This window comes from Sphingomonas sp. ASV193, assembly GCF_040203355.1.
GTDB lineage: Bacteria > Pseudomonadota > Alphaproteobacteria > Sphingomonadales > Sphingomonadaceae > Sphingomicrobium.
The window spans coordinates 387,245-443,423 of sequence record NZ_JBEHBW010000002.1 but is presented as its reverse complement, the minus strand read 5'-3'; the positions used below and the strand labels follow the sequence as shown (position 1 = coordinate 443,423).

52 protein-coding genes (2 of these 52 cut by a window edge) are annotated in these 56,179 nt (G+C 70.3%); 20 read left to right on the top strand and 32 right to left on the bottom strand.

The genetic code is table 11. The features are described from left to right. The 3 genes in view from ABDK56_RS06140 to ABDK56_RS06130 are tightly spaced (at most 30 nt apart) and all read left to right on the top strand, a layout consistent with a single transcriptional unit that may run on beyond the window. On the top strand, positions 1–1,580 hold the 3' portion of the coding sequence (locus ABDK56_RS06140) for a type I secretion system permease/ATPase (protein WP_349807266.1). 574 nt of this gene lie to the left of the window's left edge; only the last 1,580 of its 2,154 coding nucleotides appear in the window; its start codon lies beyond the left edge, outside the window; the stop codon is at positions 1,578–1,580. Then, a complete protein-coding gene (locus ABDK56_RS06135; RefSeq protein WP_349807265.1) occupies positions 1,577–2,617 on the top strand; it encodes a cell wall hydrolase in 1,041 nt (346 codons plus the stop codon). The genes ABDK56_RS06140 and ABDK56_RS06135 overlap by 4 nt, the downstream gene beginning before the upstream one ends. A 30-nt stretch (positions 2,618–2,647) precedes the next feature. Next, positions 2,648–3,913: an HlyD family type I secretion periplasmic adaptor subunit gene (locus ABDK56_RS06130; protein ID WP_349807264.1), complete on the top strand. Its 1,266-nt coding sequence runs from the start codon at positions 2,648–2,650 to the stop codon at positions 3,911–3,913. Between the two features lie 4 nt (positions 3,914–3,917). On the opposite strand, the gene ABDK56_RS06125 is transcribed toward ABDK56_RS06130, so the two are convergent. Together ABDK56_RS06125 and ABDK56_RS06120 are read right to left on the bottom strand one after the other, a co-directional pair. Next, the gene (locus tag ABDK56_RS06125; protein WP_349807262.1) at positions 3,918–4,856 is read right to left on the bottom strand and encodes a transglutaminase-like cysteine peptidase; all 939 of its coding nucleotides are present in this window, start codon (positions 4,854–4,856) and stop codon (positions 3,918–3,920) included. A 77-nt stretch (positions 4,857–4,933) separates the two neighbouring features. Then, a complete protein-coding gene (locus ABDK56_RS06120) occupies positions 4,934–5,710 on the bottom strand; it encodes an alpha/beta fold hydrolase (protein WP_349807261.1) in 777 nt (258 codons plus the stop codon). A 65-nt stretch (positions 5,711–5,775) separates the two neighbouring features. Between ABDK56_RS06120 and ABDK56_RS06115 the strand changes: the two genes are divergently transcribed. Then, a complete protein-coding gene (locus tag ABDK56_RS06115) occupies positions 5,776–6,258 on the top strand; it encodes a (2Fe-2S)-binding protein (protein ID WP_349807260.1) in 483 nt (160 codons plus the stop codon). A gap of 24 nt (positions 6,259–6,282) precedes the next feature. Next, positions 6,283–7,191 carry an RcnB family protein gene (locus ABDK56_RS06110; RefSeq protein WP_349807259.1) on the top strand — a complete coding sequence of 303 codons (909 nt, stop codon included), beginning with the start codon at positions 6,283–6,285 and terminating at the stop codon, positions 7,189–7,191. On the opposite strand, the gene ABDK56_RS06105 is transcribed toward ABDK56_RS06110, so the two are convergent. From ABDK56_RS06105 to ABDK56_RS06090, 4 genes are read right to left on the bottom strand one after another with little or no spacing between them, the layout of a single operon-like run. Continuing rightward, positions 7,173–8,078, bottom strand: coding sequence for a 50S ribosomal protein L11 methyltransferase (locus ABDK56_RS06105; protein WP_349807258.1), 906 nt, complete (start codon positions 8,076–8,078; stop codon positions 7,173–7,175). The genes ABDK56_RS06110 and ABDK56_RS06105 overlap by 19 nt on opposite strands. Beyond that, entirely contained in the window at positions 8,075–8,995 is a 921-nt protein-coding gene (gene bla / locus ABDK56_RS06100; protein WP_349807257.1) for a subclass B3 metallo-beta-lactamase, read from the bottom strand. Before bla ends, ABDK56_RS06105 begins: the two co-directional genes overlap by 4 nt. Then, positions 8,985–9,662, bottom strand: coding sequence for an SDR family NAD(P)-dependent oxidoreductase (locus tag ABDK56_RS06095; RefSeq protein WP_349807256.1), 678 nt, complete (start codon positions 9,660–9,662; stop codon positions 8,985–8,987). The genes bla and ABDK56_RS06095 overlap by 11 nt, the downstream gene beginning before the upstream one ends. Positions 9,663–9,722: 60 nt before the next feature. Then, complete coding sequence (locus tag ABDK56_RS06090) at positions 9,723–11,057, bottom strand: methyl-accepting chemotaxis protein (protein WP_349807255.1); 1,335 nt, start codon at positions 11,055–11,057, stop codon at positions 9,723–9,725. Between the two features lie 202 nt (positions 11,058–11,259). Between ABDK56_RS06090 and sdhC the strand changes: the two genes are divergently transcribed. The 4 genes from sdhC to ABDK56_RS06070 are packed head-to-tail and all read left to right on the top strand — an operon-like array spanning position 11,260 to position 14,730. Beyond that, positions 11,260–11,655, top strand: coding sequence for a succinate dehydrogenase, cytochrome b556 subunit (gene sdhC, locus ABDK56_RS06085; RefSeq protein ID WP_349807254.1), 396 nt, complete (start codon positions 11,260–11,262; stop codon positions 11,653–11,655). 2 nt (positions 11,656–11,657) lie between these two features. Next, positions 11,658–12,047, top strand: coding sequence for a succinate dehydrogenase, hydrophobic membrane anchor protein (gene sdhD, locus ABDK56_RS06080; protein WP_349807292.1), 390 nt, complete (start codon positions 11,658–11,660; stop codon positions 12,045–12,047). Continuing rightward, entirely contained in the window at positions 12,044–13,864 is a 1,821-nt protein-coding gene (gene sdhA, locus ABDK56_RS06075) for a succinate dehydrogenase flavoprotein subunit (protein ID WP_349807252.1), read from the top strand. Before sdhD ends, sdhA begins: the two co-directional genes overlap by 4 nt. Next, complete coding sequence (locus ABDK56_RS06070; RefSeq protein WP_349807251.1) at positions 13,864–14,730, top strand: LOG family protein; 867 nt, start codon at positions 13,864–13,866, stop codon at positions 14,728–14,730. Before sdhA ends, ABDK56_RS06070 begins: the two co-directional genes overlap by 1 nt. 51 nt (positions 14,731–14,781) lie before the next feature. Here ABDK56_RS06070 and ABDK56_RS06065 read toward each other — a convergent pair whose 3' ends face one another. From ABDK56_RS06065 to ABDK56_RS06055, 3 genes are all read right to left on the bottom strand, one after another. Beyond that, positions 14,782–15,468, bottom strand: coding sequence for a c-type cytochrome (locus ABDK56_RS06065; protein WP_349807250.1), 687 nt, complete (start codon positions 15,466–15,468; stop codon positions 14,782–14,784). A 73-nt stretch (positions 15,469–15,541) separates the two neighbouring features. Continuing rightward, positions 15,542–16,384: an NAD(+) diphosphatase gene (nudC, locus tag ABDK56_RS06060; protein WP_349807249.1), complete on the bottom strand. Its 843-nt coding sequence runs from the start codon at positions 16,382–16,384 to the stop codon at positions 15,542–15,544. Next, positions 16,374–17,375 (bottom strand): A/G-specific adenine glycosylase, encoded by a 1,002-nt coding sequence (locus tag ABDK56_RS06055; protein ID WP_349807248.1) that lies wholly within the window; start codon positions 17,373–17,375, stop codon positions 16,374–16,376. Before ABDK56_RS06055 ends, nudC begins: the two co-directional genes overlap by 11 nt. Before the next feature lie 27 nt (positions 17,376–17,402). Here ABDK56_RS06055 and ABDK56_RS06050 point away from each other — a divergent pair, with 27 nt between their 5' ends. The 3 genes from ABDK56_RS06050 to ABDK56_RS06040 all read left to right on the top strand — a co-directional run bounded on the left by ABDK56_RS06050 (position 17,403) and on the right by ABDK56_RS06040 (position 23,552). Further along, the gene (locus tag ABDK56_RS06050) at positions 17,403–17,969 is read left to right on the top strand and encodes a DUF721 domain-containing protein (RefSeq protein WP_349807247.1); all 567 of its coding nucleotides are present in this window, start codon (positions 17,403–17,405) and stop codon (positions 17,967–17,969) included. A 22-nt stretch (positions 17,970–17,991) separates the two neighbouring features. Next, a complete protein-coding gene (gene smc / locus ABDK56_RS06045) occupies positions 17,992–21,405 on the top strand; it encodes a chromosome segregation protein SMC (RefSeq protein ID WP_349807246.1) in 3,414 nt (1,137 codons plus the stop codon). A 143-nt stretch (positions 21,406–21,548) separates the two neighbouring features. Beyond that, positions 21,549–23,552 carry a TonB-dependent receptor gene (locus ABDK56_RS06040; protein WP_349807245.1) on the top strand — a complete coding sequence of 668 codons (2,004 nt, stop codon included), beginning with the start codon at positions 21,549–21,551 and terminating at the stop codon, positions 23,550–23,552. Here the strand turns inward: ABDK56_RS06040 and ABDK56_RS06035 are convergent. The 3 genes from ABDK56_RS06035 to ABDK56_RS06025 are packed head-to-tail and all read right to left on the bottom strand — an operon-like array spanning position 23,549 to position 26,807. Then, positions 23,549–25,009, bottom strand: coding sequence for a UdgX family uracil-DNA binding protein (locus ABDK56_RS06035; protein ID WP_349807244.1), 1,461 nt, complete (start codon positions 25,007–25,009; stop codon positions 23,549–23,551). The genes ABDK56_RS06040 and ABDK56_RS06035 overlap by 4 nt on opposite strands. Positions 25,010–25,043: 34 nt before the next feature. Beyond that, positions 25,044–25,535, bottom strand: coding sequence for a hemerythrin domain-containing protein (locus ABDK56_RS06030; RefSeq protein ID WP_349807243.1), 492 nt, complete (start codon positions 25,533–25,535; stop codon positions 25,044–25,046). Between the two features lie 30 nt (positions 25,536–25,565). Continuing rightward, positions 25,566–26,807, bottom strand: coding sequence for a putative DNA modification/repair radical SAM protein (locus ABDK56_RS06025; protein WP_349807242.1), 1,242 nt, complete (start codon positions 26,805–26,807; stop codon positions 25,566–25,568). A gap of 135 nt (positions 26,808–26,942) precedes the next feature. On the opposite strand from ABDK56_RS06025, the gene ABDK56_RS06020 reads away from it, so the two are divergent. Then, entirely contained in the window at positions 26,943–28,700 is a 1,758-nt protein-coding gene (locus ABDK56_RS06020) for a DUF885 domain-containing protein (protein WP_349807241.1), read from the top strand. Here ABDK56_RS06020 and ABDK56_RS06015 read toward each other — a convergent pair whose 3' ends face one another. The 11 genes from ABDK56_RS06015 to ABDK56_RS05965 are packed head-to-tail and all read right to left on the bottom strand — an operon-like array spanning position 28,701 to position 37,837. Beyond that, positions 28,701–30,032: a peptide MFS transporter gene (locus ABDK56_RS06015; RefSeq protein ID WP_349807240.1), complete on the bottom strand. Its 1,332-nt coding sequence runs from the start codon at positions 30,030–30,032 to the stop codon at positions 28,701–28,703. It lies immediately after the preceding gene. Next, on the bottom strand, positions 30,029–31,423 hold the full coding sequence (locus ABDK56_RS06010) for a peptide MFS transporter (protein ID WP_349807239.1): 1,395 nt from the start codon (positions 31,421–31,423) through the stop codon (positions 30,029–30,031). Before ABDK56_RS06010 ends, ABDK56_RS06015 begins: the two co-directional genes overlap by 4 nt. Before the next feature lie 12 nt (positions 31,424–31,435). Beyond that, complete coding sequence (locus ABDK56_RS06005; protein WP_349807238.1) at positions 31,436–31,837, bottom strand: hypothetical protein; 402 nt, start codon at positions 31,835–31,837, stop codon at positions 31,436–31,438. Positions 31,838–31,891: 54 nt separating this feature from the next. Beyond that, on the bottom strand, positions 31,892–32,425 hold the full coding sequence (locus ABDK56_RS06000) for a demethoxyubiquinone hydroxylase family protein (protein WP_349807237.1): 534 nt from the start codon (positions 32,423–32,425) through the stop codon (positions 31,892–31,894). Next, entirely contained in the window at positions 32,422–32,916 is a 495-nt protein-coding gene (locus ABDK56_RS05995) for a disulfide bond formation protein B (protein WP_349807236.1), read from the bottom strand. Before ABDK56_RS05995 ends, ABDK56_RS06000 begins: the two co-directional genes overlap by 4 nt. Beyond that, positions 32,916–34,268: a S41 family peptidase gene (locus ABDK56_RS05990; protein WP_349807235.1), complete on the bottom strand. Its 1,353-nt coding sequence runs from the start codon at positions 34,266–34,268 to the stop codon at positions 32,916–32,918. The genes ABDK56_RS05995 and ABDK56_RS05990 overlap by 1 nt, the downstream gene beginning before the upstream one ends. 36 nt (positions 34,269–34,304) lie before the next feature. Continuing rightward, positions 34,305–35,474: a murein hydrolase activator EnvC family protein gene (locus ABDK56_RS05985; protein ID WP_349807234.1), complete on the bottom strand. Its 1,170-nt coding sequence runs from the start codon at positions 35,472–35,474 to the stop codon at positions 34,305–34,307. After that, positions 35,475–35,897, bottom strand: coding sequence for a 23S rRNA (pseudouridine(1915)-N(3))-methyltransferase RlmH (locus ABDK56_RS05980; RefSeq protein WP_349807291.1), 423 nt, complete (start codon positions 35,895–35,897; stop codon positions 35,475–35,477). Further along, on the bottom strand, positions 35,897–36,874 hold the full coding sequence (locus tag ABDK56_RS05975) for a serine hydrolase (protein WP_349807233.1): 978 nt from the start codon (positions 36,872–36,874) through the stop codon (positions 35,897–35,899). Before ABDK56_RS05975 ends, ABDK56_RS05980 begins: the two co-directional genes overlap by 1 nt. Further along, positions 36,867–37,283, bottom strand: a complete 417-nt coding sequence (gene rsfS, locus ABDK56_RS05970; protein ID WP_349807231.1) for a ribosome silencing factor — start codon at positions 37,281–37,283, stop codon at positions 36,867–36,869. The genes ABDK56_RS05975 and rsfS overlap by 8 nt, the downstream gene beginning before the upstream one ends. Next, positions 37,280–37,837, bottom strand: a complete 558-nt coding sequence (locus ABDK56_RS05965) for a nicotinate-nucleotide adenylyltransferase (RefSeq protein WP_349807290.1) — start codon at positions 37,835–37,837, stop codon at positions 37,280–37,282. The genes rsfS and ABDK56_RS05965 overlap by 4 nt, the downstream gene beginning before the upstream one ends. A 120-nt stretch (positions 37,838–37,957) precedes the next feature. Between ABDK56_RS05965 and ABDK56_RS05960 the strand changes: the two genes are divergently transcribed. After that, positions 37,958–39,049 (top strand): DUF3667 domain-containing protein, encoded by a 1,092-nt coding sequence (locus ABDK56_RS05960; protein WP_349807230.1) that lies wholly within the window; start codon positions 37,958–37,960, stop codon positions 39,047–39,049. On the opposite strand, the gene ABDK56_RS05955 is transcribed toward ABDK56_RS05960, so the two are convergent. From ABDK56_RS05955 to ptsP, 6 genes are all read right to left on the bottom strand, one after another. Beyond that, complete coding sequence (locus ABDK56_RS05955) at positions 39,046–39,429, bottom strand: hypothetical protein (RefSeq protein WP_349807229.1); 384 nt, start codon at positions 39,427–39,429, stop codon at positions 39,046–39,048. The two genes, ABDK56_RS05960 and ABDK56_RS05955, sit on opposite strands and share 4 nt — an antisense overlap. A gap of 81 nt (positions 39,430–39,510) precedes the next feature. Beyond that, positions 39,511–41,460, bottom strand: coding sequence for an ATP-dependent zinc metalloprotease FtsH (ftsH, locus tag ABDK56_RS05950; RefSeq protein ID WP_349807228.1), 1,950 nt, complete (start codon positions 41,458–41,460; stop codon positions 39,511–39,513). 86 nt (positions 41,461–41,546) lie between these two features. Continuing rightward, complete coding sequence (tilS, locus tag ABDK56_RS05945; RefSeq protein WP_502959271.1) at positions 41,547–42,464, bottom strand: tRNA lysidine(34) synthetase TilS; 918 nt, start codon at positions 42,462–42,464, stop codon at positions 41,547–41,549. 61 nt (positions 42,465–42,525) lie between these two features. Beyond that, on the bottom strand, positions 42,526–43,455 hold the full coding sequence (locus tag ABDK56_RS05940; protein ID WP_349807226.1) for a tetratricopeptide repeat protein: 930 nt from the start codon (positions 43,453–43,455) through the stop codon (positions 42,526–42,528). 69 nt (positions 43,456–43,524) lie between these two features. Further along, positions 43,525–44,439: a helix-turn-helix domain-containing protein gene (locus ABDK56_RS05935; RefSeq protein ID WP_349807224.1), complete on the bottom strand. Its 915-nt coding sequence runs from the start codon at positions 44,437–44,439 to the stop codon at positions 43,525–43,527. Between the two features lie 100 nt (positions 44,440–44,539). Beyond that, on the bottom strand, positions 44,540–46,801 hold the full coding sequence (gene ptsP / locus ABDK56_RS05930) for a phosphoenolpyruvate--protein phosphotransferase (RefSeq protein ID WP_349807223.1): 2,262 nt from the start codon (positions 46,799–46,801) through the stop codon (positions 44,540–44,542). A 131-nt stretch (positions 46,802–46,932) separates the two neighbouring features. Here ptsP and ABDK56_RS05925 point away from each other — a divergent pair, with 131 nt between their 5' ends. From ABDK56_RS05925 to ABDK56_RS05915, 3 genes are all read left to right on the top strand, one after another. Beyond that, entirely contained in the window at positions 46,933–47,520 is a 588-nt protein-coding gene (locus ABDK56_RS05925; protein ID WP_349807222.1) for a hypothetical protein, read from the top strand. Then, the gene (locus ABDK56_RS05920) at positions 47,448–47,828 is read left to right on the top strand and encodes a hemerythrin domain-containing protein (RefSeq protein WP_349807288.1); all 381 of its coding nucleotides are present in this window, start codon (positions 47,448–47,450) and stop codon (positions 47,826–47,828) included. Before ABDK56_RS05925 ends, ABDK56_RS05920 begins: the two co-directional genes overlap by 73 nt. 72 nt (positions 47,829–47,900) lie before the next feature. Beyond that, a complete protein-coding gene (locus tag ABDK56_RS05915) occupies positions 47,901–50,912 on the top strand; it encodes a WD40/YVTN/BNR-like repeat-containing protein (RefSeq protein ID WP_349807221.1) in 3,012 nt (1,003 codons plus the stop codon). Positions 50,913–50,925: 13 nt separating this feature from the next. On the opposite strand, the gene ABDK56_RS05910 is transcribed toward ABDK56_RS05915, so the two are convergent. Genes ABDK56_RS05910 through ABDK56_RS05900 form a run of 3 tightly spaced genes read right to left on the bottom strand, consistent with a single transcriptional unit; the run spans position 50,926 to position 53,620 of the window. Then, complete coding sequence (locus ABDK56_RS05910; protein ID WP_349807220.1) at positions 50,926–51,357, bottom strand: hypothetical protein; 432 nt, start codon at positions 51,355–51,357, stop codon at positions 50,926–50,928. Positions 51,358–51,371: 14 nt separating this feature from the next. Next, on the bottom strand, positions 51,372–52,355 hold the full coding sequence (locus ABDK56_RS05905; protein WP_349807287.1) for an NAD(P)H-dependent flavin oxidoreductase: 984 nt from the start codon (positions 52,353–52,355) through the stop codon (positions 51,372–51,374). Positions 52,356–52,381: 26 nt separating this feature from the next. After that, on the bottom strand, positions 52,382–53,620 hold the full coding sequence (locus ABDK56_RS05900) for an aspartate kinase (protein WP_349807285.1): 1,239 nt from the start codon (positions 53,618–53,620) through the stop codon (positions 52,382–52,384). Positions 53,621–53,675: 55 nt separating this feature from the next. On the opposite strand from ABDK56_RS05900, the gene ubiG reads away from it, so the two are divergent. The 3 genes from ubiG to ABDK56_RS05885 all read left to right on the top strand — a co-directional run. Further along, complete coding sequence (gene ubiG, locus ABDK56_RS05895) at positions 53,676–54,404, top strand: bifunctional 2-polyprenyl-6-hydroxyphenol methylase/3-demethylubiquinol 3-O-methyltransferase UbiG (RefSeq protein WP_349807219.1); 729 nt, start codon at positions 53,676–53,678, stop codon at positions 54,402–54,404. 11 nt (positions 54,405–54,415) lie between these two features. Beyond that, positions 54,416–55,615: a pyrophosphate--fructose-6-phosphate 1-phosphotransferase gene (locus ABDK56_RS05890; RefSeq protein ID WP_349807218.1), complete on the top strand. Its 1,200-nt coding sequence runs from the start codon at positions 54,416–54,418 to the stop codon at positions 55,613–55,615. A gap of 97 nt (positions 55,616–55,712) precedes the next feature. After that, on the top strand, positions 55,713–56,179 hold the 5' portion of the coding sequence (locus tag ABDK56_RS05885; protein WP_349807217.1) for a L,D-transpeptidase family protein. Its footprint extends 520 nt past the window's final position; only the first 467 of its 987 coding nucleotides appear in the window; the start codon lies at positions 55,713–55,715; its stop codon lies off the right edge, out of view.

Below are 56,179 nucleotides of genomic sequence, written 5' to 3'. Positions count from 1 at the left end.
TCCCCAACAAGGCCGAGCCGACGCTGTGGGTGCTCGCGCTCGGGGTGATGGTGGCGATGGGGTTCGACTTTTCGCTGCGGCTGGCGCGTGCGCAGCTGATCGACGAGATCGGGCGCAAGCTCGACGCCAAATATTCGCAGAAGCTGTTCGAAAAGGTGATGAACCTCCCGCTCGCCTCGCGGCAGGGATCGACCGGGGCGTTTGCCAAGCGGATCAGCGAATATGAGTCGGTCCGCGACTTCTTCGCGTCGACCACCGTCGTGCTGCTGGTCGACATCTCGTTCATGCTGATCTTCCTGGTGATGATCGCGGTGCTGGCCGGCTGGCTGGTGATCGTGCCGCTGGTGGCGATCGCCGCGACGCTGACCGCGGGCTTCATGCTGACCAAGGCGATGGGCCGCGCGGCGCTCGACGCGCAGGCCGATTCGAGCCTTCAGCACTCGGTGCTGGTCGAATCGATCAGCGGCACCGAAACGCTAAAGTCGGCGCGCGCCGAAGGGCAGATGCTCGGCCGCTGGCGGCGCTATTCGGCGATGTCGGCGGCGACCCAAGAGCGGCTTCGGCGGCTGACCACCATCGCGGTCAACATCGCCTCGGTCAGCCAGCAGTCGATCAGCGTGTTCCTGGTGATCGGCGGCTTCTACCTGTTCAACGACGGCAAGATGACGATGGGCGCGATCATCGCGATCGTCATGCTCGCGGGCCGGGCGATGGCCCCCGTCGGCCAGTTCGCCTTCGCGGTCACGCGCGGCAAGCAGGCGATGACCACGCTCGCCTCGCTCCAGACGCTGATGGAAGGGCCCGACGAGCGCGACATGACCGCGCGGCGGAGCATCGTTCCCGAGATCCGCGTCGGCCATCTCGAGCTCAAGGACGCCAGCTTCCGCTACCCGGGCGCGTCGATCGACAGCCTGTCGGGGCTCAACCTCAAGATCGCCCCGGGCGAGCGGATCGCGATCATCGGCCGGGTCGCCAGCGGCAAGTCGACGCTCGGCCGGCTGCTGTGCGGGCTCTACGCCCCGACCGACGGCGAGATGCTGATCGACGGGCTCGACAGCCGCCAATACCATCCGCACCAGATCCGCGAGGCGTTCCGCTTCGTCGCGCAGGACGCCGACCTCTTCTCGGGCAGCGTCCGCGACAACCTCATGCTCGGCGCGCCGCGCGCGACCGATGAGCAGTTGATCGAGGCGGTCAAGCGCTCGGGCGCCGACATCTTCCTGTCGCGCGACGCGGCCGGATTCGACCTTCCGGTCGGCGAGCGCGGCAACCGCCTGTCCGGCGGGCAGCGCGCGCTTCTCGTGCTGGCGCGGGCGCTGGTGTCGCCGTCGAAGCTGCTGTTCCTCGACGAGCCGACCGGGGCGATGGATACCCAGACCGAGCAATATTTCATCGACAAGCTCGACAAGGCGCTCGCGCCCGACCAGGCGCTGGTCGTGTCGACCCACCGGCACAACATGCTCAATATCTGCAACCGGCTGATCGTCATCGACCAGGGCCGGGTGCTCGCCGACGGGCCGCGTGACGAGGTGCTCGGGCGGCTCGCCAAGAGCCAGGCCGCGACGGGAGCGGCGCAATGACCGCGCTTCGGGCCTCGTTCGTGATCCATCGCCTGTGGTGGGCGCTGCTCGCCGTGCTGCTCGCGCTCGGCGCGGGGCTCTCCGCCTTCGGCTTGCGCGGCAACGCCGCCGAGGCGACGGTGACCACGCTCGCCCCCGCCAAGGCCGCGGCGCTGATCGAAGCGACCACCGGTCCCGCCGCGCAGCAGATGGCCGCGGTCGGCGACAAGGCCAAGCTGATCAACGCCTCGCTGCCGTTCGCGGTCGGTGCGATCGCGCCGTCGCGGCCGTTCGCGCTCGCCAGCGACGACGGGCTCGACCATCGCCGCGCGCTGCTGTGCATGACCCAGGCGATCTATTACGAGGCCGGGTTCGAACCGCTTCAGGGCCGCCGCGCGGTGGCGCAGGTGGTCCTTAACCGGATGCGTCACCCGGCCTTTCCCAAGTCGGTGTGCGGCGTGGTCTACCAGGGGTCGACCGGCGCGGTGTGCCAGTTCAGCTTCGTGTGCGACGGCTCGCTCTATCGCCGCCCGGCCGCCGCGGCGTGGAAGGCGGCGCAGGACGTCGCCGAGGCCGCGCTCGCCGGATACGTCGAAAAATCGGTCGGGCTCGCGACCCACTATCACGCCGACTATGTCGCGCCGCGCTGGGCGCCGATGCTCGCCAAGGTGGCGGTCGTCGGACAGCATATCTTCTATCGCTGGCCGGGCCTGTGGGGCCAGTCGGCGGCGTTCAGCGGGCGTTACATCGGCGAGCCGCAGGACCCGTCGGCGCTGCGCCCGCCGCTCCGCGCGGCGATGCTCCACGCGCCCGACGGCAAGCTCCCCGCCGGGACCGCCGGGCCGATCACCGACGGCACCGTGCTCCACCGCGCGCCGAGCGACGTCGGCGGGCTGCTCGACACGTCGAAGGGCTGGACGCTCAACATCCCGCTGCCCTCGGACACCGAGACTGCCGCCAGCGCCGTCGCGAGCCGCCAGAAGGCCGCGCCCGACCCGGTTTCCCCCGCCACCCCGATCGCCGCGATCCCGACCGGGACGCAGGTCGCGGCGCGCTAGTTTCCCTCGTAACAGGACAGGCTTCGCCTCATGGCCACGCTCCCCTTCCTCCCCGCCGCGGACCGCCCCGCCGCCCGCCGTCGCCGCGAGCCGATGACCGGCGCGAAGCGGATCATCGTCACCGTCGCGGTCGGCTTCGGCCTCTTCCTGCTGTGGGCGATGCTGGCGCAGGTCGACGAGATCACCCACGGGCAGGGCAAGGTCATCCCGTCGAGCAAGGTCCAGCTGATCCAGGCGGCGGAGCCGGCGACGGTCGCCGAACTGTTGGTCCGCGCCGGGCAGCGGGTGTCGAAGGGCCAGCTGCTCGCGCGGCTCGACAACCCCCAGAACCGCGAAACCCAGGCCGAGACCGAGGCGCTTCAGGCGCGCTCGGCGCGGCTCCAGGCCGAGGGCGTCGGCGGCTCGGCCTCGGGGCTCGCCAATTCGGAGGCCGAACTGAGCTCGGTCCGCCGCGAAGCGCTCGGCAGCCGCGTCGCCGCGCTGCGCGCGCAGGCCGAACAGCACCGCCGCGAGGCGTCGGAAGCGTCGGCCACGATTTCCTCGCTGTCGCGCAGCCTCGGGCTCGCGCAGGAAAATGTGAACCGGCTGGCCCCGCTCGCCGCCAAGAGCATCGTTCCGCAGACCGACCTTGCCACCGCGCAGCGAGAGGTGGTCGACCTCCAGGGCCGGATCGCCGCCGCGCGCGAACAGCAGGGCCGGGCGATGGCCGCGGTCAGCGAAGCACTCAGCCAGGCCAACGAGGCGAGCTTCACCTTCCGCCAGGACGCGCTCAACGAACGCAGCCAGGTCGAACAGAAGCTGGCGGTCAACGCCGAATCGCTGCGCGGCGCGCGCGGGGCCGAGCTGCGCTCGCCGGTCGACGGCTTCGTCAATAACCTCCAGGTCACCACGATCGGCGGCTACCTTCAAGCCGGGCAGACGATGATGGAAGTCGTGCCGATGGGCGAGAAGCTGCTCGTCGAGACCCGCGTCAAGCCGAGCGACATCGCCTTCATCAAGGTTGGCGACAAGGCGCTGGTCAAGGTCACCGCCTACGACTTCTCGACCTATGGCGGGCTCGAGGGCCGGGTCGTGCAGGTGTCGGCCGACAGCATCTACGACCAGAACGAGCGGCAGGCCTATTTCACCGTGCTGGTCGAGACCGACAAGAGCTACCTGACCAGCCACGGGCAGAAGCTGCCGATCACGCCGGGCATGATGACCGACACGCAGATCATCACCGGCCGCAAGAGCGTGCTGAGCTATTTGCTCAAGCCGGTGCTCAAGGCGCGCAGCGACGCGCTTCGCGAACGCTAAGGGCTTAGAGCAGCGGCAACCGCAGCGCGCCGGTCAGCTCGGCCAGCGGCTTCGCTTCGAGGCGGTCGGACGGCGCCCCCTCGCCCGCGGCGGGCTCGAGCGGGGCGGTCGCGCGCGCCGAGGCATAGATCACCGGCGCCGGGGCCGGCATCGCGTCGCGGCGATAGCCGTGGACGTAAGCGTGCCCCGCGGTGAAGCTCATGATCGGGCGGTAATCGCCGATTTCGTCGCTGTCGATCAGCCGGTCGGTGCCATTGTCGAGCACCAGGAAACGCCCGTCGGCACGCACCACCGCGACCGCATGGTCGGCGCGGCGGACGAGGTCCTTCAGGACGACCAGGTAAAGGTCGTGTTCGGCGAACCCGGCGCGGCGCAGCATCGCCAGCTTGGCGATCGCATAATCTTCGCAGTCGCCCTTGCCGCTGGCGAGCGTCTCGGCCGCCGGGCTCCACTTGTCGGCGACGTGCCAGTGGGTGAAATCGTCGACGAATCGAACGCGCGCGTTGACATAGGCGTTGATCGCCTCGGCCCGCGCGATCGCGCCGACGCCGCGTTCGCGCGTGGCGAAAGCGGCCGCGGCAGCGGTCGGCGCGCCATATTCGACCGACTTCCATTTCGCCGTCAGCGGGGTGCGACCCACCGGCAATGCGACGCTGTTGAACACATCGGGGCGGTCGGGGGAGGCGATTGCGAGCGCCGGGGCGGGGCGCGCGGGCAGCGGCGCGTTGCGAAACAGGCTCGCGGCGGGCGGCACCGATCCCGACGCATAGGCGAAGGGGGCGGACGCGCGCGGCGATCCCTGCGCGGCGAGGATCGCGGCTAGCGCGCTCGGCTGGCCGCCGAGGATCGCGCTCGCCTTGGTAAGCGCCATCGATTGCGCCTCCGCCGGGGTCGCGAGGAGCGCCGAAGCGGCCGTCGCCGCGCAGATGAGGGTCCTGAACATGGTCGCCCTTGTCGCAGGACAAGGCGAACATCAGGCTAAGGCGGATGGTTAAAGCCGCGCTAACCCCCTGAAATGGTTCATTTTCCCGTTATAAATGCGTTTACCGCCCGGTTGAAAACGTCGGGCTGCTCGATGTTCGAGAGATGACCGGCATCGGCGATAACCTCGAGCCGCGCGCCGTCGATCATCTGCGCGAGCGCTTCCGACAGCGCGGGCGGCGTGATCGCGTCCTCGGCGCCGCACAGCACCAGCGTCGGCAGCGCGATCGCCGCCGCCCGCGCCGACTGGTCGGCAAGCCACACCGCGTCGGCGGCCTGCGCATACGCGTCGACGTCGATCCCCGCCATCGTTTCGACCAGCGCCGCGACCAGTGCCGGAGTCGCGGCGTGCCCGACCAGCGACGGCACCCGCGCCTCGGCGAGCGCGCGCATGCCGACGGCGCGCGCCGCCCCGACCGATCGCTCGGCGATGGCGCGGCCCTCGGGATGGAACGCGAAGCTGTCGGCCAGCACCAGCGTTTCGACCCGTCCGGGCGCCAGCGCGTGGAGCGCGATGGCCACCACCCCGCCGAGCGACAGGCCGCAGACATGCGCGCGGCCGATTCCCAGAGCGTCCATCGCCTCGACGATCGCCGCCGCGAACCCGTCGCGCCCGACACCGGGGCGGGCCACGCTTTCGCCATAGCCGGGATAGTCGAACGCCACCGCGCGACGATCGCGCCCGAAATGGTCGAGCTGGGGTCGCCACACCTCCTTGGTCGAGCCGACCCCGTGGAGGAAGACGATCGGCACCGCCGCACCGCCGCCTGTCTCTTCATAGCCGATTGCGCCGTTCGCGAGGTCGATGATCGCCATGTCCCCGCTGTCCCTCGTCGGCGGTGGCTTTGCAAGCGCGCGGCCGGGCGATAGCAAGCGGGGCGATGACCGATCTCACCGTCAACGGCGATCCCGTCCGCTACGCGCTCGACCCCGCGACCCCGCTGCTGTGGGCGCTGCGCGACGCGTCGAACCTCACCGGCACCAAATATGGTTGCGACAGCGGCGACTGCGGGGCGTGCACGGTGCTGGTCGACGGGCAGGCGGCGCTGTCGTGCCAACTCCCGCTGTCGGCGCTCGAAGGCGCCCAGGTGGTGACGATCGAAGGGCTTCCCCCCGGGCCGCTGCAGCAGGCGTGGGCCGCGGCGGGGGTGTCGGCGTGCGGGATGTGCGACCCGGGGTTCATCATGGCGCTGACCGCGCTGCTTCGCGCGAGCCCGAAGCCCGCTGCCGAACAGCTCGCCGCGCTTCCCAACCTGTGCCGCTGCGGGGCCGGGCCGCGCATCCTCAAGGCGCTCGCTGCCTTGCCAGTTGCTGCACCGCCCATTCAGCCGCACGACAGCCCGAAAGGCGCATCTCCCCGGTAACGACCTTTCGTGACGGAGATTGCGATGCGTAAGTTGATTCTTCTTCTCGCCGCGAGCGCGCTCTGGCCGCTTGCCGCCCATGCCCAGGACCAGCAGGACCAACCGCACCGCCACCGCGGCGGCGAGCAGGCGCAGACCGAACGCGAGCCTCGCCCCGAGCGCCCGCAGGGCGGTGACCGCCAGGGTCGCTGGGGTGGCGGCAGCCCCGCCATGCAGGCCGAGGCGCCACGCCCCGCGCCGGCACCCGAAGCGCGGCCGCAGGGCGAGTTCCAGCGCCGCCAGCTCCCGCCCGAACTGCAGGCGCAGCAGGGCTGGGGCATGCGCGACCGCCAGCCGAACCGCGCGCAGCCCGCGCCGCAGCAAGCCAATCCGCAGGCGTGGGACGATCGCATGACCGGCCAGCCCGCCCAGCAGTGGCAGCGTCGTCGCGAGGGTTCGCGCGATCCGGGCCAGGCGCGTCCCGACGGCCAGTGGCAGAACCGCCAGGGTCAGTGGCAGGGGCAGCGCGATGGCCAGTGGCAGAATCGCCAGGGCCAATGGCAGGGGCACCGCGACGGCCAGTGGCAGCGCGGGCCGATGCCAATCCCCAACGGCGGCCGGATCATCGTCTCGCGGAATCGCGACCATGACTGGGGTCGCAACTGGCGGCAGGACCGGCGCTACGACTGGCGCGACTATCGCAGCACGAACCGCTTCGTGTTCCGGCTCGGCAACTACTACGATCCCTATGCCTACCAGTATCGCCGCTGGCAGGTCGGGTTCCAGCTTTGGCCGGCCTATTACCAGCAGGACTATTGGCTCGACGATCCGTGGATGTATCGCCTGCCGCCCGCCTACGGCCCCTATCGCTGGGTCCGCTACTGGGACGACGCGTTGCTGGTGAACATCTACACCGGCCAGGTCGTCGACGTGATCTACGACGTCTTCTGGTAGGAGCGCTCGAGGACCAGCACGGTCCATTCCCCGGGGCTGCGTTCGACGAGGACGCAGCCCCGCTTTTCGTAGGCCGCGACGACCGCGTCGGCCTGGCTGTCGAGCAGCCCGGCGAGAAGGATCGTCCCGCCTGGCGCGAGCGCGTCGGCGAAGGCGGGGGCGAGCTCGATCAGCGGCCCGGCGAGGATGTTGGCGATCAGCAGGTCGAACGGCGCGCGCGCGGCGAGCAGGGGATGATCCATCCCGTCGGCGGCCGCGAGCAGCAGCTGCCCCGCCTCGTGCCCCAGCGCTACCGAATTGATTGCCGCATTGTCGCGGGTCACGTCGATGCTGATCGGGTCGATGTCGGTCGCGATCGCCTTCGCGTCCGGCCACAGCGCAAGCGCCGCAAAGGCGAGCAGCCCGGTCCCGGTGCCGATGTCGGCGAGGTTGGCGAAGCGCTTGCCCGCCCGCTCCATCCGGTCGAGTGCCTCGAGGCAGCCGGCGGTGGTTGCGTGCTGGCCGGTGCCGAAGGCAAGCCCCGCGTCGATCTCGAAGCTTACCGCCCCGGCGGGCCGCTCGGCATGGTGCATCGGCGTGTGGACGAAGAAGCGCCCGGCGTGGATCGGGGCGAGGCCCTGCTGGCTTCGCGTCACCCAGTCGGTCGAATCCTCGAGATGCTCGATCTCGGGGTCGCTCCCCGCCGCCAGCCGCCGCAGCAGGATCAGTTCCTGCGTGGTCGGCTGCTCGGCGAAATAGGCGTGGATCCGCCAGTCGTCGGGGGCGTGCGGGTCGGGCTCGTCGGCGACGAATACCGGCGGGGCGTCCGACTGGGCGAACAACTCGTCCCGCTCGGGCAGCGCCTCGGCCTCGGCGCGGGTGCAGTGGAGCGTCACGCGCCAGCTCATTTTCCGTCCCGCTCCTCGGCCAGCTTGGCGTCGAGCGCTGCGCTCTTGGCCGCCGCATAAGCCTTGCACGCCCCGGTATCGAGCAGCGGCTTGCCCGCCGCCAGTCGCGCGGGCATGTCGCTGGCCGCCGGGTGCGGGGTCAGCAATATCTCGCACTCGCTCGCCGCGATCTTGGCGATCGAGGCGCGGAAGGCGGCGACCATCGCCGGATGGTCGCTGAACCGGTATCGCTTGTTGGTGATCGGGGTCAGGCTGTCGGCATAGACGATCGTCCGGCACACCCCGCCGTCGCAGCTCACCCACCGCCAGCTCGTCGCGCCGAGCGTGTGGCCCGGCGTGGTGATCGCGGTCAGCATGATGTTGCCCAGCCGCACTTCCTCGCCGTCGCGGACGGTGCGCCCGACGGTCACCGGCGGGAACGGCGTGCCGCCCGCCTGCGGATCGTCGGCCGCGACCGCGCCCTGGCCGAGCGCGCGCGCGGCGGCGGCCGAGGCGACCACCACCGCGCCGCTGGCGCGCTGGATCGCGGCGATCCCGCCGACATGGTCGCTATGTTCGTGGCTGACGAGGATGTAGCGGATGTTGCGCGGCGAATAGCCGAGGGAGCGGATGTTCGCCTCGATCATCGGCGCCGCCGCCTCGGGCCCGCCGTCGATCAGCACGTCGCCGGCGCTGCCGTGGATGAAGATCGACGAAATGCCGCAAGTGCCGACCAGATAGGCGTTGCCGTTGATCCGCACCGGGGGCGCGGGCTGGGTCCAGCTGTCGGGGTCCTTGGCGTCCTTGCACGCCGCCGCCCACGTCGGGCCATATTGTTCGATCGGGGCGGGAAGATTCTCGACCTTGGGCGGATTGCCGAGCGGGATGACGATCTGCTGGGCGATGAGGGCAATCGAAAGCAGGGGATTAGCGAACATAGCTTGCTCCGTTGGCGTCGACGATCGCCCCCGTCGCGCTGGCCGGGGCGTCGATGGCCAGCCAGCGAATGATTTCCCCTATCTCCGATGCGTCCGCCGGCCGCCCGAGCGGGATGTCGGCGAGCAGCGCCTCGCCGCCGCGACTGGCGAGATAGTCGTCGACCATGCCGGTGACGGTGAACCCCGGGCACACCGCGAAGGCGAGGATGCCGTCCTTGGCATAGCCCCGGGCGATCGTCTTGGTCATCGCGATCATCCCCGCCTTCGAAGCGGCATAATGCCAGTGCCGGGGGCTGTCGCCGCGATAGCCTGCGCGGCTGGCGACGTTGACGATCCGCCCGCCGCGCCCGCGCTCCCGCCAGCGAAGGATCGCCAGCCGCGCGAGATCGGCGGCGGCCTGCAGGTTGATCTGCATCGTCCGTGCCCAGGCGGCGTGCCACGCCTCGTCATCGCAACTGTCGTCGATCGCCTCGAACACCCCGGCGTTGCAGACCAACACGTCGATGTCGCCAAGCTCGCCGAGCGCGCGGTCCCACAGGCGGCGCGGCGCGGCGGGGTCGGCGAGGTCGGCGATCGCGCTCGAATGGGCGAAGACCGCGTGGGCCGACAGCGCGCTGGCGGCGGCGGCGCCGATTCCTCGGCTGGCGCCGGTGAGCAGGATGTTCATCGCCCCCGCCTAGCCGCGCGCGCAGCCCGGCGATAGCCTCCGCCGACGGGGGGCGGGGCCTCAGGCGGCGAACTTGGAGATGAAGTCGCGCGTCGTGGTCTGGAATTCGCCGAGCTGGCGGGTGACCCGGCCGAACCCCTGTTCGACTCCGTCGATGTCGGCGGCGACGTTCTCGGTGTCGCTGCGGATCGCGGCGATGGTCGAGCTCATCGAATCGGCGGCCAGCGCGGTCTCGTCGACCGCGGCGGTGATCATCGTCACCGTCTGCGCCTGCAATTCCATCGCCTGGCGGATGCGGTCGGCGCTCTTCTCGACTTCCTCGACGGTCGACAGGATCGAGCCGTTGGCCTCGACCGTCTGGCGAGTCGCGGCGGTGATCGCGCCGATCTTGGCGGCGATGTCGTCGGTCGCACGGGCAGTCTGGCTGGCGAGGCTCTTAACCTCCTGCGCGACGACCGCGAAGCCGCGCCCGGCGTCGCCCGCGCGCGCCGCCTCGATGGTCGCGTTGAGCGCGAGCAGGTTGGTCTGCCCGGCGATATCGCGGATCAGGCCGAGGATCGATTCGATCGCCTCGACGTGCGCCGACAGCGCCTTCGACACCTTGGCCGCTTCCTCGGCCTGGTCGCCTGCCTTGGTCGCGACGCCGGCGGCGACCTCGACCTCGTTTCGCGCGTCCTCGATCGCGCGGATCAGCCCGGCGGCGGTCTGCGCCGCCTCGCGCATCGCCACCGCCGACTGTTCGGCCGCGGCGGCGACCTCGCTGGTCTTGCCGAGCATGCCGCGCGCCGAATCGGAGGTGCGCGAGGCCTGCGCGCGGAGCTGGTCGCTCTCGCTCGAACATTGCTGGACCACGCCCATCACGCGGGCGTTGAATTCGCTCGCCTGCCGTGCCTGCAGGTCGTCGTTTTCGCTGCGGGTGATGTCGATCGCGTGGTGGATATAGGCGTCGATCTCGAGGCTCTGCACCTCGCTCAGCGTCCGCGCGAGCTCGATCTGCTGGTCGGCGTCGTCGGTCGATTCGCGGATCGCGCGGAACGCCGCCTCGGTTTCCGCCGCGACCCCCGACAGCAAAGTCGACAGGGTCAGCCCGCCGCTCAGCGCCTTTTCGACGTACTGCCGCGCCTGGTTGACCCACGCATTGTTCTCCAGCGCCGAGAATTTCGAGCGAAGATAGGGCAGGATCGCGACCGTCAGCCGATCGATCCGGGTCTCGTCGAGCTTCCCGTCGATCTCGGGCGAGCGGGCGTAGCGGGTCCAGAATTCGGCCGAGATCTGCATCTCGTGATGGCCGATCAGGTCCCACAGCCGGCGCGCGCGCTGCGGCAGGTCGCCGGTCGGGTCGTAGAAACGCAGGCCGCGCGCTAGGTCGTAATTTCCCGATTGCGTGCGGTTCATCGCCGTTGCCATCTGCCTCTTGCCCCGTTCTTCGCGCTGTTGCCGTGTCGAGTTCGGGCTATGCGATCAAATGGTTAAGGGCCGGTTAGCTCGTTCGCCGCGGCGGCGCGGCGCGCCCGCCGACTTGCCCTTCGCCCGCACAGTTTCTAGGGGGAGGGCGCTCCCCCACCGGAGCCAATTTCATCGAGGTCTCGACCCTTTCATGCCCGCTCCATCCAGCCGACCGCTTTCTCCCCACCTCACTATCTGGCGGTGGGGTCCGCACATGCTGATCTCGATCCTCCACCGCGTGACCGGCGGGGCGCTGACCGTCGCCGGGTTGGCGGTGCTGAGCTGGTTCCTGCTCGCGCTGTCCGGATCGGCGAGCGGGTTCGACACGTTCGCCCACGCCGCCCAGTCGGTGCCCGGGACGATCGTCCTCGTCGGGCTGACCTGGGCCTTCTGGCAGCACCTGCTCAGCGGGCTTCGCCACGTCGTGCTCGACATCGGCGCGGGCTATGCGCTGCCCACCAACCGTTTCTTCTCGGTGCTGATCCTGTTCGCCGCACCGTTCCTGACCGCGCTGACCTGGGCGCTTCTCGAGGGGATGATCAAGTGAGCATGTCCGACAGCGCCACCCCGCTGGGCAAGGTTCGCGGGCTCGGCTCGGCGCACGCCGGGGGCGAGCATTGGCTGGCCGAGCGATTCTCGAGCGTCGCGCTGCTGCTGCTCGGGCTGTGGCTAGTTTTCTCGCTGGTGATGCTGCCCGACCTGACCCAGCAGACGCTGGTGAGCTGGCTCAAGCAGCCGCTCGCCGCGGTGCCGATGGCGCTGTTCGTCATCGCCGCCTTCGCCCACGGGCTCGACGGGCTCAAGGTCGTGATCGACGATTATGTCCACGACGAGGGGACCCGCATCGGGCTCGGTTTCGCGCTGACCATGATCGCCATTTTCGGCGCCGGCCTCGCGCTGTTCGCCCTCGCCAAGATCGCTTTCGGAGCCGCTGCGTGAGCAAGGACGCCTACAAGATCATCGACCATGTCTACGACGTCGTCGTCGTCGGCGCCGGCGGCGCGGGGCTTCGCGCGACGATGGGCGCGGCCGAAAAGGGGCTGAAGACCGCCTGCGTCACCAAGGTCTTCCCGACCCGCAGCCACACCGTCGCCGCGCAGGGCGGGATCGCCGCCAGCCTCGGCAACATGGGCCCGGACCACTGGACGTGGCACATGTACGACACGGTAAAGGGCTCGGACTGGCTCGGCGACCAGGACGCGATCGAATATCTCTGCCGCGAGGCGCCCGCGGCGGTCTACGAGCTCGAGCATGCCGGGCTGCCCTTCTCGCGCACCGAGGACGGCAAGATCTACCAGCGCGCGTTCGGTGGCATGACCCAGAACATGGGCGAAGGCCCCGCCGCGCAGCGCACCTGCGCCGCCGCCGACCGCACCGGCCACGCCATGCTCCACACGCTCTACCAGCAGAGCCTGAAATATGACGCCGACTTCTTCATCGAATATTTCGCGCTCGACCTGATCATGGAGGTGGACGCCAACGGCGTTCACGCCTGCCGCGGGCTCGTCGCGCTGTGCCTCGACGACGGCAGCATCCACCGTTTCCGCGCGCAGGCGGTGGTGCTCGCGACCGGCGGCTACGGCCGCTGCTACTATAGCGCGACCAGCGCCCACACCTGCACCGGCGACGGCAACGCGATGGTGCTCCGCGCGGGCCTTCCGCTCCAGGACATGGAATTCGTCCAGTTCCACCCGACCGGAATCTACGGCGCGGGCGTGCTGATCACCGAGGGCGCGCGCGGCGAGGGCGGCTACCTCACCAATTCCGAAGGCGAGCGGTTCATGGAACGCTACGCCCCTTCGGCCAAGGACCTTGCCAGCCGCGACGTCGTCTCGCGCTCGATGGCGATGGAAATTCGCGAGGGGCGCGGGGTCGGCGAGCACAAGGACCACATCTACCTGCACCTCGACCATATCCCGGCCGACGTGCTGGCCGAGCGGCTGCCCGGGATCACCGAGACGGCGAAAATCTTCGCCGGGGTTGACCTCACCAAGCAGCCGATCCCGGTCACGCCGACGGTCCACTACAATATGGGCGGCATCCCGACCAACTATCATGGCGAGGTCGTCACGCTGAAGGACGGCGAGCCCGATAGCGTCGTCCCCGGCCTGTTCGCGGTCGGCGAGGCGGCGTGCGTCAGCGTCCACGGCGCCAACCGGCTCGGCTCCAACTCGCTGATCGACCTTGTCGTGTTCGGCCGCGCCGCTGGCCTTCGCCTCGCCGAGGTGATCAAGCCAGGCGCGCCGCAAAAGGCGCTGGCCAAGGACGCGGGCAGCCTCGCGCTCGACCGGCTCGACCATTTCCGCAACGCCAAGGGCGGCACCGGCACCGCCGCGATCCGCGACAAGATGCAGCGCACGATGCAGGCCGACTGCGCGGTGTTCCGCACCGACGCAACGCTGGCCGAGGGCGTCGCCAAGATCGACGACATCTACAAGTCGATGGCCGACGTGAAGATCGCCGACCGCAGCCTGATCTGGAACAGCGACCTGATCGAGACGCTCGAGCTCGACAACATGCTCGCGCAGGCCTCGGTCACCATGCACTGCGCCGCCAACCGCAAGGAAAGCCGCGGCGCGCACATGCAGGAAGACTATCCGACCCGCGACGATGCGAACTGGATGAAGCACACCATCGCCTGGTTCGACGGCTGGGGTGGAAAGGGCGGCGGCGTGCGCATCGATTATCGCCCGGTGCACAGCTACACGCTGACCGACGAGGTCGACTACATCAAGCCCAAGGCGCGCGTGTACTGATGGCCGATCCCAAGCCGCCGAAGCGGATTTTCCCCGAAGCCAAGGTCGACGCGGTCGCCGCCAAGCACGTCCCGTCGAGCCCGCAGACCGAGAGCGCGGCGTACAAGCTCGCCTTTCAGGACACCGACTTCCTGCTTCGCGACGACCTTCGCCCGGTCCGCTTCCAGCTCGAACTCTTGAAGCCCGAGCTGCTGCTCGAGGAAGCGAAGATCGCCTCGACCTTCGTCTTCTACGGCTCGGCGCGCGTGCCCGAACCGGTCAAGGCCGACGAGCTGCTCGCCAGCGCGCGCACCGACTGGGACCGCAAGGTCGCCGAACGGCTGAAGGCCAAGAGCCACCTCTACGAGACCGCGCGCGAGCTGGCGCGGATCGCCAGCCGCCAGCCGCACGCCGAGGACGGCACGCGCCACTTCGTCGTCACCTCGGGCGGCGGGCCGTCGTTCATGGAAGCCGCCAACCGCGGCGCGTGCGACGAGGGGCAGGAGACGATCGGGCTCAACATCGTGCTTCCGCACGAACAGCTGCCCAACCGCTTCGTGACCCCCGAGCTCAGTTTCCAGTTCCACTATTTCGCGCTTCGCAAGATGCACTTCCTGCTTCGCGCGCGCGCGGTCGCGGTGTTCCCGGGCGGGTTCGGCACGTTCGACGAAATGTTCGAGCTGCTGACCCTGATCCAGACCGGCAAGGTCCGCCCGCTGCCGATCCTGCTCTACGGGCGCGAATTCTGGGAACGGGTGGTCGATTTCGAGGCGCTGGCCGAAGAGGGCGTGATCAGCCGCGCCGACCTCGACCTCATCACCTGGTGCGAAACCGCCGAGGAAGGCTGGCAGACCGTCCAGCGTTGGTACGAGCGCGAACCCAAATAAGGGCCGAGCGGGGACAGCCGAAGGGCTGAACCCGCAATCCGGATGTCCGCCTTACTTCGCGGCCGGCGCCGGGGCGCTGGTGTCGCGCTTGTCGACCGTCGCCGTATTGCCCGCCGGGGCGACCTTCGGGTCGACCGCGCCAGCCGGAGCCGCCGCATTGCCAGCCGCCGCTCCCGCCTTGGCATCGCCCGCCGGGGCCGCCGCGGGGGCCGCGGGCAACGGCAGGTTGGTGCCGTGGCTGTTGAGGAAGGCGATCACGTTGGCCCGGTCCTGCGGGTCGGACAGGCCGGCGAAGCCCATCTTGGTCCCCGGCGCGAACGCCTTCGGGCTCTTCAGCCACTGGAACAGGCTGTCGAAGTCCCACTTGCCGCCCTTCTTGGACAGCGCCTCGGAAAAGGCATAGCCGTTCGCGCCCTGGCCGATCGCCTCGCCGACCACGCCCCACAGGTTCGGGCCGATCGCGTTGGCCCCGCCCTGGTCGGCGTTGTGGCAGGCGGCGCACTTCTTGAACACCTCGGCGCCCTTCGTGGCGTCGGCCTTCGACAGGTAGAAGGCCGCGGGCTGCTCGGCCGCCGCGCCGCCGCCGGCGTCGCCTTCCTCGACCACGCCCTCGATCGGATAGCCCATCTTCTCGGGGCGCTCGTCGTTGAAATAATGGCCCGACACGATCGAGGTGCCGAGCGCGACGATGCCCGCGAAAAGGACCCAGCCGGCGATGGTGTTGTTGCGGTCGTTCATGAAGCCCCGTGCGGCGGTGCCGCGCTGAAGTGAAGGAATGCTGGCGGTCCTTTAAGGGCGTCGCTGGCGCAACTCAAGCGTCCAGCCAGTGCTCGAGCAGGCTGCGCGCGATGGCGAAGCGCGGCGGCGGCTCGAACGGCCCGTCGCCCGCCAGCGCCGCCTCGACCTCGGCCCGGTCGAACCAGCGCGCGTCGTCGAGCTCGTTGTGGTCGACCGTCAGCGCGTCGCCGACCGACCGCGCCCACGCCCCGATCATCAGCGAGGAGGGGAAGGGCCACGGCTGGCTGGCAACATAGCGGACGTCGACCGCCTCGATCCCCGCTTCCTCGGCGAGCTCGCGCGCGACTGCCGCTTCGATCGTCTCGCCCGGCTCGACGAACCCGGCGAGCGCCGAATAGCGGCCCGGCGGATATTGCGGCTGCCGCCCGAGCAGCACGCGCCCGTCATGTTCGGCCAGCATGATCACCACCGGGTCGACCCGCGGATAATGTTCGGCCCCGCACGCCGGGCAGCCGCGCGACCAGCCGCCGCGATTGGGCTCGCTGCCATGCCCGCAATTGGGGCAGAAGCGATGGCGCACGTGCCAGCTCGCAAGGCTCAGCGCGGCGGCGAACACCGGCGCGTCGCCGCCATCGAGCTCGCCGAGCAGCGCGAATCGCGCCCGCGCGTCGCCCGATCCGACCGCGTCGGGAATCGCCGAGAAGCGCGCCCGCTCGCCGTCGATCCCGAGGAACAGCGCCTCGTCGCCGCGAACCGCGTCCCACACCAGCCGCCCCCCGGCGTCGAGCGCGGGGGCGCCGTCGACCCAGCGAAGCGCGGTCGCGCCTTCGCGCAGCCGGTCGATCTCGTCGGGCCGGTGGCGAAGCGCGTCGGCGCGGTCGAGCCCGGGTCCGCTGAAGAAGGGATCAGGCCGCAAGTCGCCTCGCCTCCATCGCCTCGACCGCTCGCGCATAGAGGCTCGGCAGCCCCGCCTCGCCGATCGTCGCCAGCGGCTGCCACCAGCCCTCGCCCTGCGGCACCTCGGCCCGCGCCACCAGGTGCAAGTCGAGGGTGAAATGGGTGAAGCCCCAAGCGACGCTCGCCAGCACCGGCCCGGCGGGGGGCAAATCGCCCCATTCGGGACCGGGCAGCGCCGCCATCCCGCCGAGCAGCCCCTTGTCGGGCCGCCGCACCAGCCACACCGCGCCGTCGCGCTCGACCCACCACGCGATGCCGTGCCTATGCGGCCGCGCGCGCTTCGCCTTGGGGGCGGGAAAGGCCTCGGGATCGCCGCTCGCGAACGCCGCGCACTCTTCGCGCAGCGGGCAGGCGAGGCAGGCGGGACGCTTCGGGCGGCAGATGGTCGCGCCGAGGTCCATCATCGCCTGCGCGAAATCGCCCGGCCGGTCGGCGGGGACCATCGCCTCGACCGATGCGCGAATCGCGCCGCGCGAATCGGCGACCGGCCGGTCGATCCCCGCCAGCCGGGCGACCACCCGCTCGACATTGGTGTCGATCACTGCCGCGCGTTCGCCGAACGCGATCGCCGCGATCGCCGCCGCGGTATAGGCGCCGAGCCCCGGCAAGCACCGAAGTTCGGCCTCGGTCGACGGAAAGCCGCCCATCGCCGCGACCTCGCGCGCGCAGGCGATCAGGTTGCGCGCCCGGGCGTAATAGCCGAGCCCCGCCCACTCGCTCAGCACCTCGGCATCGGCCGCGCCCGCAAGCGCCTCGATCGTCGGCCAGCGCGCGACGAACCGCTCGAATCGCGGAACGACCGTCGCCACCGTGGTCTGCTGGAGCATCACTTCGCTCAGCCAGACGCGATAGGGATCGGCGGGCGGCGCGCCCGGCGGCGCGCGCCACGGCAGCGCGCGGGCGTGGGCGTCGTAATGGCGAAGGAGCCGCGTCGCGGCACTGGCGAGCATCCCGGCCCTATGGCATGGTCGCGGGCGATGACGAAACCCCGCGCGCCCAAATCGACCCCGGCCGCCGCCGAACGCCACGGCAAGGTGCGCTCGGCGGGCGAGCTGGTCGGCGCGGTCGGCGGGGTTGCCTTCCGCCGCTTCGGCTTCGTCCAGTCGGCGGTGGTCGAGCGCTGGGCCGAGATCGTCGGCGAACGCTACGCCCGGGTGTCACTGCCCGAATCGATCCGCTTCCCGGCGGGCAAGAAGGCGGGCGGGGCGCTGACGCTGACCGTCGAGGGCGCGCACGCGCCGTTGATGCAGCACATGGCGCCGATGATCGTCGAGCGGGTCAATCGCTTCTTCGGCTACCAGGCGGTCGACCGCATCGTGTTCAGGCAGGGGCGGATCGCCCCCGCGCCGAAGCCCGCGCGCCCCGCCGCGCCGTCGCGCCCGGTCCCGGCCGACACCGCCGCCAACATCCGCGCGGTCGACGATCCCGAGCTTCGCGCGGTGCTCGAATCGCTCGCCGGCAAGCTCGCCGGGTCAAGCGGCCCGCCGGTCGCCGACGAGCCGCGCCCGGTGACCATCCCGCTGATTCGCCTGGCCGACGGCTGAGCACGGGCGGGGGGCGGGGCAGGTGCGTTTCCGGCGACTCAAGCTCAGCGGCTTCAAGAGCTTCGTCGAGCCCGCCGAACTGCGCATCGAGCCCGGGCTGACCGGGATCGTCGGCCCTAACGGCTGCGGGAAGTCGAACCTGCTCGAAGCGATTCGCTGGGTGATGGGCGAGGCCAGCGCCAAGTCGCTTCGCGGCGGCGGGATGGAGGACGTGATCTTCGCGGGCACCGCGACCCGCCCGTCGCGCGAGTTCGCCGAAGTCTCGCTGCTGATCGAACGGCCGGGCGAGGACGGTCCGCCGTCGGAAAGCGAGATCACCCGCCGGATCGAGCGCGGCGCGGGCAGCGCCTACCGGATCGACGGGCGCGACGTCCGCCAGAAGGATGTTTCGCTGCTGTTCGCCGACGCCGCGACCGGCGCCCATTCGCCCGCGCTGGTCAGCCAGGGGCGGATCGGCGCGGTGATCGCGGCCAAGCCGGTCGAGCGGCGCCAGATGCTCGAGGAAGCCGCCGGCATCTCGGGGCTCCACGCGCGCCGCAAGGACGCCGAATCGAAGCTGCGCGCCGCCGAGGCCAACCTCGACAAGCTCGCCGAGCTGATGGTCGAGCAGGAAAGCCGCGCCGCCACGCTTCGCCGGCAGGCGCGCGCCGCCGAACGCTATCGCGCGCTCAGCGAAAATATCCGGCTCGGCGAGGCGCGGCTGCTCTACGCGCGCTGGGCCGAGGCCGACCGCGCCGCCGACTCTGCGAGCGCCGAGGCCGAAGCGGCGCGGGCCACCGTCGCCGAGCTTCAGCGCGCTGTCGAGGTCGCCGAGGCGCTCCAGCAGACCGCCGCGACCGCGCTCGCGACCCGCCGCGACGAAGCGCTCGCGGCGCGCGACGCGGGGCGCACGCTCGCCCATGACCTCGCGACGGCCCGCGCGCGGCTCGACACCGTCACTCGCCGCCTCGCCGAGCTCGACCGGCTCAAGACCTCGCTAGCGAGCGAGACCGCGCGCGAGACCGCGCTCAAGGCCGACGCGGCGGCGGCGATGGCGACGCTCGACGCCGAGCGCGATGCGCTCGATGCGCGGCTCGCCGATGCCGAGACGATCGCCGCCAACCTCGCCGCCGAGCTGACCCGGGTCGAAACCGCCAGCCGCGAGGCCGAGGCGGCGCTCGCCGCCGTGCTCGCGCGCGAGGCGGCGATGCGCGCCGAACGGCGGGTGGCCGAAGCTGCGCTCGACACCGCGCGCAACCAGGCGGCGCGGGTCGAGGCCGACCGCGCCAAACTCGAGCGGCAGCGCGGCGAGATCGGCGACGGGAACGTCGAGCGCGCCGCGATGGCCGCCGCGACCGCCGAGGGCGAGACCGCCGCCGCCGACCTCGCCGCCGCCGAGACCGCGCTCGCCGAGGCCGAAGCCGCCCGCGCCGCCGCCGCCGCGCGACGCGACGAGGCCGAAAGCGCGTTCGCCGCCGCCCGCGCCGCCCATTCGGCGGCCGAGGCCGAGCGTGCCGCGCTTGCCCGTGCGCTCGATCAGGGCGGCGGCGCGGCGCTTGCCGAGCTTCGCGCCGCGCCCGGCTACGAACGCGCGCTCGCCGCCGCGCTTGGCGACGATATCGAGGCGGTGATCGGCGACCAGGGGCCGCGGCGATGGCAAGGCAGCGCGGCCGCGGCCAGCGATCCGCCGCTTGCGCTGGGGCTGCAATCGCTGCTCGACCATTCGACCGCCCCGCCTGCGCTCCGCCGCCGCCTCGCGCAAGTCGCCGTGGCCGAGGTCGACGACGGCCAGCCGCTCGCGGTCGGGCAGCGGCTCGTCACGCTGGGCGGAGTGATGCGCCGCTGGGACGGGTTCGTCAGCGAAGGCGGCGGCGCGGCGGCGGCCGAGCGCCTGCTTCGCGCCAACCGTCTCGCCGAGATCGAGCGCCAGCTGCCCGCGCTGGCGGACGCGGTGGCGAGCGCCGCCGGGACCCGCGATTCGGTCGTCGCCGCGATCGAGACCCACCGCCGCGCCGCCGAACAGGCCCGCGCCGATTCGTCCGCCGCCGAGCGCCGCGCCCGCGATTCGGCGCGTGCTGCCGACCAGGCGCAGGCCGCGCTCGACCGGCTCGAGGCGCAGCGCGCCGCGCTCGACGAGCGGGTGGCGGACCTCGCCCCGCTCGCCGAGGCGTCCGCCGCCGCCGTTCGCGCCGCCACTGCCGCGCTCGCCGCGCTGCCCGACCCCGATGCGCTCGCGTCGGAGGTGACCGCCGCGCGCGCCACCGCCGCCGAGGCGAGCGAAGCGGTCGCCGATGCCCGCGCCCGCGCCGCGACCCGCGCCCGCGAAACCGGGGCCGACCGCGAACGCCATGCCGCCGCCGCGCGCGAGAAGGGCGAGTGGCGTAGTCGCGCGCTCGCCGCCGAACAGCGGCTGGCCGAGACCGCGGGCCGCGCGATGGCGCTCGAGGACGAGCAGGAGGAGCTGGCCGACGAGCCCGAGCGCCACCGCGCGGCGATCGAGCGGATCGAGCGCGAGTCGCAGGCCAGCGACGCCCAGCTTGCCGCCGCTACCGCCGCCGAGCGCGAGGCGAACGAGGCGGTCGCGATCGCGCAGGCGGCGCTGCGCCAGGCCGCCGAGGCCTTCGCGCAGGCGCGCGAAGCGCGGGCCGGGGCGGTCGCGCGCGCCGAAGCGCAGGTCGCCCGCCGGCAGGAATTCGCGCGCCAGTGCGGCGAGGCGTTCGAATGCCCGCCCCCGCTGCTTCCCGACCGGATCGGCTTCGACCCCGATGCGCGGCCCGATCCGGAGGCCGAGCGCGAGACGCTCGAGCGGCTGACGGCCGAACGCGAGCGGATCGGCCCGGTCAACCTTGTCGCCGAACAGGAACTGGCCGAGCTCGATTCGGCGCGGACCGAGGCGACCGCCGAACGCGACGAGCTGGTACAGGCGATTCACCGGCTGCGCGGGTCGATCGGCAGCCTCAACCGCGAGGGACGGGTCCGCCTGCTCGACGCGTTCGAGAAAGTCGACGCGCACTTCCGCTCGCTGTTCACGACCCTGTTCAACGGCGGGCAGGCGCATCTTGAACTGGTCGAAAGCGACGACCCGCTCGAAGCGGGGCTCGAAATCATGGCGCAGCCACCGGGCAAGCGGCTCCAGTCGCTCACCCTGCTGTCGGGTGGCGAGCAGGCGTTGACCGCGGTTGCGCTGATCTTCGGACTGTTCCTCACCAATCCCGCGCCGATCTGCGTGCTCGACGAGGTCGACGCGCCGCTCGACGACGCCAACGTCGATCGCTTTTGCGACCTGCTCGCGCGGATGAGCGGGGAGACCGACACCCGCTATCTGATCGTCACCCACAATGCGGTGACGATGGCGCGGATGCACCGCCTCTATGGGGTGACGATGATCGAGCAGGGGGTCAGTCGGCTGGTGTCGGTCGATCTCGGCGGCGCGGAGGAACTGCTCGCGGCGGAATGACATTCGCTATTGCGAATGACTATCAATAACAGTATTACCGAGCGAACACTCACTTCGCAGGTCTCTTCATGCGTCGCGCCGCTCGCGCCCTCACGTACTTCGTCACTGTCTCCGCCCTCGTAACGCCCGCGTTCGCCGCGGACTTGGACGAGGCGGACGAGCCGATCGTCGTCACCGCGCAGCGCAAGCTTCCCGCGATCCGCAGCGCGACCAAGACCGACACGCCGCTCCGCAACGTGCCGCAGGCAGTCGCCATCGTCGGGCGCGACACGATCGACGACCGGGCGATGACTTCGATCGTCGACGTGCTCCGCACCGTTCCCGGTGCCGCGGTCGCGTCGGGCGAAGGCAACCGCGACCAGATCATCCTTCGCGGCCAGAACAGCACTGCCGACTTCTTCGTCGACGGGATTCGCGACGACGCCCAATATTTCCGCCCGCTCTACAACCTCGAGCGAGTCGAGGTGCTGAAGGGCCCCAACGCGATGATCTTCGGGCGCGGCGGCGGGGGCGGGATCGTCAACCGCGTGACCAAGCGCGCCGACGGCAAGCGCGGGGTCGGCGGGGCGCTGTCCGCCGACGCGTTCGGCGATCTCGCCGCGTCGGTCGACCTCGCCGCCCCGCTCTCGCCCCGCCTCGACGCGCGCGTTAACGCTTTCGCCGAGCGTCTCGACAGCTATCGTGACGACGTCGACGGGTACCGATGGGCGGTCAACCCCACGCTCGGCTGGCAGCCGGGCGAATCGACCCGCCTCGATCTGTCGATCGAGCGCGTCCACGACCGTCGCACCGCCGATCGCGGCATCCCGTCGCAGGGCGGCCGACCGCTCGGCGGCGCGCGCGACCGCTTTTTCGGCGACGTCCGGGTCAACCGCGCCGCGTTCGACGGCACCAGCGCCGATGCCGTGCTCGACCGAGCGCTCGGCGCGGTCCGCTGGACGGTTCGCGGTCGCCTGTCGGACATCGACAAAAGCTACGCCAACGCGCTCGCCGCAACCGCGGTCGGCGCCGACGGCCGGGTCGGGATGGAAGCCTATCGAAGCACGGTCCATCGACGCGCCGCCTTCGTGCAGAACGATCTCGTCGCAAAGCTTGAGACCGGCCCGGTCCGCCACACGCTGCTCGTCGGCGCCGACATCGGCGTCCAGCGCACCGACGCCGACCGCCAGCAGGGATTCTTCGACGCCGCCGGCACCGTCCAGCGCCTCTACGTCGATGCCGCCTCGGCCGACCGGCTTCCCGCCATCACCTTCCGCGATTCGCCGCTTCGCCGCGCGACCGACGCCCGCACCCGCGCGACCGCGACCGGGCTCTACGTCCAGGACCAGGTCGAGATCGGCGAGCATCTCCAGCTCGTCGCCGGACTTCGCCGCGACTGGTTCCGCCTCGCCTATGCCGACCGCCTGTCGTCGCTTCGCTTGACCCGGACCGACCGCAACTGGTCGCCCCGACTCGGGCTGGTGGTCAAGCCGGTCGCCGCGTTGTCGCTTTACGCCAGCTGGTCGAAGAGTTTCCTTCCCCAATCGGGCGACCAGTTCGCCTCGCTGACCGCCACCACCGCCGCGCTCGCCCCCGAAAAATTCCTCAACCGCGAGGTCGGGGCGAAGTGGGCGGCGACCCCGGCGCTCGACCTCACCCTCGCCGCCTATCTGCTCGACCGCACCAACACCCGCGCGACCGACCCGGCGACCAACTTGACGGTGCTGACTGGTGCGCAGCGCTCGAAGGGGATCGAGGCCAGCGCCGACGGACGATTCGGCCGCCTCACGCTGAACGCCAGCGCCGCGCTCCAGTCCGCGAAGATCAGCCGGATGACCGCTGCCGCCCCGGCGGGGCGCTGGGTCGCCGGCGTACCCGCTTTCACCGGTTCGCTGTGGGGTCGTTACCAGTTGAACGATCGCTTCGGCCTCGGCGCCGGCCTGTACCACCAGTCCAAAGGCTACGCCTCGATCTCGAACGCCGTCGTCGTCCCCGCCTTCACCCGGATCGATGCCGCCGCCTTCGTCAAGCTGACCGACCGGATCGAGGCGCAGGTGAATGTCGAGAATGTGGCGAACAAATATTACATCGGCCTCGCCAACAGCGACAACAATCTCACCCCCGGCGCACCGCGTTCGGTCAAGGCGACCCTCCGCGTCGGGCTTTAGGCGGCGAGCGCTTCGGCCCAGTCGCGGATGCGCTTGAGGTCGTCGACGAACTTCACCCGCTCGGCCTTGCGCGCCGCCTCGTCGGGCAGGCGCAGCAGGAAGCTCGGGTGGACCGTCACCCACGCTTCGCTGCCGTCGGGCAGCCGCTGCGCCTCACCGCGCAGCTTGCCGATCGTCACCGCCTTGCCGAACAGGCTGCGCGCCGCGGTGCCGCCCAGCGCGACGGTCAGCGCGGGGACGATCAGCCCGCGTTCCCTGTCGACCCACCAGCGGCACGCCTCGATCTCGTCGGCGCCGGGCGACTGGTGGATCCGCCGCTTGCCGCGAAGCACGAACTTGAAATGCTTGACCGCGTTGGTGACGTAGGTCGTCTCGCGCGCGATCCCCGCCTCGGCCAGCGCGGCGTTGAACACTTCGCCCGCCGGCCCGACGAACGGGCGACCGGCGAGGTCCTCCTGGTCGCCCGGTTGCTCGCCGACGAACAATATCCGCGCGTCGAGTGGGCCTTCGCCGAACACCGTCTGGGTCGCGTGGCAGTGAAGATCGCAGCGGGTGCAGCCGAGCGCCTCGGTCTTTAGCGCCGCCCAGCTCGCCGCGAGGTTGCCGCCGCCCCCGGCCATAGGCACAAAATCGGGGGTGGGGACGCGGCTGGGCATCGACTGGCTCCGTTCGATCATCTCGATCTCGCGCGCCCGCGCCCCCGCCAGCAGCGGCGCGACCAGCGCGGTCTCGGGCATGTTCGCCCAATATTTCTTGGGCATTTCCTTCAGCATCGCCTTCACCTTGACCCGCGCCGGGTTGAAGATGCTGGCGTAATAGGTCTTCCACGTCTCCTCGACCGGGTCGCCCGCGGGCGCCTCGGCCCGGGTCGCGCCCGGACCTTCGCGAAGCGTCTCGCCGTCCCAGTGGATCGACAGCTCGGGCGTCAGGATCGACCAGCGCATCGTCGTGAAGCGCCGCACGAAGAAGCCCGCTTCGCGCCGGACGATATGGTTGTCGGGCTCGAACCAGGCGACGAAGCGCGTTCCGTCGCCATCCTCGACCTCACGGAAGCGGACGAAGGCGTGCATCTTGTGCGCGTCGCGCCGCACCTCCTTGGCCATCCCTTCGAGCCGGTCGAGCAGCGGGTCGGCCCGATCCTCCATCGCCCGCCGATTGGCGCGCAGCTTGAGCAGCATCGCGTAGAGCAAGGCGAATCGCTCGGGATCGCGGTGGCAGATCGCCGCCTTGGCGAGACTGATGAAATCGCGCGGCACCGCGAAGCTGCCTGCCGCGAGAGCGGCTCGCGCGGGGGGCGGGGGCGGGGCGCCCTGCCCGAACAGGTCGCCGTCCTCGCCCTCGACTTCCCACACGATCGCCGACGGCGGAACCCCGGCCTCGGCGAGCCCGCGCGCCGCGTCGCGCCAGCCCTCGAAATCGTCGGGGGCCGACAGCGACACGCGGAACGCGTCGATCATCGGCCCTTCCTTCAGCACGGGCCGGGTCCCGACATCAGCCGATATGCTCGGCGATCTTGTCGTCCTTGCCCGCTTCCTGCCGCTCGACTTCCTCGGGCTTGAGCTCGTTGAACGCATCGCGCATTTCGACCGCGCGCTCCTCGCCGATGTCCTTCAGCGCATCGGGGAAGATCGTCTCTTCCTCTTCCTTCAGATGGTCGAGATAGGTCTTCTTGAGCGCCTTGAAATTCGCCAGCCAGGCCGGCGAGTCATAGGGCGTGTCGGCAACTTTCTTCGCCGCGTCGTCGATCTCGTGATGGTCGGCCGCCGCGTGCCGCGCATATTCGCGCATGTCGACCTCGCTCATCAGCTGCGAATAAAGCACGACCTCCTCGCTTGACGCGTGCGCCTTGATGTCGATCCGGAACGTTTCGAACAGCTCGCGCCGCTCGGGGGTGTCGCCGCTCGTATTCTCGATCCGTTCGATCCAGTTGCGCTGCCGGTCGTGATCGACTTTCAGCCGCTCGAAGATGTCTTTCGCCGCCATTTTCCCTGTTCCTTTCGCCCGACCAACGACTCAGGCGGCAAAGAGTTCGAGCTGGTCGGCGCGCGGCTTGACGAGCAGGCGAAGGTCGGCGCGATCGGTGAGCAGCGTCGGGCGCCAGTCGGCGGTGACGATGAACGGCCGCACCTTGGCGACGCTGACCGTCAGCCGCGCCACGTCGTCGAGCGTGATCGCCCGCCACCGCCGGCTTTTCAGGATCCGCCCGACCGCCTTGGTTCCCAGCCCCGGCACGCGCAGCAGCTGCTCGCGCGGCGCCTTGTTGACGTCGACCGGGAAGCTCTCGCGAAACTTGAGCGCCCATGCCAGCTTGGGGTCGATGTCGAGCGGAAGCATTCCGTCCTCGGTCGCGGCGACCACTTCCTTCGGCTTGAACCCGTAGAAGCGCATCAGCCAGTCGGACTGGTACAGCCGGTGCTCGCGCATCAGCGGCGGCCGCTTCAACGGTAGCACCGCGCTCGCGTCGGGGATCGGCGAAAAGGCGCTGTAATAGACGCGGCGCAGGGAGAATCGGTCGTAAAGCTGGCTCGCCCGGGTGACGATCGCCCCGTCGTCGGCGGCGTCGGCCCCGACGATCATCTGGGTCGACTGGCCCGCCGGGGCGAAGCGCGGCGCGCTCCTGTACTTCTTGCGCGCGTCCTTTCCGTCTTCGATCGCCCCCTTCATGTCCTTCATCGCGCCCTCGATCTGCGGCGCGCTCTTTTCGGGCGCGAGATCGGTCAGCCCGCGTGTCGTCGGGAGCTCGACGTTGATCGACACGCGGTCGGCATAGAGCCCCGCCTGCCGCACCAGCTCGGGATCGGCATCGGGGATCGTCTTCAGATGGATATAGCCGCGAAAATCGTGGACCTCGCGAAGCTGGCGCGCGACCTCGACCAGCTGCTCCATCGTGTAGTTCGACGAAGCGATGATCCCCGACGAGAGGAACAGCCCCTCGATATAGTTGCGCTTGTAGAAGGCGAGGGTGAGGTGGACGACCTCCTCGACCGTGAACCGCGCGCGCCGCACGTTCGAGCTCTTGCGATTGATGCAATAATGGCAGTCGAAAATGCAGCTGTTGGTCAGCAGTATCTTCAGCAGCGAGATGCACCGCCCGTCGGGCGCATAGGCGTGGCAGATGCCCATCCCCTCGGTCGAGCCGATCCCCTTGCCGCCCCTGCTGTCGCGCTTCGACGTCCCCGACGAGGCGCACGACGCGTCATATTTCGCCGCGTCGGCGAGAATCGCCAGCTTCTCACGTGTGTCGAGTTGCGCCATAAGTTCACATTATGTTCTCAGCGCGACGAGTCAAGAAGCGTCGCGATTCCAGCGGCTTGGTCGTCGATCGCCAAGCGGTTTGCTCGGACGGGGCGGCAGGTCTAGCCTGCTCTCGTCAAAGGGGGAGACAATTGGATGCGCCGTTCGCTGTTCATCGCCGCGCTGCTCTGCGCCGCCATCGCCGCACCGGCGACCGCGCTCGCCGGTCCGCCGCAGGACTTCCAGAAGCTCGAGGCCGACTATTGGGCCAACTGGCTGCGCAACAACCCGGTGCAGGCCTCCTACCTAGGGGTCGACAGCTATTCCGACCAGCTTAACGACGCGTCGCGGGCCGGGGCGCGGCGGCAGGTCGGCGAAGCGAAGGCGTTCCTCGCCCGGCTCGACGCGATCGACCGGCAACGCCTGTCGCCCGCCGACCAGGCCAATTACGACATATTGCGGTTCACCCTCGTCGCCGCGGTCGAGGGCGGCGACTTCGGCAGCAACTATATCGACTATTCGGCCGGCGGCACGCTGTTCGACAATCTCGCCGATTATCTGACCAACCTGCCGCTGCACGGCGAGGCGGACTATCGCGCCTATCTCTCGCGGCTCGCCAAGGTCGGGCCGGCGCTTCGCACCGCCGATGCCGAGGCGGTCGCGGTCGCGAAAAGAGGCTGGGCGCGTCCCTGCTCGACGCTTGGCCCGCTCGACATGGCGATGGCCAAGGTCCCCGACGCCGATCCCGCCCGCTCGGCCTATTACGAGCCCTTCGCCAAGCCCGGCCCCGCCGGAATCGCCCCCGCGGCCTGGGCGGCGATGCAGGCGCAGGCCAGGGCGACGATCGCCGGCTCGGTCAATCCCGCGATCCTCGCCAGCGAGGCCGATTACCGCAGCGTGTTCAAGCCGCTCTGCCTCAAGAGCGATTCGATGTCGGCGCTGCCCGACGGCAAGGCCAACTACGCCTTCCTCGTCCGCTACCACACCACCACCGACCGGACGCCCGACGAGATCCACGCGCTCGGCCTGTCCGAGGTCGCGCGGATCCGCGCGGAGATGGACGCGCTGGCGCTGAAGTCGGGCTTTCCGAACCGCCAGGCGATGATCGCCGACATGAAGACCAACCCCGCCTATTTCGCCAAGACCCCCGACGAGCTGATGGCGGCGGCCAGTCGCATGGCCAAGATCCTCGACGGCAAGATGCCGACGCTGTTCGGCAAGCTTCCCCGGCTGCCCTATGGCGTGCGGGAAATCCCCGCGGCGACCGCGCCCGGCCAGACCACCGCCTACTACAACCCGGGCAGCCCGGCCGCGGGCATCGCCGGCACCTATTATGTCAACACCTCGAAGCTCGACCAGCGACCGCTGTGGGAACTTCCCGCGCTGACCAGCCACGAAGCGGTCCCCGGCCACCATCACCAGATCGCGCTCCAGCAGGAGATGGACGTCCCCGCGTGGCGGCAGAACCTGTCGGGCTTCACCGCCTTCGTCGAGGGCTGGGGGCTCTATTCGGAACGGCTCGGGCTCGACACCGGCATCTACGACACGCCGCAAAAGGACATGGGCCGCCTCAGCTACGAGATGTGGCGCGCCTGCCGGCTGGTGGTCGATACCGGGATCCACGCCATGGGCTGGACCAAGGCGCAGGCGGTGGCGTTCATGAAGGAAAACAGCGCGCTGACCGACGCCAACATCGACGCCGAGGTCAATCGCTACATCTCCACCCCGGGGCAGGCGCTCGCCTACAAGATCGGCGAACTGAAGTTCCGCGAGATGCGCGCGCTGGCCGAACGGACGCTCGGCGCGCGGTTCGACCTCAAGGCGTTCCACGACGCGCTGCTATCCGACGGGCCCGAGCCGGTCGATGTCGTCGACCGCCGGATGCGCGCCTGGATCGCCGCGCAGCCGCGCTGATCAGCCGAGCACGCGGCGCATCGGCCGGATCGCGACGATCATCATCGCCACCGCGACGAGGCCGATCGCCGCGTCGAGCGCCCAGAAGGTCGCCGGGCTCATCCGGTCGAACGTGCTGCCGACATAGCCGAGCAGCACGTTGCCCGCGAACAGCGACAGGAAGCAGCCGCCCATCAGCGTCGAGCGGAGCTTCGCGGGCGCGCGCGACGCGATCAGCTCGAGCGTCAGCGGCCAATAGTACATGAAGGCCAGCCCGCCGAGGAACCACGCCCCGACCAGCCAGCCGACCCCGACCTTGCCGCCCCCCGCCGCGGCGATCCCGGCGACCAGCACCAGCGGCGCGGCGGTATTGATCAGCGCGCCGATCGTCACCTTCATCAGGCTGTCGGGCTCGCGGCCCGCCCGCGCCTGCCGCGCCCACAGCGCGATCAGCACCGGCGCGACGAGGATGCTGGCGAAGGAGTCGATCGAGTTGAACCACGCCGCGGGCACGTCGCCGAGCGGCGTCGCGAGGTCGCCCGCCTGCTCGACCCACACCACCCCGACATTGCTCAGCTGGTAATAGGCCATCGCGATCGGCACGTTGACGAGGATCAGGAATAGTAGCGCCCACACGCGCTGTCGCTCTCCGCCGGTCAGCGGCGCGTCGGCACTCTCTTCGGCGATCACTTCCTTGCCGCGCAGATGCTTCTGCCCGGTCGCGTAGACGACCAGCGCGACGACCATCAGCACCGCCGCGCAGGCGAACCCCGCGTGCCAGCCATAGGCCTGCGCCAGCGCCCCGGTGACCAGCGGCCCGGCGGTCGCCCCGACGTTGATCCCGGTCGAAAAGATGGTGAAGCCGCGTGCGCGCCGGCTTTCCGCTTCGGGCGGATAGAGCGGCCCGACCTGCGCCGAGATATTGCCCTTGAGGCAGCCCGAGCCGAGGATCAGCAGCAGCAGCGCGACCAGGAAGGTCGCCGCGAACGACATCAGCAAATGCCCCGCCACCATCAGCAGCGCGCCGAGCATCACCGTCCGCCGCGCCCCGAGCAGCCGGTCGGCGACCCAGCCCCCGATCAGCGGGGTGAAATAGACCAGCCCCGAATACCAGCCGTAAATCAGCGAGGCGAACGCCTGGTCGCTCATCCCGCCGCGATAGTCGAGCAGCCGGCGAAGCGCGCCGAGCCCGATCACCTGCTCGGCGGTGCCGGGCAGCAGCAGCTGGTGCACCATGTAGAGCACCAGCAGCGCCTTCATCCCGTAGAAGGAAAAGCGCTCGGCCAGCTCGGTCCCGGCGAGCACCGCCAGCCCGCGCGGATGCCCCTTCTGGGTGCCGTCCGCCGCGCTCATTCGGGCAGCGGCTCGGCGGCGCCCGCGACCATCCGGTCGCTGACCAGCAGCTTGAACAGCACGAAGGCGACCAGCCCGACCGCCGCGCTGGCCGCGTGGAGCAGCCAGAACTGGGTGGTCGGCATCGTCGTGAACCACTCGCCGACGATCCCCACGATCTTGTTGGCGAGGAAGAAGGCGAGATAATAGATGCCGATCACCGTCGAATTGATCGCGCGCGGGGCGATCTTCGAGAATAGCGCGAGGCTGACCGGCAGGATGTTGGCGAAGCCGATCGCGTTGACGAAATGGAACATCAGCGGCCAAAACAGCCCGACCTTGCCCCCCGGCCCCGCGGTCGCCGCCGCCATGTACAGGCACAGCCCGCCGCCGATGGTGAAGAAGCTGCCGATGATCATCTTGCCCAGCTCGTCGGGCTCGCGCCCGGTCCGGCTCGCGCGCCACTTCCAGAACGCCGCCACCGCGACCAGCATCCCGAAGCTTAGCGCCGCGTCGATGGTGATCATCCAGCTCGACGGGATCGACAGGCCTCCGACGCGCAGGTCGAAGCTCTTGTCGGCCCACACCAGATAGGCGTTGAAGATCTGCTGGTTGGTCAAGAGGCCAATCGCCATCGCCGGGACCAGCAGCACCAGCGCCAGCACCCGCGGCCAGTCGCCCGGCCCCATCCTCTCGCGCGCCGCGCCACCCTTCGAGGCCGGCGCATTGTCGGGCAAATAGGGCGTGCCCTTCAAGAACAGCAGCAGCCCGGCGACCATCACCACGCCCGCGCAGCCGAAGCCCCAGTGCCAGCCGACCTTCTGCCCCAGCGTGCCGCTGATCAGCGGGGCGATAATCACGCTCACGTTGATCGCGATGTAGAAGATCTGGAACGCCATCGCGCGCCTCAGGTCGCTCGGCTTGTACAGCGCGCCGACCTGGCTCGCGATATTGCCCTTGAACAGCCCGACCCCGACGATAAGCGACACGAGCGCGAGCAGGAACAGATGCTCGAACGCCATCAGGAAATGGCCGAGCGCCATGATCGCCCCGCCAGCGATCAGCGCCGCGCGCCGCCCGATGAAGCGGTCGGCGACGATCCCGCCGAGGATCGGGGTCAGATAGACGAGACTGGTATAGTCCCCGAAGATCGCCGAGCTGAGCGGCTGCCCGCCAAGCCCCGGATAGTGCCACCCGCGAAGCCAGCCGAGCCCGACGACGCCTTCGACATGGCCGGGAAGCAGCAGGTAGTTGACCATGTAGAGCGTCAGCAGCGTCTGCATGGAATAGTAGGAAAACCGCTCGCACCCCTCGACGAACGAGAGATAGCCGAGCCCCTTGGGATGCCCCAGGAACGCGCGGTCGTTGGGATCGCCCCGCTCGAAGTCGGGGGTCGCCTCGGCGACGCTCAACCCGCTCGGGCCCTACTTGCCGAGATCGGGGGTCTGCGCCTGCTGCTCTTCCTGCCGTTCCTTCTTGGAATTGCGGATCAGCTGGGTCAGGCAGCCGGTGTAGCCCCCCGGACCGACCGGCGAGCAGCTGTTGATCCCGGTCGCGCCCATCGTCTGGATCTGGGTCGCCTTGCTCGCCCAGGCCTCGCGTTCCTGCCGGGTGCCGTTGGGGCGCAGCTTCTCGGGGATGCGGTAGCGCTCGCCCTCGGGCTTGCGCGCGCAGACCACGACATTGTCGTCGGTCGATCGCGGGCACGGGTCGTTGCCGTAGACGATGATCTCGCTGACCTTGCCGGCGCTCTGCGCGGCGACCGGGACGGGGGCGAACGCGCCCGCCAGCACGGCGACGGAAACAAGGGCTTGGGAAATTTTCATCCTGAACGTCCTTCCTGTCACGGCGACCAGCGTCTGGACCGCCGCCATGGTTCCTTAAATCCGCTTCGACAGCGCGATCGCCACCCGGCATCCGGCGCGGATCGCCCCGGTGAGCAGCGGATAGCCCGGCGTGTCGGTCGCCCCGTGCGCGCGCGCCGTGTCGCGATGTTCGACTTCCTCGGCGCGGAACTCGGCGACGTCGCGCGCCAGCTCGCCGTCGCTCTCGCCGATCGCCTCGAGCTGCTCGCCGTAATGGCGGTCGATCTCGGTCTCGATCGCGTCGGTGCAGGCCATCGCCGCGCGTTCGCCCAGCAGCGCGGTCGCCGCGCCCAGCGCGAAGCCGCCGACGTGCCACAGCGGCTGGAGCAGGGTCGGGCGCACCCGCCGCTCGGCCATCAGCTGGTTGAACCGGTCGAGGTGGCGCTGTTCCTGCGCCGCCATCCGCGCGACCTCGTGCGCGGCCGGGGAATTCTGGCGAAGCACCGCGAGCTGCCCGGCATAGATTCGCGCCGCGCCATATTCGCCCGCCTGGTCGACGCGGATCATTGAATCGGTATCGACCGCGGGGTCGCCCGGACGCCAGTTCATGCGCGCTTGCCCTTCGCCAGCAGCGCGCCGATCGCGATCGCCCCGCCGATCGAGAAGATCGCGTTGAACGCCGCCAGCGACAGGCCGAACAGCGACCATTGGACCTGGTCGCACATCACCACCTTGGTGTGGAGGATCTCGTCGAGCGTCCGCGCGCCGTTGCCGGTGCACTGGGTCGGCCCTTCCCACCAGTGCTGCTCGACTCCGACGTGGTAGACGCCGATCAGCCCCGACACCGCGATTGCAATCGCCGCGAGCGCGACGAAGGCGCGGGTCCGCCCCGAGGCCGTCGGCGCGGTGAACGCCAGCGCGGCCAGCAGGATCGCCGCGATATGCGGATAGCGCTGCCACCAGCACATCTCGCACGGCACCAGCCCGCCGACATATTGGCTGAGCAGCGCACCGCCGAGCAGCGCCACCGGCACCAGCAGCGCCAGCAGCCGCGCGTTGCGCAGCGCCAGCGAACTGCGGCTCGCGGGCGGCGCCAGCATCAGTTCGACGCCACCTTCGCCGCCTTGCGCGGCGCGGACCTGGCGGGCGCGGGCGGGGCGAGCCGCATCAGCGTCTTCATCGCATAATCGAGCTGGTAATCGTCGATTCCCTGCTTCTTCAGCTCGGCGGCGGTGACGGTGAAGCGCGGGTCGGCGGTCGGGTCGGCCTCCAGCACGTCGTCCTTGACCTGGCTCTGGTTGACGAGGTGGCGGCGAAGGTCCGCCTCGCGCAGCTTGGGCCGGAACTTGTAGTCGGGATCGCTGAGCTGCGGGACGACGATGTCGGGCTCGATCCCGCCCGCCTGCACCGACCGGCCCGACGGCGTGTAGTAGCGCGCGGTGGTCAGCCGCAGCGCCGAGTTCGGCCCGGTCTGGACGACCGTCTGCACCGATCCCTTGCCGAAGCTGCGCTCGCCCATGATCAGCGCACGGCGATGGTCCTGAAGCGCCCCGGCGACGATCTCGGCGGCCGAGGCGGTGCCCGCGTCGACCAGCACGATGATCGGCTTGCCATGCGCCAGGTCGCCCGGCTTGGCGTAGAAACGCTCGATGTCGGTCGGGTCGCGCCCGCGTTCGCTGACCACCTCGCCGCCGTCGAGGAAGTCGTCGCTGACCTCGATCGCCTGGTCGAGCAGCCCGCCCGGGTCGCTGCGCATGTCGATGATGTAGCCGAGCGGCTTGCCCCCGGTCGCCTTGTCGATCTCGGCCAGCGCCTGGCGCGTCATCTCGCCGGTGTTGGCGGCGAAGCTGTTGATGTCGATGATGCCGATGCCGTCCTTGACCTTCCACTTGACCGGGCGAAGGACGATCTTTTCGCGCACCATGGTGAAGTCGATCGGCTTGTCGCGGCCGGGGCGGACGATGGTCAGCGTGACCTTGCTGCCCGGCGGACCCTTCAGCTTCTCGGCCGCCTCGTCGATCGTGTAGCCATAGAGGAACTGGCCGTTGACGTGGGTGATGTAATCGCCCGCCTTGATCCCCGCGCGCCACGCGGGGGTGTCCTCGGTCGGCGCGACCACCTTGATCGCCCCGTCCTCGGCCGAGATGGTGATCCCCAGCCCGCCGTAATTGCCGTCGGTGGTCGCCTTCAGCTGCGTATATTCGCTGCCTTCCTCATAGGCCGAGTGCGGGTCGAGCGCCGCGAGCATCCCGTCGATCGCGCCCTTGATCAGCGTATGGTCGTCGACCTTGTCGACATAGTTGGCGCGCACCCGCTCGAACACGCTCATGAACGTCTCGAGCTCCTTGTAGGTATTGGTGTCCGCCGCCACCACCTGCTCGGTCGAGATCGGGATCATGGCGAGCGCGCCGACCAGCGCGAGCGGGGGAAGATACTTGGCGAAACGGGTCATCGAGATGAAGTCCTGTGGGAGGCGTCGAGGTCGATCCTAGCGGGTCTCGCGGCCATTGGACAGCGCCGCAGATGAACCTGCGATGAGGGCAGGGCTGACGATCGTCCCGCCGTGGCGCAGCTCGACCTCAAGCGGCCCGAGCGCGCGGCCGAGCGGCTGGCCGCGAGTCACGCTCGCCCCGCGCGGAAGCTCGGTCGCCACCCCGATCAGCAGGCTTCGCCAGCCGCCCCCATGGTCGATGATCACCAGCCCATCAGTCGCCCGATAGGGCCCCGCGAACAGGATGTGCCCGTCTGCGGGCGCGATCACCGCCGCCCCGCGCGCGGTCGCCAGCCGGACCCCGCGCGCGACCACCCCCGACCGGTCGACCGCGCCCAGCCCCTGCTCGACCGGCGCGTCGGCGGGCAGCGAATAGGCCATCGGCGGCACCGGCGCGGCGACGCTGCCGGGCCGGGCGGGGGCGAAGTCGGTGGCCGCGAGCGGCTGGGCGAGCCGCCGCGCCGCCGCCGCCGCCGCCGCCTCGCTGCCCAGCGCGCCGACCGACTCGCCCGCCGCCAGCACCCGGTCCTCGGCGCCGAACGCCTGCCCGCCGAGCCGCGCGGCGCGCTGCTCGCTCTGTCGCTCGAGCGCCGCGAACGCCGCCTTCTTCGCGGTCAGCGCGGCGATGTTCGCCGCCAGTTTCTGCTTGGCGTTCGCTGCCGCCGCCGCCGCGTCGCGCCCGCGCGCGACCTCGGCGCGCAGCCCCGCGCTCTTCGTGGCGATCCACGGCATGGTCGCGTCGATCATCGCGCGAAGCCGCACCATCTCCTCGGGCGAACGGTCACCCGCCAGCGCGAGCAGCGGCGGGCGTCGCCCCATCGTCGCCACCCCGGCGAGCAGCGCGGCGAGCGGCGCGCGCTGCGCCCGCAGCTGCGCGCGGCTGGCGTCGAGCGCGGCATCGGCCTCCTCGACCCCCGCCTGCGCCGCCGAAATCCGCGCTTCCGCCGCCTCGATTTCGGCCGCCGCGGCGCGTTGTCCGGCGGCCAGCCGCGCCGCCTCGTCGCCCGCGCGCGTTGCCGCCTCGCCCAGCGCTTTCGCGCGCGCCTCGGCCTGAGCCGCCTCGGCCTCGGCCGCCGCCAGCCGCTGGTCGACCCCGGGCGGAGCGAGGGCGCTCGACGCCGCGGCGAAGGCCAGCGGGATGGCGAGGAGCGCAAGCGCCGCCTTCACTCACCCCTCCCGGTGATAGGGATGACCGGCAAGGATCGAGGTCGCGCGGAACAGCTGCTCGGCAAGCATCGCGCGGACCAGCAGGTGCGGCCAGGTCGCCGGGCCGAACGACAGCAGCAGGTCCGCCTCCTCGCGCCGCGTCGCCTCGTGCCCGTCGGCCGCGCCGATCCAGAAACGCGCCTCGCGCTTGCCCGAATCGCGCCATTTTTCGAGCTTCGCGGCGAACGCCGACGACGCCAGCGCCACGCCGCGCTCGTCGAGCACGATGTTGACCTCGCCCCCGCCCGCCGCGGGCAGGTTGCCGCCGCGCTCGGGCAGCTCGGTCAGCTTCACCGGCCACGCGATCCGCTTGAGGTAGCGCTCGGTCAGCTCGGCCTCGCTCGACCGCCCGATCTTGCCACGCGCGACGATGTGCAGCGTCATCATGGCGAAATAGCGACTTGGGCGGCGGCAGCGCTCGCGGCAGCCTCGGCGATGATCGCCGCGCGCGCCTTTTCGTCGGCGATCCCCTTGGTCATCACCGCGATCACGAAGCGCCGCCCGCCGGGCAGGGTGACGATGCCGACATCGTCGCTGACCCCGCGCAGCGTTCCCGTCTTGTGCTGAACCTTGCTCCCCGCCGGAAGCCGCTTGGCCAGCCGGTCCTTCCCGGTCCGAGTGCGCGACAGCACGTCGAGGAGGAAGGCGCGGCACTTCGCCGACACCAGCTCGCCCCGGTCGAGCCGCGCCAGCAGCCGCGCCATGCCCAGCGGACTCGCCTGGTCGCGCGGGTCGGCCGCCAGCCGCGCCGCCGCCTCGTCCTGCTGAGCCTCGGTCAGCGCGGGGAGCGCGTCGGCATCGCGCAGCGACTGGACCGCGCTCGCCCCGGGGGTGCGCGGCAGCCCCATGTCGTCGATCAGGAGGTCGCCGATGTCGCGGTCGACGTGGATCCCGGTCACCCGGTGCGCGTCGAGCCAGCGCTGCACCGCGACCGGCCCGCCGACCTCGGCGAACAGCAGGTCGGCGGCGCTGTTGTCGCTCTGGGTCAGCATGAACTCGAACCAGTTCGCCGCCGACAGCTTCACCCCGGGGTGAAGCGCAATCTCGGTGAAACCGTCGCTGTGGCGGAAGCGGTCGGGCAGCTCGATCTCGGTGTCGAGCGATTTTCGCCCGGCATCGACCATCGACAAATAGGTCAGGGCGACCGCCAGCTTGACCGTGCTCGCCATCGGGAAACGCTCGTCGCCGTGGACCGCGGTCTCGCGCCCGGTGGCAAGGTCGATCACCGCGATCCCGACGCGCCCCGCCGGGACGCTCGCGACCTGTTCGAGAGTCGGCGCGGGCGCGGGGGCGGGCGCCTGGGCGGCGAGGGGGGAGGAAAGGAGAAGCGCCGCGAGCGCGGCACCCGCCAGCCTACGCACCGTCGATCCCGGCCTTGGGCGCGGCGGCGGGCGTGTCGCTGTCGAACGCCCACATCCGCTCGAGGTTGTAGAAGGTCCGCACCTCGGGCCGGAACAGGTGGACGATGACGTCGTCGGCGTCGATCAGCACCCAGTCGGCGGTCGGCAGCCCCTCGATCCGCACCGGGCGCCCGAACTCGGCCTTGATCTTTTCGGCCAGCTTGGTCGCCATCGACGCGACCTGCCGGGTCGAGGTGCCGCTGGCGATCACCATGTGATCGGCGATCGACGACTTCCCGGCCAGCGGGATGGTCACCATCTCGACCGCCTTGTCGTCGTCGAGGCTCTTGAGCACGAGGTCGTGGAGCGCCTCGACGTCGACCGGCTTGCGGTCGGTCGCGGACGCGGGAGAAGAGGGGGCCAAAGTCATTCCTGGTTGGAGCTGAGAGAACGGGGGTCGGTGAACCGGCGATGCCAGTCGGGATCGAGCGCGCGCAGGCGGGTGGCGGAATGATGGTCGGGGGGCAGGCGAAGGAAGGTAATCGCCGGGATGCTCCACTCGGTCCAGTCTCTCGCCATGGCCGCGGGCCGGACGAACCACCGCAACCAGCCCATCGCGCGCGCCGCGCGGGCCGGCCCATCATAGCCCGGCCGCGACAGCACGGCAATCGGCACCAGCCGCGCGAGCCGCCGCCAGTCCTTCCAGCGATGAATTTCGGTCACAGTATCGGCCCCCATCAGCCACATGAAGCGGTCGTTCGGGTAGCGGCGGCGAAGCGCCTCGATCGTGTCGACGGTGTAGCGCGTGCCCGCGCGCGTTTCGAAATCGCTGACCCGGATCGCGCTTCCCCGCGCCATGTGCCGCGCCGAGGCGAGCCGCGCGGCGAACGGCGCCATGCCCTTGGCGGGCTTGAGCGGATTGCCCGGCGACACCAGCCACCACAGCTCGTCGAGGGCCAGTGCCTCGATCGCCGCGAGGCTCATCCGCCGGTGCCCGCGATGCGCGGGGTTGAAGCTTCCGCCGAGGAGTCCGATCCGCTTGCCCACGCCAACGCGCTAGCATCGGCGTGGCCGCCGGGGTAGATGGCGGGGAGGGGGAAGAGGGTGAGAGAGTTCGACGCTATCGGCAACCTGGTGACCGGCGCCGCCGCCGCGCGCGCCGCCGAGCCTCATGCCGGGGAAGGGCGCGGTCGCGACGGGACGCCCGGCGGGCGCTGCCTCAACTGCGACACGACGCTGGTCGGCCAGTTCTGCCACGGCTGCGGACAGAACCGCGCCGTTCGCCGCAGCCTGTTGGCGTTCGGCGAGGATTTCCTCACCGGCGTGCTCAATTTCGAAAGCAAGGCGATCCGCACCTTGCCCCTGCTCGTCTGGCGCCCGGGCCAGCTCACCCGCCGCTATATCGACGGGCAGCGCGCGCGGTTCGTCTCGCCGCTCGCGCTGTTCCTCTTCGCGGTGTTCCTGCTGTTCGCGGTGATCCAGTCGATCGGCGGCCCCAACGGGATGGATCTCGGCCAGATCGGCGCGGGCGGAAACGCCTATCACTCGACCGACGAGGCGCTGGCGGGCGAGACCAAGAAGCTCGCCGAGCTTCGCGCGAAGCAGGCCAAGCAGGCGACCAACCCCGAGGCCGACGCGCAGGACCGGGCCGATCTCGCCAAGGAGATCGCCGACCAGCAGAAGGCGGTCGCGGTGCTGACCCGGTTCAAGCAGGACGGCATCGCCAATGCCATCCTGACCGGCAGTGACGAGCTCAAGACGAACAGCTCGGTCCCCTTTATCCAGGAAGCGATCGAGCGCGCCAAGGCCAATCCGCAGCTCGCGCTCTACAAGCTGCAGGACTCGGCCTCGAAATTCGCCTGGGTCCTGATCCCGATCTCGGTACCATTCCTGTGGCTGTTGTTCCCCTTCAGCCGCCGCTTCGGGCTCTACGACCACAGCGTGTTCGTAACTTACTCGATCTCGTTCATGCTGTTGTTGGCGGCGGTGCTCAGCCTGTCGGGGTCACTCGGCGCGCCGCTGATCGCGCTGGCGGCGGTGTTCGTTCCCCCGCTCCACATGTATCGCCAGCTCAAGGGCGCCTACGCGCTCGGCCGGTGGGGCGCGCTGTGGCGGACCGGGGCCCTGCTCACTTTCTCGACCATCGCGCTCGGCCTGTTCGCGGTCGCGGTGGTGCTGCTCGGGATCAGCGGCTAGCGCGCCGCGCGCGGGCAGGGGTGAAGCCTTGCCAGCAGCGTCCGCATCGCTTCCTTCAGCGTCATCCGCTCGCGCTCGGCGACCGGCATGGCGTGGAGCCCGTTCACCAGCTGGCGCGCGCCAAGATAGGGGGACGCGCCCGGCGGCGGGCAATAGGCGGGCTGCTCGTGCCGGGCGATCGCTTCCCGGCGCTCGGCGAGCAGCTGGTCGCCATTGGCCTCGGCAAGGTCCTGCAGCCGGTGCCGCTCGGGGCTGAACAGCGCCAGCGGTCCCTGCCCCATCAGCTTGTCGACCCGCACGGTGAACGCCTGCGCGCTGACGTCGGCAAGAGCCGGGGTCGCGACCAGGCCCACGGAAAGGAACAGTATCACTCGACGCATCGCACGACCTCCGCCGCCCGGGTAACGCCGCGTTGATAGCGCGCCGATGAACGCCGGGCTAGCGGGCGAGCAAGTCTGGGCTCAGGCTCCCGCCGCCGCCGGTCCGCCGATCCCGCCACGCGGGCGGCGGCTCTTGGGGATCGAGGTGCCTGCCGTCGGGATCGCCGGGCCCGCCGGACCGCCGCGGTCGATCGTGCCGCCGTCCATCAGCGCCTTGATCTCCTCGCCGGTCAGCGTCTCATACTCGAGCAGCGCCTGTGCCAGCTTCTCGAGCTGGTCGCGGTGGTCGGTGAGGACCTTCTTGGCCTTGTCGTAGCCCGATTCGACGATCCGCCGGATCTCGGTATCGATCGCCTGCGCGGTCTCGTTCGACATCTGCTTCTGCCGGTTCATCGAATAGCCGAGGAACACTTCCTCGTCGGCCTCGGCATATTGCAGCGGGCCGAGCGCGTCCGACATGCCCCAGCGGGTGACCATGTCGCGCGCCAGGCTGGTGGCGTACTGGATGTCGCTCGACGCGCCCGAGCTGACCTTGTCGTAGCCGAACACCACTTCCTCGGCGACGCGCCCGCCCATCGCCACCGACAGGTTCGCGTACATCTTGTCGCGGTGATAGCTGTAGCTGTCGCGCTCGGGCAGCCGCATCACCATGCCCAGCGCGCGGCCGCGCGGGATGATCGTCGCCTTGTGGATCGGGTCGCTCGCCGGCTCGTGGAGCGCGACGACGGCGTGGCCCGCCTCGTGATAGGCGGTCATCTTCTTTTCGTCCTCGGTCATGACCATCGACCGCCGCTCGGCGCCCATCATGACCTTGTCCTTGGCTTCCTCGAACTCGCGCATCGCGACCAGCCGCTTGCCCTTGCGCGCCGCCATCAGCGCCGCCTCGTTGACGAGGTTGGCAAGGTCGGCGCCCGAAAAGCCGGGGGTGCCGCGGGCGATGATCCGCGGGTCGACGTCGGGCGCCAGCGGCACCTTTTTCATGTGCACGGTGAGGATCTGCTCGCGTCCTTCGATGTCAGGACGCGGCACCACTACCTGCCGGTCGAACCGGCCGGGGCGAAGCAGCGCGGGGTCGAGCACGTCGGGACGGTTGGTCGCGGCGATGATGATGATGCCCTCGTTCGCCTCGAACCCGTCCATCTCGACCAGCAGCTGGTTGAGCGTCTGTTCGCGCTCGTCATTGCCGTTGCCGAGGCCGGCGCCGCGATGGCGGCCGACCGCGTCGATCTCGTCGATGAACAGGATGCACGGCGCATTCTTCTTCGCCTGCTCGAACATGTCGCGCACGCGGCTCGCACCGACGCCGACGAACATCTCGACGAAGTCCGAGCCCGAGATGGTGAAGAAGGGCACGCCCGCCTCGCCCGCGATGGCGCGGGCGAGCAGCGTCTTGCCGGTGCCGGGGCTGCCGACCAGCAGCGCGCCCTTGGGGATCTTCCCGCCGAGCCGCGCGAACTTGCCCGGGTCCTTCAGATATTCGACGATTTCCTGAAGCTCTTCGCGCGCCTCGTCGATCCCGGCGACGTCGGCGAAGGTCACCTTGCCCTGCTTTTCGGTCAGCTGGCGCGCGCGCGACTTGCCGAAGCCCATCGCGCCGGACCCGGCACCTTTCTGCATCTGGCGCATCGCGAACACCGAGATGCCGAGGATCAGCAGGAAGGGCAGCGAATTGTAGAGCAGCAACAGCCAGATGCTCGAGCTTTCCTCTTCCTTGACCTTGACCGTGACGTTCTTGGCCAGCAGCCGCTCGCTCACCCGCGCGTCGGCGGGGGCGACGGTGACGAAGGTCTTGCCGTCGGCGAAGCGGCCGGTAATCGTCGCATTGCCGTTCTGGCTGGTCGCCATGGTGACCGCGCTGACCTGCCCGGCGTCGACCGCCTTGATGAAGTCCGAATAGCTCGCCTGCTGGCTCTGGGTCGTGCGGGTGCCGCCGATCAGCTGCACCGCGATCACCAGCGCGAACAGCGCCGCGAGCCAGATCAGCAGGCGCTTGGTCCAGGGATTGCCGGCGGGCGGAGTCTTGTCTTCCATGCTCATCCTTCAAACCGTCACGCACGCAGGCGGCGGCATCGAGGCTAAGATAAGCCAGTCCGCCTTAACAACAAGGGACCGATCGCTCAGCCGCGCCGCGGGGGCGCCGGGACGGCGTGCCAGCGCGCCCCGCCGGTCCATTTGAACGCCCCCAGCGTCGCGGTCTCGCCGCGCCCGAGCGCTTCGAGCAGCCGGTCGAGCGCGGGCCCGCGTGGATCGGGCTCGCCGGCGCTGCGGTAGAAGGCGACCAGCATCCGCCGCCGCCACTCGCGCGGCAGGTCGGCGGGGTCGAAGGTCCAGCCATCCGCCGTGCGCGTCTCGCGGCCGAGGATCACCGAACGCGCGGCATAAGCCATCGCTTCCTCGCCCTCGGCGAGGTGCGCCGCGCTCGCCGCGACCTGAAGCACCTCGGGCCCGCCCGCCGCGGCCAGAAAGGCGCGGGCGCGGCTCCGCTCGTGGCGCGGGTCGCGATTGGCCGGGTCGTCGACCGCCGCGATCCCCGCCGCCGCGACGACCTCCGCCAGCTCGGCGCGGCGCCAGCCGAGCAGCGGCCGGATCACTCGCGAATGCCAGCCGCGCCCCAGCGCCAGCGGGCGACTCGCGCGGATTCCGGCCAGCCCCGCCAGCCCGGCACCGCGCGACAGCCGCATCAGCAGCGTCTCGGCCTGGTCGTCGGCATGGTGCGCGGTCGCCACCCGGTCGAGCTTCAGCCGGTTCGACCAGCCCGCCAAAAGGTCGTAGCGAATCTCTCTCGCGTGCGCCTGCACCTGGCTCGTCGGCGGCGCGTCCCAGCGCGCGGCCAGCGTCTCGTGGACCAGGCCGAGCCGGCCGCACAGCGCCGCCACCCCCGTCGCCTCGTCCGCCGCCTCGGGGCGGAGCCCGTGATCGACCGTCGCCACGAACAGCCGGTCGGCGGGAACGCTCGCCGCCGCCAGCAGCAGCATCGCCACGCTGTCGGGCCCGCCCGACACCGCCAGCCCGATCCGCGAATCCCCGTTCGCCAGTCGCGTTAAGTCGGCGGCGAACCGCCGGGCGAGCGCCGGATCGGGGGTCAGCCGCGCCTTATCAATCGCACTTGGCCTCGGCCTTGGCGGCGGGCAGCAGCTTCTTGATGTCGGCCCGCATCTTGCCCGCGTAGACGCTCTCCAGCTCGCCATAGGCGTTGCATGCCTTGCTCGGCTGCTTGAGCTTCACCAGCGCCTGCCCGAGATAATAGAGGCTGTCCTGCGCGCGCTCGCCCTCGGGGTCGCGGCGATAGTTGGCGAGCAGCGTCCCCGCCGCCTCGCGCGTGTGCCCGGCGTCGAGCTGCGCGCGCCCGGCAAGGTTCTGCGCCCAGCTGACCCGATGGCTGTCGGGATAATCCTTCGCCATCTTCATCAGCGCGGTGTAGGCGGCGTCATACTTGCCCGCCTGCCACAGCTTGAACCCCTTGTCGTAGGCCTGCTCGTCGGGCTTCGACATGTCGGCCGGCCCGCTCGTCTCGCTCTTGGCGGCGGTCTTGCCCTTGCTCTTGCCGCTCTCGACCTTGGGCCGCGACACGGCGGGCGAATCGTCGACCGGCGCGACATCCTGCGCCGGGTCGGCGGCGCCCGGGTCGGGGGCGGCGGCGGGCGGGGTGCTGGCGACCTTGGTCTCGAGCGCGCGGAGCCGCTGGTCGTCGTCGGCCTTGGTCCGCGCCAGCTCGGCCTCGAGCTGCGCGACGCGATTGCCGTTCTCCTCGGACCCGCGGACGAGGTCGGCCATCTGCTTCTCGAGCGCGTCGATCCGCGACACCAGCGCATTGACGCTATCCTGGGTCGCGGCGGGCGTATCGTCGAGCGCCGCGGTATCGGCGGGCTGTCCCTTGGGGAAGACGACCCGCTGCACCTGCCGAACCTGCTTTTCGAGCCGCCCGATCCGCTGCTCGGGGGTCGCCGGGTCGCGCGCGATCGCCGGGCCGATGGCCAGCGCCGCCGCGCCGATCGCGAGGAGGGTCTTGGCAGTCGCTCGAGTCACTTCAATCGTTCCTGTCACTTGTCATTGTCGCCAAAGCTCATGGCCGACCCGGCCTGACGCGGCGATGAATCAGTTGCTGTTCGTCGTCGTTGCGGCGGGCGGCGGGGTCGCCGTCGCGGGCGCGGTGTCGCTCGCGGCGGGGGCCGGGCTCGCCGCGACCGGCTTGGGCTTCGGCTTGGGCTTGGCAACGGGTTTGGCGGTAGCTGGCGCGGGCGCCGGGTTAGACGCGGCCGCCGCGGGCTTCAGCAGCGCCTCGGGCTTGAGGCTGACGTCGCTGACCCGCTTGCCGGCGGGGCCGATTGACGGCGCGACCTCGGTCCCGACCTTGATCGTCAGTGCCTCGGGCTTGGCGGTGCTCAGAACCGGGTTCGCCGCGCTCGCCGGGACCGCGAAGACCTCGCCCGCCTTGAGCTCGCCCTGCTTGAGGATCGTCGCCCCGTCCTTGATCTCGACCCACGCCGCCTCGGTCGCCGCGACCGTCACCGCGTTCGCCGCCGCGGGCGCTGGAGCAGGGGCGGGGACCACCGGCGCGGCGGAATTGTCCGCCGCGACCGTCTCGTCAATGCCGCCGCTCGTCTCGCGGTTGCTCAGCCACGCCAGCAGCCCGACCACGATCGCCAGCGCGACCAGCGCGCCCAGCACGAGCCCCTTGGGCATCTGCCGCTTTGGATCGACCGGCTCGAACACGCTCGCCTGCGCCGCGCTGGCCGGGCGATAGCCGCCCATTTCCATCCGCAGCTGGTCGCCGATCTCGGTCCGGTCGAGCCCGACCGCGCTGGCGTAGTTGCGCGCGAAGCCGATCGAATAGGTCTGCGCGGGAAGCCGGTCCCACTCGCCGGTCTCGATGCTCTCGAGGTGGCGGACCGGGATGCGAGTCGACGAGGCGATTTCGGCCAGGCTCAGCCCCTTCGCCTCGCGCGCCTCGCGCAGCCGCTCGCCGACGGTCGGGACCGCGTCCGCCTCACCTGCGATTTCCTCGTCCATCTCGATCCTGTGCGAAGGGTTGGTTGGGGGTGTGCGCCGCGTTGTCGGGGGACCGGCGGGGCAAGTCAACCGCCACCGGGCCGTTACGGCACGGCCGCGGTCAGGGCAGCACCACGCCCTGCTTGCGCGCCCAGTCGCCGAGCGCGCGGCGGAAGTCCTTGGGCGGCTTGGCCAGCATCGTCTCGAGCTTCGCCGCCGCCGCCGCGCCGTCGAGCGAGCGGATCATCGCCTTCACCGGCCCGACCGCCGCGGGGGTGATCGACAGCGCCTCGAACCCGATTCCGACCAGCGCCAGCGCCTCGAGCGGCCGCCCCGCCATCTCGCCGCATACCCGCACCGGCACCCCGGCGGCGCGGCACTGCACCGCGATCCGCCGAAGGAAGCGCAGGATCGCCGGGCTCAGCCAGTCGTAGCGCACCGCCAGCCGCGGATCGGCGCGGTCGGCGGCGAACAGGAACTGGGTGAGGTCGTTGGTCCCGACCGAGATGAAATCGACCTTGGGCAGCAACAGGTCGAGCGTCTCGGCGAGGCTCGGCACCTCGAGCATCGCGCCATAGGCGATCCGGCTCGGCACCGGGCGCTTCGCCTTGACGCACCACTCGCGCTGCGCCTCGAACAGCTTGACCGCCTCGTCATATTCCCACGGTTCGCTGACCATCGGGAACATCACGTTGAGCTGCTGGCGGCCCGCCGCCTCGAGCAGCGCGCGCGCCTGCGCCTTCATCAGCGTCGATCGCTCGAGGCTGAGGCGAAGCGCGCGCCAGCCCATCGCCGGGTTCTCGGCCTCGTCGCGCTCGTCGCTGAGATAGGGCAGCGCCTTGTCGCCGCCGATGTCGACCGTGCGGAACACCACCGGCTTGGGCGCGGCAGTGTCGAGCACGTTCTTGTAGAGTCGCTGCTGGCTCTCGCGCCCGGGAAGCTCGGCCGACACCAGGAACTGGAACTCGGTGCGGAACAGCCCGATGCCGTCTGCGCCCGAGGCGGCGACCATCGCCGCGTCCTCAGCCAGCCCGGCGTTGACCATCAGCGTCACCCGAGTCCCGTCGACGGTGATCGCGGGCAGGTCCTTCAGCGCGGCATATTCGGCGCGCCGCTTCTGGCTCATCGCCATGCGCTGGTCGAACCCGTTCGCGATCGCGCGGGTCGGGCGCACCACCACCGTCCCGCTGTCGCCGTCGACCAGCACCGAATCGCCCTCGTCGGCGACGTGGCGAATGTCGTCGCACCGCCCGACTACCGGCACCCCCATCGCCCGCGCGACGATCGTCATGTGCGCGGTCAGCGATCCTTCCTCGAGCACCACCGCCTTCAGCCGCCGCCGGTCATATTCGAGCAGCTCGGCGGGCCCGAGGTTGCGCGCGATCAGCACCGTGTCCTTCTGGAGGCCGGTCTGCGCGGCGGTCCCGATCCTCCCGCTGACGATCCGCATCAGCCGGTTCGACAGGTCCTCGAGGTCGTGCATCCGCTCCTTGAGCAGCGGGTCGTCGATGTCGCGCATCCGCGCCCGGGTGCGCTGCTGGACCCGCTCGATCGCCGCCTCGGCGGTCAGCCCGCTGTCGATCGCCTCGTTGATCCGCCGTGCCCAGCCCTCGTCATAGGCGAACATCTTGTAGGTCTCGAGGATCTCCTGGTGCTCGCCGGTGGTGCCGAATTCGGCGTCGCGGGTCATATGGTCGATCTGCTCGCGCATCCGGCGGAACGCCGAATAGACCCGCGCCCGTTCGGCCTCGGTATCGTCGGCGACGGTATGCTCGACCATCACCCGCGGCTGGTGGAACACCGCGACTCCCTTGGCCATGCCGCTGACCAGTTTCAGCCCGACCAGCCGCTGGGTGCCCGTGCTGGTCCCCCCGCCGCGGGTCCCGTCGACTAGCCGCGCCCCGGCGATCAGTTCGCTGAGCACCATCGCCGCGGTCTGCAGCGCCTCGATCTCGACGTCCTCGTAGCGGCGCGGGTCGGCGTGCTGGACCGCGAGCACCCCGATGGTCGTCTCGCGCCGCACGATCGGCACCCCGGCAAGGCTGTGGAACCGCTCTTCGCCGGTCTCGGGGCGATAGGCGAAATTGGGATGGCTCGCCGCCTCGGCGAGATTGAGGATCCGCCCTTCCTCGGCGATCGTCCCGACCAGCCCCTCGCCGAACGCCAGCCGGGTGACGTGGACCGCCTCGGGGCGGAGCCCGTGAGTCGCGAACAGCTCGAGCGCCTGGTCGCGCAGCAGGTAGATCGAACAGACCTCGCTGTTCATCGCCCCGGCGATAAGGTCGACGACCTGGTCGAGCTTGGCCTGCGCCGACACGCGCTTGGCCATCAGCGCGTGAAGGCCGGTCAATATCTCGCGGGCGGCGGCGGCGGCAGATGGCATGGCCCCTCGCTAGCAGCATAAGCCCCGCTTTTGAAAGCTGGAGCAATCATCCTCCGGTGCGGACCCGATTGGGGGGAACGGGGCGCGGCGATTCCGGTTAAATCCTTGGTAAAGGAAGGAGTTAACCGGCGATGCGGGGAAGTGTCTGCCTGCTTGGGACCGACTCGAAGGTATCGGTCGCGATGCTCCAGCTGGTCAACGCGCTCGCGCTTCCCGCCCGGCGGCATGACGTCATCCTGTTCGCGCTCCGCGCGGCGCAGTTCGTCACGGCGGCGCGGCGGATGCTGGTGCTCAACCGCTCGGACGACGTCCACGCCGACCTGTGGCTGTCGAGCGAACTCGGCGAATATCGCGCGCGCTGGTCCGAATCTGAATCGATCGCGCGCAACATCGCCGGATTCCGGTCCGATTCGTACCGGATGGTGTCGATCGTCGAAGACCGGCTCGCGGCGAACGAGTGGCACGAGGCCGACGACCTCGAATTCTTCCGCCGCTCCTTGTGCCGAGCCGAGCGCCCTGCCCAGCCGGCGCGCCTCGCCTCGTCTCCGCCACACGCTCTGGAAATCGACGAGAAAGGATCGAAACCATGTCCTCCATCGCCGTCCTCCGCCGCCAGCATGATTCCGCGCAACAGCTTGCACGGGCGCTGGTTCGCCGCGTCGAGGAGTACCGCTCGCCCGACGATGCCCCCGCCGTCGCGCTCGACCTGGCGCGGCTGATCGGGCTCGTCCGGGTCCACCTCGCGCAGGAAGACCGGCTGCTTTACGGCGCGATGATCGGCTCGGGCAGCGCGCACGCCGCCGCGACCGCGCGGCGCTTCGCCGCCGAAATGGGCGGACTCGCCGAAAGGATCGAGGCGTTCGCGATGCGCTGGTCCTCCTCGGCGCTGATCGCGCTCGATCTCGCCGCGTTCCGCGCCGAGCTCGATTCGCTCCTCGCCGCGCTCGACGAGCGCATCGCGCGCGAGAACGAGCAGCTCTACCCGCTCGCCGAGGCGACCGGCGCGATTCGCCCCCACGCCGCCTGAGCGGGTCGCTTTCGCCCGCCTTGGCCCCGGCCCGCCCTTGCTCGCGCGCGACCTTGCGCTAAGCATCGCGCCATGCCGATCCGCCCCCGACTCCTCCTCGCCAGCGTCGCCGCCCTCGCCGCGCTGGCCCCCGCCGCCGTCGCCGCCCCGGTCGACCCCGCCCAGTTCAAGGCGCTCGAATGGCGCTCGGTCGGCCCGTTTCGCGGCGGGCGCGTGCTCGCGGTGGCGGGCGACCCGACCGACCCCCGCCGCTTCTACTTCGGCTCGGTCAACGGCGGGGTGTGGGAAACGAACGATGCCGGCCGCACCTGGCAGCCGATTTTCGACCAGGTCCCGGTCGGCTCGATCGGCGCGCTCGCGCTCGCCCCGTCGGACCCGAAGATCCTCTACGTCGGCACCGGCGAGGCCGACATGCGATCGGACATCGCGCAGGGTACCGGCCTCTACCGCTCGGCCGACCGCGGCAGGACGTGGCAGTCGATCGGGCTCAAGGACACGCAGTCGATCGGGCGCATCCTGGTCGACCCGAGGAACCCCGATACGCTGCTCGTCGCCGCGCTCGGCCACCCCTATGGCCCCAACCCCGAACGCGGCGTGTTTCGCTCGACCGACGGCGGCAGGAGCTGGACCAAGACGCTGTACAAGGACGCCGACACCGGCGCGATCGACCTCGCGTTCGAGCCGGGCAATGCCTCGGTGGTCTATGCCGCGCTGTGGCAGACCCGCCGCCCGCCGTGGAACACCTATCCGCCCTCCTATGGCCCGGGTAGCGGCCTCTACAAGTCGCTCGACGGCGGGCGCACGTGGAAGCCGCTCACCGGCCGCGGCCTCCCCGCCAACCCGGCGCGCATCGGCCTCTCCACCAGCAAGGCCAAACCGAACCGCGTCTACGCGCTGATCGACAGCGCGAAGGAGGAGCAGGCCGGGCTCTACCGTTCGGACGATCGCGGCGACTCGTGGCGCAGGATGACCGGCGACAAGCGGATCACCAATCGCGGCTGGTATTTCGGCGAGGTCGACGCCGACCCCAACAACGCCGACCGGCTGTGGGTCAACAATACCATCATCCTTCGCTCGGACGACGGCGGCGCGCACTTCATCCCGCTTAAGGGCGATCCCACCGGCGACGACTTCCACACGATGTGGATCGACCCGAAGAACAGCGCGCGGACGGTGATCGGCGTCGATCAGGGCACGCTGGTGACGCTCAACGGCGGCAAGACGTGGAGCAGCTGGTTCAACCAGCCGACCGGGCAGTTCTACCATGTCGCGACCGACAATGCGTTTCCCTACCGCATCTACGGCGCGCAGCAGGACAGCGGCGCGGCCAGCGTCGCCAGCCGCAACGACAGCCATTTCGACGGCATCGGCATGGGCGATTTCCACGAAGTGACCGCGGGCGGCGAAAGCGACAATATCGCCCCCGACCCCGACGATCCCGATATCGTCTACGGCGGCCGGGTCGACCGGCTCGACCGCAAGTCGGGGCAGACCCGCAACGTCGACCCGACGCTCGCCTATCCCGGTGACTATCGCCGTACCTGGACGCTGCCGCTGACATGGTCGAAGCGCGAGCATGTGCTGTTCTTCGCCAACCAGCGCATCTTCCAGACCGCCGACGGCGGGCTCCACTGGACCCCGATCAGCCCCGACCTGACCCGCGACACGCTGACCGTCCCGCCGACGCTCGACCCGGTCACCGCCAAGGACACCGCGGTCGAAGGCCCGCGCCGCGGCGTGGTCTACGACATCGGCTCCTCGCCGCTCAAGGATGGCCTCATCTGGGCGGGCACCGACGACGGGCTGATCTGGCGCACCGACGACCATGGCGGGCACTGGACCAACGTCACCCCGGCGCAGATCACCCCCTGGTCGAAGGTCGGGACGATCGAGCCGTCGCATTTCGACGCGAACACCGCCTACGCCGCGATCGACCGCCACCGGCTCGACGACAGCAGGCCCTATCTCTACCGCACCCGCGACGGCGGGCGGAGCTGGCAGCCGATCGTCGCGGGCCTGCCGGTCGAAGGCGGGCTGAACTCGGTCAACGTGATCCGCGAGGACCCGGGCCAGCGCGGCCTGCTGTTCACCGGCACCGAGCGCGGGCTCTACGTCTCGTTCGACGACGGCGACCATTGGCAGCCGCTGCAGGCGGGTTTGCCGACCACCTCGGTCCGCGACCTCACCGTCCACGGCAACGACCTCGTCATCGCCACCCACGGGCGCGGCTTTTACGTGATGGACGACATTGTGCCGCTGCGCGCGCTGGCATTGAACGCGGCCGCCGGCACGCGCCTCTACCCGGTCGCCCCCGCGTTCCGGGTCAACGAGCCCGGCTTTACCGGCACGCCGATGCCCAAGGACGAGCCGATGGCCCCGAACCCGCCGCTCGGCGCCACCATCGATTACACGCTGGCCCAGCAGGCCCGCGGGCCGGTGACGGTCCGCATCTTCGACGCGAAGGGCGCGCTGGTCAGCACGAGCTCGAGCGCCGACCCGGTCAAGCCGATCGACCTCGCCACGCTCCCGATCGCCCCCGAATGGGTCGTCCTGCCATCGCGTCCCGGCACCGGCGCGGGGCACAACCGCTTCGTCTGGGATGTCCATTACGACGCGCCCAAGTCGATGAAGGGCAGGGGGGTGTGGGCCCCGCCGGGGCGCTACGTCGCCGAGGTCGACGTCGACGGGCAACAGTTTCGCCAGCCGCTCGACATCCGCCCCGACCCGCGCGTCACCGTCAGCCAGGCCGAGTTCGACGCGCAGTTCGCGCTCGCCCGCCAGGTCGAGGCGCAGCGCGTTCGCGCCCACGCGCTGCTCGACGATGCCGCCGCGCTCGCGAAGACGCTGAAGGGGCCGCGGGCCGACCAGCTCGCCGCGCTCGTCGGCAGGCCGCCCGCGGCGACGGGGACGAGCGACGCCGCTTCGCTGCTCGGGATCGCCGACCGGCTCGACACGCTCGGCAGCGCGGTCGAAAGCGCCGACGGGGGCCCGTCGCCCGACGCGGTGACCGGCTTCAACCTCCTGTCGCAGCAGCTCGCTGCGCTCGACCAGCGCTACCAGGCGTTCAAGGCGAGCCTGCGCTGACCGCGGCGAAGGACTAGAGCTCGGCCCACCAGTAGAGCCGCTCGCCGGCACCCTGCGCCCGGCGGGCGAGGTCGGTGATCGCGCGCCCGACCGTCTCGGCATCCGCCGGGGTCACACCCCACAGCGCCGGTGCCCAGCGCTCGGCTATCCCCGCATCGACCGCGATCGCGGCGAGCCGGTCGCGCAGCAGGTCGGGCACGCGGTGGAGCGAGGGGCCCGGCACATAGTCCTTGGGATCGGTTACCGGCTCGGGCCAGATCTGGGCGAGGTCGCGGATCATGGTCGGCTGCGTCTCCCCGCCCGCCGCCTCGACCAGTTGCTCGAGATGCGGACAGGGGAAGACGCCGTTGACCTCGATCGTCTCGAACAGGCGGTACGGCCCCGCCCCGTCGGCGCTCGCCGCCAGCGCCTTCTCGTCGTCCTTCGCCGCGAAATAGCCGTCCACGTCGCCCCCTTAACTCAACCTCGCGTATCGAGCGCCGCCGCCGCCTCGCTCGTCAGTTCGGCGATGATGTCGGCGACCGGCTCCTCGCGCTTGACCATGCCGACCGACTGGCCGGCCATCACGCTGCCACTCTCGACGTCGCCGTCGATCACGGCGCGCCGAAGGGCTCCGGCCCAATAATGCTCGATTTGCAGCTGCGCCTCGGCCATCTCGACCGCGCCGCTGTCGAGCAGCCCAGCCACCTCGCGCTGCTTGGCGGCGAAATTCTCCATCTCGCGATTTTTCAGCGCGCGCACCGGGATAACCGGCAGCCTGGGATCGATCTGGACGCTGGGAATGGCGTCGCGCGCCGATGCCCGCAGGAACGCCTTCTTGAAATTGGGATGCGCGATGCATTCGGTCGCGCAGACGAAACGCGTGCCGAGCTGGACCCCGACCGCCCCCATCTCGAGATAGGCAGCGATCGCCTCGCCGCGCCCGATCCCGCCCGCGACGAACACCGGCACCTGGTCGGCGATCTCGGGGAGCATTTCCTGCGCGAGCACGCTGGTCGACACCGGTCCGATGTGGCCGCCCGCCTCCATTCCCTCGATCACCAGCGCGTCGACCCCGCTTCGCACCAGCTTCTTCGCCAGCGCCAGCGCGGGGGCGAAGGCGATGAGCTTCGCCCCGGTCGCCTTGACCTTGTCGAGCGCGCCCGGCGGCGGCAGCCCGCCCGCCAGCACGACATGGCCGACCCCGTGCCGCCCGCATACCTCGATCAGCTCGCCGAGCGCGGGGTGCATGGTGATCAGGTTGACCCCGAACGGCTTGCCGGTGCGCTGTTTCGTCTCGGCAATCTCGGTATCGAGCAGGTCGGGGGTCATCGCCCCGCAGGCGATCACCCCGAAGCCGCCCGCGTTGCTGATCGCCGCGACCAAGTGCCGCTCCGAAATCCAGCTCATCGCCCCGCCGAGGATCGCCCATTCGGTGCCGAGGAACTCGGTGCCGCGCGCCATCAGGCGGCGAAGCTTGTCCTCGCCGCTCACGCCTGCGGTTCCGCGTCTAGCCCATAGGCGCTGTGCAGCACGCGCACCGCAAGCTCGGTATAATCCTCGGGGATCAGCACGCTCACCTTGATCTCGCTGGTGGTGATCGCGAGGATGTTGATCCCGCGGTCGGCCAGCGTCTTGAACATCGTCGCCGCGACCCCGGCGTTCGACCGCATGCCGACGCCGACCGCGCTCACCTTGACCACGTCCGTGTCGGTCAGGATCTCGCCAAAGCCGATCGTCTCGCGCCCCTTCTTCAGTGCCTCGACGGTATGCGCGAGGCTCGCGGTCGGGACGGTGAAGGTCAGCACGCTCGGCTCGCCCGGGCGCGGCACCGACTGGACGATCATGTCGACGTTGACCCCTTCCTCGGCCAGCGGGGCGAAGATCGCCGCCACCGTCCCCGGCGAATCGGGCAGACCGGTCAGCGTGATCATCGCCTCGTTCTTGTCGTGGGCGATGCCGGTAATGACGTTGCGTTCCATGTCGCTTTCCTCGATCTGGTCGTCGCCGACGATCCGCGTGCCGGGCAAGTCCTCGAAGCTCGACAGCACGGTCAGCGGCATCCCGGTGCGCATCGCCAGCCCGACCGAGCGGGTCTGCAGCACCTTGGCCCCGACGCTCGCCAGCTCGAGCATTTCCTCATAGGTGATGGTGTCGATCTTGCGTGCCCTCGGCACGATCCGCGGGTCGGTGGTGTAGACCCCATCGACGTCGGTGTAGATGTCGCAGCGGTCGGCCTTCATCGCCGCCGCCAGCGCCACCGCCGACGTGTCCGACCCGCCGCGCCCCAGCGTCGCGACGGCACCCTCCGCCGTCACCCCCTGGAAGCCGGGGATGACCGCGATCCCGCCGCCCTCGAACACCCGCTCGAGCACCTCGACGTCGATTCCCTCGATCAGCCCGCTGGCATGGCCCGAGGCGCGGATCGGCAGCTGCCAGCCCATGTAGCTCTTGGCGTTGAGCCCCATGCCCTGGAGCGTGATCGCGAGCAGCCCGCTGGTCACCTGCTCGCCGCTGGCGACCACCACGTCATATTCGCGCTGGTCGTAGAGCGCGGCGGCCTCGCGGCACAGCTGAACCAGCCGGTCGGTCTCGCCCGCCATCGCGCTGACCACTACCGCGACCTCGTTGCCCGCCTCGGCCTCGCGCTTCACGCGCGCGGCGACGGCGCGGATTCGCTCGATCCCGGCCATCGACGTGCCGCCGAATTTCATCACGATCCGCGCCATGCCCGCTGTGCTCATAATCCTTTAGTGAACGGCGCCGCCCTGTTAGGGAGCGGCAATGACCGAGACAAGCAGCATCGTCGCTTCCGAAGCCGCGCATTTCGGCGGGCTCGCGGGCGACTGGTGGGACCCCAGGGGCACCTCTGCGATGCTCCACAAGTTGAACCCCGTCCGGCTCGACTATGTGCGCGATCAGGTCGACCGCCACTGGGGCCTCGACGAATGCACGCTCCGCCCGCTCGACGGGAAAAGCGCGCTCGACGTCGGCTGCGGGGCGGGGCTGCTCGCCGAACCGCTCGCGCGGCTCGGGGCACGGGTCACCGGAATCGACGCCGCGCCCGAACTGGTCGAGGCGGCGAAGGCCCATGCCGCCGGGGTCGGCCTTACGATCGACTATCGCGCCGGGGACGTCGCCGCGCTCGCCGGCAGCTTCGACCTCGTCACCGCGATGGAGGTGGTCGAACATGTCGCCGACGCGTCCGCTTTCGTCCGCGCGCTGGCGGCGCGCGTCGCCGCCGGCGGGCTGCTGCTGATGTCGACGCCGGGCAAGACCGGCCTGTCGAAGCTGCTCACCATCACGCTGGCCGAAGGCTTTGGCGCGATCCCGCGCGGCACCCACGACTATGACAAGTTCCTCGCGCCCGACGAACTCGGCGCGTTCGTCGCCGCCGCCGGGCTCGAGGTCGTCGACGTCAAGGGCATCGCCTTTTCCCCGACCCGCGGCCTCCACCTCAGCGAAGATACTCGCCTCAACTATCTCCTCGCCGCCCGAAAGGCGGCTTGCTGAAAGCCCAACGCATGCCAAAAGTCGCGCTGCTCACCGCCGGCGGTCTCGCCCCCTGCCTCTCGTCGGCGGTCGGCGGGCTGATCGAACGCTACAGCGAGGTCGCCCCCGACACCCCGATCATCGCCTATCGCAACGGCTATGCCGGGTTGCTTACCGGCGACAGCGTCGAGGTGACGAGCGAGGTCCGCGCCAACGCCCACCGCCTCCACGCCTTCGGCGGCTCGCCGATCGGCAACAGCCGGGTCAAGCTCACCAACGTGAAGGACTGCGTCAAGCGCGGGCTCGTGAAGGACGGGCAGGACCCGCTCGCGGTCGCTGCCGACCGGCTCGCCGCCGACGGGGTCACCATCCTCCACACCATCGGCGGCGACGACACCAACGGCACCGCCGCCGACCTCGCCGCCTACCTCGCGAACCACGGCCACACGCTGACCGTGGTCGGCCTGCCCAAGACGATCGACAACGACGTTATCCCGATCCGCCAATCGCTCGGCGCCTGGACCGCCGCCGAACAGGGGGCGATCTTCGCGCGCAACGTCATCGCCGAACATTCGTCGAACCCGCGCATGCTCGTCGTGCACGAAGTGATGGGCCGCGGCTGCGGCTGGCTCACCGCCGCCACCGCCAAGGCGCACCACGACTGGGCGAAGGGGGCCGCGTTCGCCGGCTGGCTCGAAAACAGCCGCGTCCGCTGGGACGTCCACGGCGTCTACATTCCCGAACGCGGGTTCGACATCGATGCCGAGGCCAAGCGGTTGCGCGCGATCATGGACGCCGAGGACGGGGTCAACCTGTTCGTGTCCGAAGGCGCGGGCGTGGCCGAGATCGTCGCCGCGATGGAGACGGCGGGCGAGGACGTGCCGCGCGATCCGTTCGGCCATGTCCAGCTCGACAAGATCAACCCCGGCCAATGGTTCGCGAAGCAGTTCGCGGCCAGGCTCGGCGCCGACAAGGTGCTGGTCCAGAAGAGCGGCTATTTCGCCCGCTCGGCGGCGGCGAACGAAGCCGACCTCGCGCTGATCCGCCGCTGCGTCGAGCAGGCGGTCGCCTGCGGCCTCGCCGGCAATCCGGGGGTGATCGGCGAGGACGAGGAACGCGGCAACCAGCTCCGCGCGATCGAATTCCCCCGCATCAAGGGCGGCAAGGCCTTCGACGCGAACGCGGACTGGTTCGGCGAGCTGCTCAGCAAGATCGGGCAGGCGAACCCCTAAAGCCCGCGCCACGTAGAGCGGTACGCCTTGCGGTGGACAACGACCGCGGAAAAGCAGAAATAGGACGTCGCGACCTGGGTCGAATTTGGGGGGGACGATGAAAAAATCGCGTCTGCTGTTCGCCGCGCTGGGATTGCTCGCTGCCAGCGCGCATTCGCAAGGCTACACCGTCTCGTCGCCGATCGAGTTCGCCCGCAAGGCCGCCACGCTCAAGCCCGGCCAGTGGGTCTGGGCGCCCGAAGTCTCGCCCAACGGCCCGGTGCTGGTCTATGCCGACCTCAGTCGCCAGATCGCGACCGTGTACCGCAACGGCGTGCGCATCGCCGTCACCACGATCAGCAGCGGCAAGCCCGGTCACGAGACCCCGACCGGCGTGTTCACCATCCTCGAAAAGGACGCGAAGCACCATTCGTCGACCTACAACAACGCCGCCATGCCCTATCAGCAGCGGCTGACCTGGGGCGGCGTCGCGCTTCATGCCGGCGGCCTGCCCGGCTATCCCGAAAGCCACGGCTGCGTCCATTTGCCGTTCGAATTTTCGAAGCGCCTGTTCGCGACGACCAG

What these genes read in the sequence shown, in the direction of transcription:
- ABDK56_RS06135 (WP_349807265.1), top strand. Translation starts at nt 1,577, where the DNA reads ATGACCGCGCTTCGGGCCTCGTTCGTGATCCATCGCCTGTGGTGGGCG.
- ABDK56_RS06130 (WP_349807264.1), top strand. Translation starts at nt 2,648, where the DNA reads ATGGCCACGCTCCCCTTCCTCCCCGCCGCGGACCGCCCCGCCGCCCGC.
- ABDK56_RS06125 (WP_349807262.1), bottom strand. Translation starts at nt 4,856, where the DNA reads ATGTTCAGGACCCTCATCTGCGCGGCGACGGCCGCTTCGGCGCTCCTC.
- ABDK56_RS06120 (WP_349807261.1), bottom strand. Translation starts at nt 5,710, where the DNA reads ATGGCGATCATCGACCTCGCGAACGGCGCAATCGGCTATGAAGAGACA.
- ABDK56_RS06115 (WP_349807260.1), top strand. Translation starts at nt 5,776, where the DNA reads ATGACCGATCTCACCGTCAACGGCGATCCCGTCCGCTACGCGCTCGAC.
- ABDK56_RS06110 (WP_349807259.1), top strand. Translation starts at nt 6,283, where the DNA reads ATGCGTAAGTTGATTCTTCTTCTCGCCGCGAGCGCGCTCTGGCCGCTT.
- ABDK56_RS06105 (WP_349807258.1), bottom strand. Translation starts at nt 8,078, where the DNA reads ATGAGCTGGCGCGTGACGCTCCACTGCACCCGCGCCGAGGCCGAGGCG.
- bla (WP_349807257.1), bottom strand. Translation starts at nt 8,995, where the DNA reads ATGTTCGCTAATCCCCTGCTTTCGATTGCCCTCATCGCCCAGCAGATC.
- ABDK56_RS06095 (WP_349807256.1), bottom strand. Translation starts at nt 9,662, where the DNA reads ATGAACATCCTGCTCACCGGCGCCAGCCGAGGAATCGGCGCCGCCGCC.
- ABDK56_RS06090 (WP_349807255.1), bottom strand. Translation starts at nt 11,057, where the DNA reads ATGAACCGCACGCAATCGGGAAATTACGACCTAGCGCGCGGCCTGCGT.
- sdhC (WP_349807254.1), top strand. Translation starts at nt 11,260, where the DNA reads ATGCCCGCTCCATCCAGCCGACCGCTTTCTCCCCACCTCACTATCTGG.
- sdhD (WP_349807292.1), top strand. Translation starts at nt 11,658, where the DNA reads ATGTCCGACAGCGCCACCCCGCTGGGCAAGGTTCGCGGGCTCGGCTCG.
- ABDK56_RS06070 (WP_349807251.1), top strand. Translation starts at nt 13,864, where the DNA reads ATGGCCGATCCCAAGCCGCCGAAGCGGATTTTCCCCGAAGCCAAGGTC.
- ABDK56_RS06065 (WP_349807250.1), bottom strand. Translation starts at nt 15,468, where the DNA reads ATGAACGACCGCAACAACACCATCGCCGGCTGGGTCCTTTTCGCGGGC.
- ABDK56_RS06055 (WP_349807248.1), bottom strand. Translation starts at nt 17,375, where the DNA reads ATGCTCGCCAGTGCCGCGACGCGGCTCCTTCGCCATTACGACGCCCAC.
- ABDK56_RS06050 (WP_349807247.1), top strand. Translation starts at nt 17,403, where the DNA reads ATGACGAAACCCCGCGCGCCCAAATCGACCCCGGCCGCCGCCGAACGC.
- ABDK56_RS06035 (WP_349807244.1), bottom strand. Translation starts at nt 25,009, where the DNA reads ATGATCGACGCGTTCCGCGTGTCGCTGTCGGCCCCCGACGATTTCGAG.
- ABDK56_RS06030 (WP_349807243.1), bottom strand. Translation starts at nt 25,535, where the DNA reads ATGGCGGCGAAAGACATCTTCGAGCGGCTGAAAGTCGATCACGACCGG.
- ABDK56_RS06025 (WP_349807242.1), bottom strand. Translation starts at nt 26,807, where the DNA reads ATGGCGCAACTCGACACACGTGAGAAGCTGGCGATTCTCGCCGACGCG.
- ABDK56_RS06020 (WP_349807241.1), top strand. Translation starts at nt 26,943, where the DNA reads ATGCGCCGTTCGCTGTTCATCGCCGCGCTGCTCTGCGCCGCCATCGCC.
- ABDK56_RS06015 (WP_349807240.1), bottom strand. Translation starts at nt 30,032, where the DNA reads ATGAGCGCGGCGGACGGCACCCAGAAGGGGCATCCGCGCGGGCTGGCG.
- ABDK56_RS06005 (WP_349807238.1), bottom strand. Translation starts at nt 31,837, where the DNA reads ATGAAAATTTCCCAAGCCCTTGTTTCCGTCGCCGTGCTGGCGGGCGCG.
- ABDK56_RS06000 (WP_349807237.1), bottom strand. Translation starts at nt 32,425, where the DNA reads ATGAACTGGCGTCCGGGCGACCCCGCGGTCGATACCGATTCAATGATC.
- ABDK56_RS05995 (WP_349807236.1), bottom strand. Translation starts at nt 32,916, where the DNA reads ATGCTGGCGCCGCCCGCGAGCCGCAGTTCGCTGGCGCTGCGCAACGCG.
- ABDK56_RS05990 (WP_349807235.1), bottom strand. Translation starts at nt 34,268, where the DNA reads ATGACCCGTTTCGCCAAGTATCTTCCCCCGCTCGCGCTGGTCGGCGCG.
- ABDK56_RS05980 (WP_349807291.1), bottom strand. Translation starts at nt 35,897, where the DNA reads ATGACGCTGCACATCGTCGCGCGTGGCAAGATCGGGCGGTCGAGCGAG.
- rsfS (WP_349807231.1), bottom strand. Translation starts at nt 37,283, where the DNA reads ATGACTTTGGCCCCCTCTTCTCCCGCGTCCGCGACCGACCGCAAGCCG.
- ABDK56_RS05965 (WP_349807290.1), bottom strand. Translation starts at nt 37,837, where the DNA reads ATGAGCCTCGCGGCGATCGAGGCACTGGCCCTCGACGAGCTGTGGTGG.
- ABDK56_RS05955 (WP_349807229.1), bottom strand. Translation starts at nt 39,429, where the DNA reads ATGCGTCGAGTGATACTGTTCCTTTCCGTGGGCCTGGTCGCGACCCCG.
- ftsH (WP_349807228.1), bottom strand. Translation starts at nt 41,460, where the DNA reads ATGGAAGACAAGACTCCGCCCGCCGGCAATCCCTGGACCAAGCGCCTG.
- ABDK56_RS05935 (WP_349807224.1), bottom strand. Translation starts at nt 44,439, where the DNA reads ATGGACGAGGAAATCGCAGGTGAGGCGGACGCGGTCCCGACCGTCGGC.
- ptsP (WP_349807223.1), bottom strand. Translation starts at nt 46,801, where the DNA reads ATGCCATCTGCCGCCGCCGCCGCCCGCGAGATATTGACCGGCCTTCAC.
- ABDK56_RS05925 (WP_349807222.1), top strand. Translation starts at nt 46,933, where the DNA reads ATGCGGGGAAGTGTCTGCCTGCTTGGGACCGACTCGAAGGTATCGGTC.
- ABDK56_RS05915 (WP_349807221.1), top strand. Translation starts at nt 47,901, where the DNA reads ATGCCGATCCGCCCCCGACTCCTCCTCGCCAGCGTCGCCGCCCTCGCC.
- ABDK56_RS05905 (WP_349807287.1), bottom strand. Translation starts at nt 52,355, where the DNA reads ATGGCGCGCGGCACCGAGTTCCTCGGCACCGAATGGGCGATCCTCGGC.
- ABDK56_RS05900 (WP_349807285.1), bottom strand. Translation starts at nt 53,620, where the DNA reads ATGGCGCGGATCGTGATGAAATTCGGCGGCACGTCGATGGCCGGGATC.
- ubiG (WP_349807219.1), top strand. Translation starts at nt 53,676, where the DNA reads ATGACCGAGACAAGCAGCATCGTCGCTTCCGAAGCCGCGCATTTCGGC.
- ABDK56_RS05890 (WP_349807218.1), top strand. Translation starts at nt 54,416, where the DNA reads ATGCCAAAAGTCGCGCTGCTCACCGCCGGCGGTCTCGCCCCCTGCCTC.